General features: G+C 67.6%; 54 protein-coding genes and 2 pseudogenes. 28 read left to right on the top strand and 28 right to left on the bottom strand.

The window, feature by feature from the left end:
* The first annotated feature begins 128 nt into the window (after positions 1-128).
* Complete coding sequence (locus tag EAO78_RS12370; protein ID WP_122106148.1) at positions 129-782, top strand: TetR/AcrR family transcriptional regulator; 654 nt, start codon at positions 129-131, stop codon at positions 780-782.
* Between the two features lie 39 nt (positions 783-821).
* On the opposite strand, the gene EAO78_RS12365 is transcribed toward EAO78_RS12370, so the two are convergent.
* Positions 822-1,523: an HD domain-containing protein gene (locus EAO78_RS12365; RefSeq protein WP_122106147.1), complete on the bottom strand. Its 702-nt coding sequence runs from the start codon at positions 1,521-1,523 to the stop codon at positions 822-824.
* A gap of 684 nt (positions 1,524-2,207) precedes the next feature.
* On the opposite strand from EAO78_RS12365, the gene EAO78_RS12360 reads away from it, so the two are divergent.
* From EAO78_RS12360 to EAO78_RS12350, 3 genes are all read left to right on the top strand, one after another.
* Positions 2,208-3,071 carry an alanyl-tRNA editing protein gene (locus tag EAO78_RS12360; protein ID WP_122106146.1) on the top strand — a complete coding sequence of 288 codons (864 nt, stop codon included), beginning with the start codon at positions 2,208-2,210 and terminating at the stop codon, positions 3,069-3,071.
* A gap of 85 nt (positions 3,072-3,156) precedes the next feature.
* On the top strand, positions 3,157-3,480 hold the full coding sequence (locus EAO78_RS12355; RefSeq protein ID WP_122106145.1) for a transcription factor S: 324 nt from the start codon (positions 3,157-3,159) through the stop codon (positions 3,478-3,480).
* A 52-nt stretch (positions 3,481-3,532) separates the two neighbouring features.
* Entirely contained in the window at positions 3,533-4,045 is a 513-nt protein-coding gene (locus EAO78_RS12350) for a hypothetical protein (protein WP_122106144.1), read from the top strand.
* A gap of 54 nt (positions 4,046-4,099) precedes the next feature.
* On the opposite strand, the gene EAO78_RS12345 is transcribed toward EAO78_RS12350, so the two are convergent.
* From EAO78_RS12345 to EAO78_RS12330, 4 genes are all read right to left on the bottom strand, one after another.
* Complete coding sequence (locus EAO78_RS12345) at positions 4,100-4,399, bottom strand: DUF4242 domain-containing protein (protein WP_122106143.1); 300 nt, start codon at positions 4,397-4,399, stop codon at positions 4,100-4,102.
* A 69-nt stretch (positions 4,400-4,468) separates the two neighbouring features.
* Positions 4,469-5,008, bottom strand: coding sequence for a DUF7332 family protein (locus EAO78_RS12340; protein WP_238987686.1), 540 nt, complete (start codon positions 5,006-5,008; stop codon positions 4,469-4,471).
* Positions 5,009-5,067: 59 nt separating this feature from the next.
* On the bottom strand, positions 5,068-5,493 hold the full coding sequence (locus tag EAO78_RS12335; RefSeq protein WP_122106142.1) for a methylglyoxal synthase: 426 nt from the start codon (positions 5,491-5,493) through the stop codon (positions 5,068-5,070).
* Between the two features lie 99 nt (positions 5,494-5,592).
* Positions 5,593-7,518 (bottom strand): beta-CASP ribonuclease aCPSF1, encoded by a 1,926-nt coding sequence (locus EAO78_RS12330; RefSeq protein ID WP_122106141.1) that lies wholly within the window; start codon positions 7,516-7,518, stop codon positions 5,593-5,595.
* Between the two features lie 222 nt (positions 7,519-7,740).
* On the opposite strand from EAO78_RS12330, the gene EAO78_RS12325 reads away from it, so the two are divergent.
* A complete protein-coding gene (locus EAO78_RS12325) occupies positions 7,741-8,256 on the top strand; it encodes a hypothetical protein (RefSeq protein WP_122106140.1) in 516 nt (171 codons plus the stop codon).
* 57 nt (positions 8,257-8,313) lie between these two features.
* Here the strand turns inward: EAO78_RS12325 and EAO78_RS12320 are convergent, their stop codons facing one another.
* The 8 genes from EAO78_RS12320 to EAO78_RS12285 all read right to left on the bottom strand — a co-directional run bounded on the left by EAO78_RS12320 (position 8,314) and on the right by EAO78_RS12285 (position 12,960).
* Entirely contained in the window at positions 8,314-9,180 is an 867-nt protein-coding gene (locus EAO78_RS12320; RefSeq protein ID WP_122106139.1) for an SDR family oxidoreductase, read from the bottom strand.
* A gap of 80 nt (positions 9,181-9,260) precedes the next feature.
* Positions 9,261-9,722, bottom strand: a complete 462-nt coding sequence (locus tag EAO78_RS12315) for a GNAT family N-acetyltransferase (RefSeq protein ID WP_122106138.1) — start codon at positions 9,720-9,722, stop codon at positions 9,261-9,263.
* An 80-nt stretch (positions 9,723-9,802) separates the two neighbouring features.
* Positions 9,803-10,576, bottom strand: coding sequence for an archaeal proteasome endopeptidase complex subunit alpha (gene psmA, locus EAO78_RS12310; protein ID WP_122106137.1), 774 nt, complete (start codon positions 10,574-10,576; stop codon positions 9,803-9,805).
* Between the two features lie 4 nt (positions 10,577-10,580).
* Positions 10,581-11,060: an Rpp14/Pop5 family protein gene (locus EAO78_RS12305; RefSeq protein WP_122106136.1), complete on the bottom strand. Its 480-nt coding sequence runs from the start codon at positions 11,058-11,060 to the stop codon at positions 10,581-10,583.
* Positions 11,061-11,072: 12 nt separating this feature from the next.
* Positions 11,073-11,717 (bottom strand): class I SAM-dependent methyltransferase, encoded by a 645-nt coding sequence (locus tag EAO78_RS12300; RefSeq protein ID WP_122106135.1) that lies wholly within the window; start codon positions 11,715-11,717, stop codon positions 11,073-11,075.
* Positions 11,701-12,441 carry an RNase P subunit p30 family protein gene (locus EAO78_RS12295; RefSeq protein WP_122106134.1) on the bottom strand — a complete coding sequence of 247 codons (741 nt, stop codon included), beginning with the start codon at positions 12,439-12,441 and terminating at the stop codon, positions 11,701-11,703. Before EAO78_RS12295 ends, EAO78_RS12300 begins: the two co-directional genes overlap by 17 nt.
* A 47-nt stretch (positions 12,442-12,488) precedes the next feature.
* Positions 12,489-12,686 carry a DUF5800 family protein gene (locus EAO78_RS12290; protein WP_122106133.1) on the bottom strand — a complete coding sequence of 66 codons (198 nt, stop codon included), beginning with the start codon at positions 12,684-12,686 and terminating at the stop codon, positions 12,489-12,491.
* A gap of 97 nt (positions 12,687-12,783) precedes the next feature.
* A complete protein-coding gene (locus tag EAO78_RS12285) occupies positions 12,784-12,960 on the bottom strand; it encodes a DUF5786 family protein (protein ID WP_122106132.1) in 177 nt (58 codons plus the stop codon).
* Between the two features lie 176 nt (positions 12,961-13,136).
* Between EAO78_RS12285 and EAO78_RS12280 the strand changes: the two genes are divergently transcribed.
* Complete coding sequence (locus EAO78_RS12280) at positions 13,137-14,366, top strand: polymer-forming cytoskeletal protein (RefSeq protein WP_122106131.1); 1,230 nt, start codon at positions 13,137-13,139, stop codon at positions 14,364-14,366.
* Positions 14,367-14,369: 3 nt separating this feature from the next.
* On the opposite strand, the gene EAO78_RS12275 is transcribed toward EAO78_RS12280, so the two are convergent.
* The 7 genes and pseudogenes from EAO78_RS12275 to EAO78_RS12245 all read right to left on the bottom strand — a co-directional run bounded on the left by EAO78_RS12275 (position 14,370) and on the right by EAO78_RS12245 (position 19,688).
* Positions 14,370-14,867, bottom strand: a complete 498-nt coding sequence (locus EAO78_RS12275; RefSeq protein ID WP_122106130.1) for a universal stress protein — start codon at positions 14,865-14,867, stop codon at positions 14,370-14,372.
* A 57-nt stretch (positions 14,868-14,924) separates the two neighbouring features.
* On the bottom strand, positions 14,925-15,692 hold the full coding sequence (locus EAO78_RS12270) for a ribonuclease H-like domain-containing protein (protein ID WP_122106129.1): 768 nt from the start codon (positions 15,690-15,692) through the stop codon (positions 14,925-14,927).
* A 94-nt stretch (positions 15,693-15,786) separates the two neighbouring features.
* Positions 15,787-16,935 (bottom strand): thiamine pyrophosphate-dependent enzyme, encoded by a 1,149-nt coding sequence (locus tag EAO78_RS12265; RefSeq protein WP_122106128.1) that lies wholly within the window; start codon positions 16,933-16,935, stop codon positions 15,787-15,789.
* A 22-nt stretch (positions 16,936-16,957) separates the two neighbouring features.
* Positions 16,958-17,439 (bottom strand): annotated as a pseudogene (locus EAO78_RS12260) (hypothetical protein).
* 79 nt (positions 17,440-17,518) lie between these two features.
* On the bottom strand, positions 17,519-18,559 hold the full coding sequence (locus tag EAO78_RS12255) for an NAD(P)-dependent alcohol dehydrogenase (protein WP_122106127.1): 1,041 nt from the start codon (positions 18,557-18,559) through the stop codon (positions 17,519-17,521).
* Positions 18,560-18,653: 94 nt separating this feature from the next.
* On the bottom strand, positions 18,654-19,346 hold the full coding sequence (locus EAO78_RS12250; RefSeq protein ID WP_122106126.1) for a J domain-containing protein: 693 nt from the start codon (positions 19,344-19,346) through the stop codon (positions 18,654-18,656).
* Between the two features lie 84 nt (positions 19,347-19,430).
* Positions 19,431-19,688, bottom strand: a complete 258-nt coding sequence (locus EAO78_RS12245) for an MTH865 family protein (RefSeq protein ID WP_122106125.1) — start codon at positions 19,686-19,688, stop codon at positions 19,431-19,433.
* A gap of 114 nt (positions 19,689-19,802) precedes the next feature.
* On the opposite strand from EAO78_RS12245, the gene EAO78_RS12240 reads away from it, so the two are divergent.
* The 8 genes from EAO78_RS12240 (at position 19,803) to EAO78_RS12205 (ending at position 25,110) form a co-directional block, all read left to right on the top strand.
* Positions 19,803-20,906, top strand: coding sequence for a M42 family metallopeptidase (locus EAO78_RS12240; RefSeq protein WP_122106124.1), 1,104 nt, complete (start codon positions 19,803-19,805; stop codon positions 20,904-20,906).
* Positions 20,907-21,017: 111 nt separating this feature from the next.
* Positions 21,018-21,299 (top strand): 50S ribosomal protein L44e, encoded by a 282-nt coding sequence (locus EAO78_RS12235; RefSeq protein ID WP_066414660.1) that lies wholly within the window; start codon positions 21,018-21,020, stop codon positions 21,297-21,299.
* Between the two features lie 2 nt (positions 21,300-21,301).
* Positions 21,302-21,475, top strand: coding sequence for a 30S ribosomal protein S27e (locus EAO78_RS12230; protein WP_122106123.1), 174 nt, complete (start codon positions 21,302-21,304; stop codon positions 21,473-21,475).
* 17 nt (positions 21,476-21,492) lie between these two features.
* On the top strand, positions 21,493-22,293 hold the full coding sequence (locus EAO78_RS12225; RefSeq protein ID WP_122106122.1) for a translation initiation factor IF-2 subunit alpha: 801 nt from the start codon (positions 21,493-21,495) through the stop codon (positions 22,291-22,293).
* 32 nt (positions 22,294-22,325) lie between these two features.
* Entirely contained in the window at positions 22,326-22,505 is a 180-nt protein-coding gene (locus tag EAO78_RS12220; protein ID WP_122106121.1) for an RNA-protein complex protein Nop10, read from the top strand.
* A gap of 114 nt (positions 22,506-22,619) precedes the next feature.
* Complete coding sequence (locus EAO78_RS12215) at positions 22,620-23,375, top strand: proteasome assembly chaperone family protein (RefSeq protein WP_122106120.1); 756 nt, start codon at positions 22,620-22,622, stop codon at positions 23,373-23,375.
* Positions 23,376-23,476: 101 nt separating this feature from the next.
* Entirely contained in the window at positions 23,477-24,643 is a 1,167-nt protein-coding gene (locus tag EAO78_RS12210; RefSeq protein WP_122106119.1) for a thiolase C-terminal domain-containing protein, read from the top strand.
* On the top strand, positions 24,640-25,110 hold the full coding sequence (locus EAO78_RS12205; RefSeq protein ID WP_122106118.1) for a Zn-ribbon domain-containing OB-fold protein: 471 nt from the start codon (positions 24,640-24,642) through the stop codon (positions 25,108-25,110). The genes EAO78_RS12210 and EAO78_RS12205 overlap by 4 nt, the downstream gene beginning before the upstream one ends.
* Before the next feature lie 137 nt (positions 25,111-25,247).
* Here the strand turns inward: EAO78_RS12205 and EAO78_RS12200 are convergent, their stop codons facing one another.
* On the bottom strand, positions 25,248-26,015 hold the full coding sequence (locus EAO78_RS12200; RefSeq protein ID WP_122106117.1) for a VOC family protein: 768 nt from the start codon (positions 26,013-26,015) through the stop codon (positions 25,248-25,250).
* Positions 26,016-26,195: 180 nt separating this feature from the next.
* Here EAO78_RS12200 and EAO78_RS12195 point away from each other — a divergent pair, with 180 nt between their 5' ends.
* The 3 genes from EAO78_RS12195 to EAO78_RS12185 all read left to right on the top strand — a co-directional run bounded on the left by EAO78_RS12195 (position 26,196) and on the right by EAO78_RS12185 (position 28,533).
* Complete coding sequence (locus tag EAO78_RS12195) at positions 26,196-26,483, top strand: hypothetical protein (RefSeq protein ID WP_122106116.1); 288 nt, start codon at positions 26,196-26,198, stop codon at positions 26,481-26,483.
* 86 nt (positions 26,484-26,569) lie between these two features.
* A complete protein-coding gene (locus EAO78_RS12190; protein WP_122106115.1) occupies positions 26,570-27,001 on the top strand; it encodes an EamA family transporter in 432 nt (143 codons plus the stop codon).
* An 86-nt stretch (positions 27,002-27,087) separates the two neighbouring features.
* Positions 27,088-28,533, top strand: coding sequence for an MATE family efflux transporter (locus tag EAO78_RS12185; RefSeq protein WP_122106114.1), 1,446 nt, complete (start codon positions 27,088-27,090; stop codon positions 28,531-28,533).
* Between the two features lie 31 nt (positions 28,534-28,564).
* Here the strand turns inward: EAO78_RS12185 and EAO78_RS12180 are convergent, their stop codons facing one another.
* A complete protein-coding gene (locus EAO78_RS12180) occupies positions 28,565-29,764 on the bottom strand; it encodes an iron-containing alcohol dehydrogenase family protein (protein ID WP_122106113.1) in 1,200 nt (399 codons plus the stop codon).
* Positions 29,765-29,947: 183 nt separating this feature from the next.
* Between EAO78_RS12180 and EAO78_RS12175 the strand changes: the two genes are divergently transcribed.
* Genes EAO78_RS12175 through EAO78_RS12165 form a run of 3 tightly spaced genes read left to right on the top strand, consistent with a single transcriptional unit; the run spans position 29,948 to position 36,510 of the window.
* Positions 29,948-33,118: a tubulin-like doman-containing protein gene (locus tag EAO78_RS12175; RefSeq protein ID WP_122106112.1), complete on the top strand. Its 3,171-nt coding sequence runs from the start codon at positions 29,948-29,950 to the stop codon at positions 33,116-33,118.
* A 5-nt stretch (positions 33,119-33,123) separates the two neighbouring features.
* Complete coding sequence (locus EAO78_RS12170; RefSeq protein ID WP_122106111.1) at positions 33,124-34,566, top strand: hypothetical protein; 1,443 nt, start codon at positions 33,124-33,126, stop codon at positions 34,564-34,566.
* 6 nt (positions 34,567-34,572) lie between these two features.
* A complete protein-coding gene (locus EAO78_RS12165; RefSeq protein ID WP_122106110.1) occupies positions 34,573-36,510 on the top strand; it encodes a carboxypeptidase-like regulatory domain-containing protein in 1,938 nt (645 codons plus the stop codon).
* A gap of 65 nt (positions 36,511-36,575) precedes the next feature.
* Here EAO78_RS12165 and EAO78_RS12160 read toward each other — a convergent pair whose 3' ends face one another.
* Together EAO78_RS12160 and EAO78_RS12155 are read right to left on the bottom strand one after the other, a co-directional pair.
* On the bottom strand, positions 36,576-37,253 hold the full coding sequence (locus EAO78_RS12160) for a DUF6517 family protein (RefSeq protein ID WP_122106109.1): 678 nt from the start codon (positions 37,251-37,253) through the stop codon (positions 36,576-36,578).
* Between the two features lie 160 nt (positions 37,254-37,413).
* Complete coding sequence (locus EAO78_RS12155; protein WP_122106108.1) at positions 37,414-40,104, bottom strand: outer membrane protein assembly factor BamB family protein; 2,691 nt, start codon at positions 40,102-40,104, stop codon at positions 37,414-37,416.
* 205 nt (positions 40,105-40,309) lie between these two features.
* Here EAO78_RS12155 and EAO78_RS12150 point away from each other — a divergent pair, with 205 nt between their 5' ends.
* Positions 40,310-41,173 carry an RNA ligase family protein gene (locus tag EAO78_RS12150; protein WP_122106107.1) on the top strand — a complete coding sequence of 288 codons (864 nt, stop codon included), beginning with the start codon at positions 40,310-40,312 and terminating at the stop codon, positions 41,171-41,173.
* A 72-nt stretch (positions 41,174-41,245) separates the two neighbouring features.
* On the opposite strand, the gene EAO78_RS12145 is transcribed toward EAO78_RS12150, so the two are convergent.
* Complete coding sequence (locus EAO78_RS12145) at positions 41,246-41,761, bottom strand: TIGR04206 family protein (RefSeq protein WP_122106106.1); 516 nt, start codon at positions 41,759-41,761, stop codon at positions 41,246-41,248.
* Positions 41,762-41,879: 118 nt separating this feature from the next.
* Here EAO78_RS12145 and aglM point away from each other — a divergent pair, with 118 nt between their 5' ends.
* Complete coding sequence (gene aglM, locus EAO78_RS12140; protein WP_122106246.1) at positions 41,880-43,211, top strand: UDP-glucose 6-dehydrogenase AglM; 1,332 nt, start codon at positions 41,880-41,882, stop codon at positions 43,209-43,211.
* A 194-nt stretch (positions 43,212-43,405) separates the two neighbouring features.
* Complete coding sequence (gene aglG / locus EAO78_RS12135; protein ID WP_122106105.1) at positions 43,406-44,344, top strand: glucosyl-dolichyl phosphate glucuronosyltransferase; 939 nt, start codon at positions 43,406-43,408, stop codon at positions 44,342-44,344.
* On the opposite strand, the gene EAO78_RS12130 is transcribed toward aglG, so the two are convergent.
* Positions 44,334-45,242: a glycosyltransferase family 2 protein gene (locus EAO78_RS12130; RefSeq protein ID WP_122106245.1), complete on the bottom strand. Its 909-nt coding sequence runs from the start codon at positions 45,240-45,242 to the stop codon at positions 44,334-44,336. The two genes, aglG and EAO78_RS12130, sit on opposite strands and share 11 nt — an antisense overlap.
* Positions 45,243-45,247: 5 nt before the next feature.
* Positions 45,248-46,681, bottom strand: coding sequence for a sulfatase-like hydrolase/transferase (locus EAO78_RS12125; RefSeq protein ID WP_162498074.1), 1,434 nt, complete (start codon positions 46,679-46,681; stop codon positions 45,248-45,250).
* Between the two features lie 365 nt (positions 46,682-47,046).
* Here EAO78_RS12125 and EAO78_RS12120 point away from each other — a divergent pair, with 365 nt between their 5' ends.
* The 5 genes from EAO78_RS12120 to EAO78_RS12100 all read left to right on the top strand — a co-directional run bounded on the left by EAO78_RS12120 (position 47,047) and on the right by EAO78_RS12100 (position 55,610).
* Complete coding sequence (locus EAO78_RS12120) at positions 47,047-48,021, top strand: glycosyltransferase family 61 protein (RefSeq protein ID WP_162498073.1); 975 nt, start codon at positions 47,047-47,049, stop codon at positions 48,019-48,021.
* 499 nt (positions 48,022-48,520) lie between these two features.
* On the top strand, positions 48,521-49,939 hold the full coding sequence (locus tag EAO78_RS12115) for a sulfatase (RefSeq protein ID WP_162498072.1): 1,419 nt from the start codon (positions 48,521-48,523) through the stop codon (positions 49,937-49,939).
* A gap of 66 nt (positions 49,940-50,005) precedes the next feature.
* Positions 50,006-51,466: an oligosaccharide flippase family protein gene (locus tag EAO78_RS12110; RefSeq protein ID WP_122106101.1), complete on the top strand. Its 1,461-nt coding sequence runs from the start codon at positions 50,006-50,008 to the stop codon at positions 51,464-51,466.
* 71 nt (positions 51,467-51,537) lie between these two features.
* The gene (locus EAO78_RS12105; protein WP_122106100.1) at positions 51,538-54,660 is read left to right on the top strand and encodes an oligosaccharyl transferase, archaeosortase A system-associated; all 3,123 of its coding nucleotides are present in this window, start codon (positions 51,538-51,540) and stop codon (positions 54,658-54,660) included.
* Between the two features lie 5 nt (positions 54,661-54,665).
* Entirely contained in the window at positions 54,666-55,610 is a 945-nt protein-coding gene (locus EAO78_RS12100; RefSeq protein ID WP_122106099.1) for a DUF368 domain-containing protein, read from the top strand.
* Between the two features lie 76 nt (positions 55,611-55,686).
* Here the strand turns inward: EAO78_RS12100 and EAO78_RS12095 are convergent.
* A pseudogene (locus EAO78_RS12095) lies at positions 55,687-55,773 on the bottom strand (IS6 family transposase); the annotation flags it as partial.

The following is a 55,773-nucleotide window of genomic DNA, read 5'->3' as shown; positions in this document are numbered from 1 at the left end:
ACTCCGGAGGGGCGACCCTCCGAGCGCCGGTGGTCGAGTCATGGATTCGTCTCTCCCCCCCGCGGCATAAGCGTGTTGAATGAACGTTCAATCAGGATCGATATATACCCCTGTCGGGTACACACCGTATGGACGACCCGTTCACGGAGCCGGCGGACACCCGCGAGGCCATCCTCGGCGCGGCGTTCCGTGCCCTCTGTGAACACGGGTACGCGGACCTCACGATAAAGCGGATCGGCGAGGCGTTCGAGAAGAGCCCCTCGCTCGTGTACCACCACTACGACGGAAAGGACGGGTTGTTGGTCGATCTCCTCGAGTACCTGCTCGAGCGCTTCGAGACGGCCGTCTCGGAGGACGCCTTCGACCTCCCGCCGCGGGCACGGCTCGACGCCTACGTGGCCGCGATGACCGATCCGGGCGGCGTCGACGACGAGTACGCACCGGACGGTCGGTTCCTCGTCGCGATGGTCGAGCTCCGCGCACAGGCGGCGACCGACGAGGCGTACCGCGAGCACTTCGACCGGAGCGACCGGGTGTTCCGGCGGTTTCTGGAGCGATCGGTCCGGGAGGCGGCCGCCGAGCCGGTCGCGAACGCGGAGACCTCGCCGGAGCGGAACGACGACGTCGACCCGGCGGCGGTCGCGGCGACGCTCCAGACGCTCGCGACCGGCGCGATGTTGCGCTGGGCGACGACGACCGACCGCGAGTGGACCGTGGCGGTCCGCGAGGAGGCGAGCCGATACCTCTCGCGGACCCTTCCCGCGGTGGATCCGGACGCGTAGCTGGACGCCGCGGAGGCGTAGCTGGACGCGACCGACGCGCTACCGTTCGACGACGCCGCCGGCGTCCATTCGGCTGACCTCCTCCTCGAGCCACTCGCGGATCCACTGGACCCGTTTGATCCGTTGGTGGGCGATGCTCTCCGCGGTGTCGGAGACGACGCGGTCGGTGTGGTCGCGGCCGCGGTCGAGGACCCGGTCGACCATCTTCGCGGCGTCCATGTGGGTGCGGGACTCGTATCCCATCCGCAACAGCATCAACACCGCGCCGTTCGCGCCGACCTTGTCGAGCACGTCGGCCTCGATCAGACACCGGCTCTCGAGGGGAACGTCCGCGAGATCGCCGGTGTAGGAGTGGTCGACGACCGCCCCGCACACCTCCTCGATGAACGACTCGGGGTAGTTGCCGCGGCTCCGGAGGTACTCGCGGGCGACGCGTGCGCCGGCCTCGGCGTGGACGTCCTGGTCGACCTCGAGTTTGGCCACGTCGTGGAAGACCGCCGCCACGCGGACCACGTCGACGTCCGCACCCTCCGCCTCGGCGATCTCCTCGGCGAGGTCGACCACGTTGAGGATGTGGTTGAAGCGGTACTCCGCCGAATGCCAGGGGTACCACCGCATCCGGCCGCCGTCCTCCTCGCTCTCGACGCTGGCCGCGAGGTAGTCCCGCACGAACCGCTTCATCTCCTCGAAGTCCGCCTCGTCCACCTCCGTCTCCTTAATCTCGACGCCCACGGGGACCACCTCGGGCGAAAAACTCGTGATTCATTGGCGTAACCGAGGGGCGTTCCGTTCTTAGTCGTTACGACGAGGGGCGCAGAACGGGTCCTGCCCCGCCACGCGACGCGTACGACGCCCACGACGGGGACGGAACGACCGACCCGCCGTCCGTGGTCAGCGGCAACGCCGCGCACGGCCGACGGCCGACGGCCGCCGGAGGCGCGCGGTGCCTCGGCTCGCGGTGCCCCGGCGCGCCTCCGAGCGCCCGGTCGGGCGCGAGGAGCTCGCGAGGGAGGTGGCGGGCCGGCGCGAGCGTGGTGCGGTCCCGCGCCGGCCCGCCGCCGAGGCTGGGGAGGCGTGAGGTGCGGTACCGTGCGGTGTGGGGGTGGTACCGTGCGGGGCGGGACTCAAAGGGGCAGCCGGGAGGCGGGCGTAGGCGACGCAAGGACCACGAGGAGCGAGCAACGCGAGCGACTGAGGACCACAGCGAGCGTACGCGCCTCCCGGCTGGGGCTTTGGACCCGTGGTCTACGACCGTGCTCCCCGCTTCGCGGGATCGAGCGACTGGATCTTTAGCGACCTCCTCGACGGCTATCCCCTCGACGGCTACCGAGTCCGATCCGATGGTTTCCGTCATCGTACGCGTCGTCGTCCCGGCGTCCGTCGCGCTCGCGGGACTTTATGTAGCGCCGACCGCTCTCGGATCACGTGACCGAGCAACGCTACCTCGCCGACGACACGGTCCGACGGTTCGAGGCGACCGTCGAGCGAACCCTCGATGACCGTGTCGTCCTCGACGGCACGCACTTCTATCCGACCGGCGGCGGCCAGCCACACGACACCGGCGTCCTCCGCGTCGCCGACGATCCCGACCGCTGCTGGCGCGTCGTCGACGTCGAGAAGACGGACACGGTCTACCACACGCTCGCGCCCGCCGTCGGGGACGACGACGGGAACGGTCCCGCCACTCCCGACGCGGACCGTCCCCTCACCCCACTTCCCGAACCCGGAACCGCCGTGGTCGGCGAGGTCGACTGGGACCGACGCCGGGCACACGCGCGGTACCACACCGCACAGCACCTGCTGTCGGCGCTGCTCCTCGAGGAGTTCGACGCCCGCACGACGGGCAACCAGCTGTACGCCGACCACGCCCACCTCGACGCGGCCTACGACCGGTTCGATGCCGACGACCTTGCGCGGATCGAGACGCGGCTCAACGAGCTCGTCGCGGACGACCGCCCGGTCACGAGTTACATGATGGACCGCGCGGACGCGGAGGCGACCCTCGACACCGATCGGACCCGGATCGACCTCCTTCCCGACTCGATCACCGAGTTGCGGATCGTCGAGGTCGGCGGGCTCGACCGCGACGGCGATCGGTCCGAATCCGACCCCAAACCCGGCTCCGAATCCGACCCCAAACCCGGCTCCGAACCCTACGACCGCACGGCCTGTGCGGGGACCCATGTCGGATCCACGGGTGAAATCGGCGAGGTCGTCGTCACCGGCCGCGAGACGAAGGGGAGCGAGGAGGAGCGGATCCGGTTCGTCCTCGCCGACCACGTCGCGTGAGATCCGACGGCCGCCGTCCCGTCAGATCGAGCGGTCTCCGGCGCGGGATCCCGCCGCTTATGTGTGACCCCTCGTTGGTTCGTGCATGAAGTTCTGCGACGAGTGCGGCTCGATGATGAAGTCGGGCGAGGGAGAGGACCACTGGGTCTGTGACGCCTGCGGCTACGAGGTCGGCCGTGACGAGGACGAGGAGGACGCCTGGACGACCCAGTCCCAGGTGGAGTCGGAGATCGTCGACGTCAGCGACGCCGAGGACAAGGGGCTCCCGGAGACGAACGCCCACTGTCCGGAGTGTGGAAACGGCCGCGCGTACTGGTACATGCAACAGATCCGCTCCGCGGACGAGTCCGAGACGCGCTTCTTCGTCTGTACCGAGTGTGAACACAAGTGGCGCGAGGACGACCACTGACCGGCCCGAGCCACCCCCGTCGTTTACTTGCGTTCCGGTCGAAGGGACCGGCATGGATCCCCCGGTCGTCCCCGCCGAGCGTCTCGACGGCTGGCGGCACGTCGACGACACGGTCGACCGCCCGTTCGCCGCCGGCCCCGTCTCGGTGACCGCGAGCACGGCCCGATACGAGCGGGCCGACCGCCCGGATCCTCGCCCCTTCTTCTTCGCGAGCCGGCTCCGGATACGGCCCGAAACGCCGCCGAACGCGGCGCTCGCCCGCCTCGTCGAGAATCGGGCGCGTTCGGGGTTTCGCGACCGGCTCGCGGAGCGCGACATCGGCGGGATCGAGCCCCGCGGCGAGCGGACGATCGCGGTCGACGACCCCGACGCCACCGAGGCGACGCTCGCCACCTTTCGTGGTCGGTGTACGCTCGACGGCGAGGAGGTCCCGGTCGAGGCGATGCTCGCGGTGTGGGAGGCCGATCAGTACCTGCTCGCGGGCGGCGCGTACCGGCTCGACGGCGGGGCGAACGACGCGCGACGGGAGCTGCTCTCGCTCGTTCGCGCGGTACGTCCCGAGTGACGGCCGAGCGGAACCGCCGGTCGCGGTCGGGAGGCCGAGGCGACCGTCGGGTCCTCACTCGCCCTCGAGCGGGTCCCCGCGTCGGTCGATACGCGTCGCCGGGAGTCCGGCCCGTTCGGCGTGTTCACGGATCGCCTCCTCGTCCTCGGCGCGATAGTGACAGAACGTTCCGGTCACGTCGCCGTCCTCGTCGGTCATGACCTCGGAGTCGACCCACTCGATGCCGACGCCCTCCTCGCGGAGCCGTTCGAGGACCTCCCCCGACTGCTCGCCCGCGGCGTCCAGTTCGTCCTCGGAGATCGGTTCGTCCAACTCGCGCAGGATCGTGAAGTCCTCCAGCTCTCCATCGGACATGCTTCGTCCGCACGTTCCCGGAGCCACGGGGATAAGGTCACCGACGGCTCGGGGTCGAGCCGCCAGTCGTCAGCAGGGAACCGCACCGGCGGCCGACCCGACCGGCGGCCGGTCCTCCTCGTAGGTCGTCTCGCCGATCGTGCCGTCGAACATCGGGAGCCGGAGCTCGTAGGCGTACAACAGGTCGAACGCCGCGAAAGGGTCGATCCCGGTGGCGACGAGCCCGGGCGCGTCCAACCGGACGCCCGCCGCGAGCGTGACGATCGCCTCGCCGTCGAGCGTCCCCGCGAGTTCGACGCCGAACTCGTCGCCGGCGGCGGGATCGGTGAGCACCGAGACGTGGACCAGCGCGTCGATCGTCGCCGGCGGGTCGCCGATCGCCAGCGGGTATCCCTCGCCGGCGAAACACTCGGTCAGCGGTCCGACCTCGCGGTCCGTGGCCCCCGCGCCCTCGTGCGGCTCCGCCGGGGCTCCGACCGCGACGCCGGGAACGATCGCGGCCGTGACGAGAAGACCGAGACAGAGACAGACGGATCCGAGGGATCGACCTATCGTGGTCGCACTCGTCGACCCCTCGTCCGTCCGCCTCAGTCCCGTTTCTCTCCCCATCGGGTCGGCCTACGACGACCCGGACATAAACCCCGTCGAGCCGATTATCGACGCTGAGATCAGTCGTCGTCGCGGAGCGGCGACCGCTCGTCGAGGAGTTCATCGGCGATCGGCCCCTCCGTGCCGAGCAGGCCTCGAACGAGCAGCTCCGCCGACGCGAGGTTGGTGGCCACCGGGACGTCCTTCACGTCACAGACGCGCAACAGCGCGGAGATGTCGGGCTCGTGCGGCTGTGCGGTGAGGGGGTCACGGAGGAAGACCAGTCCGTCTATCCCGCCGTTCGCGACCATCGCACCGATCTGGAGGTCGCCGCCGAGCGGCCCCGAGGCCTGTCGGTTCACCGCCAGTCCGGTCTCCTCGGAGATGCGTTTCCCCGTCGTTCCGGTCGTCACCAGCTCGCACTCGCCGAGGGCGTCCGCATGGGCCTCCGCGAACGCCACCATCTCGTCTTTCAGTTCGTCGTGAGCGATGAGCGCGATGCGCATGGATCGGCATCGCCGCGGCGGGGCTTAAAGGATCAGCCGGGGTGGGGCTCGAAACATCGGCCGCGACGGTCCGGTTCGGATCGTCGAACGTCCGGACGCCTACTTGAACCGGAACGTCTCCAGGTTCTTCGGCGCGAACGTCCGCATGTTGTAGTCGTGATACAGCGCCGACGAGAGGTCCTGGACGGAGCGTTCGTCGCCGTGGACGCAGAGCACCTTCTCGGGGCGGGGGTTCATCGTCTTCACGAAGTTCTCCAACCCCTGCCGGTCGGCGTGTCCCGAGAAGCCGTCGACGGTCTCGACGCCCATCTCGAGGGAGAGGGTGTCGCCGCGGCCGCCGTTGCCCCAGTCGGAGACGGGGATCTCGTCCCAGCCGTTCTGGATCCGACGGCCCAGCGTCCCCTGTGCCTGGTAGCCGACGAACACGAGGTTCGAGTCCGGTTCGGGGCCGATGTGACGGAGCCACGACATGATCGGTCCGCCCTCGATCATCCCCGACGTCGAGAGGATGATACACTCCTCGCCGTCGGCGACGTCCTGGCGCTCGTCCTCGCCGCCGTCGATGTGGTTGAACTCCTCGGCGAGGAACGGGTTCTCGTCCTCGTGGAAGATCCGGTTCCGGAGGTCGTCGCGGAGGTACTCGGGGTAGGTGGTGTGGATGGCGGTCGCCTCCCAGATCATCCCGTCGAGGTGGACCGGCATCGAGGGGATGTCCCCCTCGCGCATCGCCTCCTCCAGGACGAGCATGATCTCCTGGGAACGGCCGACCGCGAACGCCGGGATGACGACCTTGCCGCCCTCCTCGTACGTCTCGTTGATGACGCGTTTGAGCGCCTCCTCGGAGTCCGCCTGGTCGGTCTGGTAGTCGTTTCGGCCGCCGTAGGTCGACTCCAGCACGAGCGTCTCGACCCGGGGGAAGTCGTTGACCGCACCGTTGAACAGGCGGGTGTCCTCGTAGTGGATGTCCCCGGAGAAGGCGACGTTGTAGAGGCCGTCGCCGATGTGGAAGTGCGTCACCGCGCTGCCGAGGATGTGACCCGCGTTGTGGAAGGTGAGCTTGACGTCGGGCGCGATGTCCGTCACGTCGCCGAACTCCAGCGGGATCGTGTGCTTGATCGTCTCGCGGACCTGTGCGGACTCGTACGGCGGGGTCCGCCCCTCCTTGGCCGCCACGTCGAGGTAATCGAGCTGGAGCAGCCCCATCAGGTCCCGGGTCGGTTCGGTGGTGTACACCGGACCGTCGTAGCCGTACTTGAAGAGGAGCGGCAGGAGCGCGGAGTGGTCGAGGTGGGCGTGGGTCAACACGACCGCGTCGATCGTCGCCGCGCCCGCGCCGAGCGCCTCCGGAACCTGGAGGTAGGGGACCTCGCCTTCCGCGCCGGGTTTGTCCCCACAGTCTATCAGGATCCGGGTCTCGGGCGTCGAGAGCACGAACGCGGCGCGGCCGACCTCGCGACAGCAGCCGAGCGTCGTGATCCGGACCCACTCGTCGTCCGCCATCTCCTCGCGGTGGATCTGCCGACCGACGCGTTCGAGGATGTCTCGACGCTCCTCGCGTTCGTTCTTCAGGAAGTTCCGGACGTTCGAGACGGTCGAGGACTCGATCGGCGGCGTCCGGACGACCTCGGGGGTCCAGCCGATCTCCTGGGTGATCTCCCGGAGCGTGGAGCCCCGCCGGCCGATCACCATCCCGGGTTTCTCGGCCTCGATCATCACCTCTCCGGTGTCCTCGTGGAAGTCGAGGGACGTCACTCCCGCGTCCTCGGGAATGACGTCTCTGATCTCCCCTTCGGCCCGTTCCGGGGGGGACAACACCGACGGGTCCGGACGGACCGTGATACGCTTTCGGAGCTTCGAGGCGAGTCGCCGGATCAGGTCTCCGTCGCCCGCGAACCGCTTGGGGTCTCGGGTGTACACGACTAGCTCCGGTCCCTCGTATTTGACGTCCGTGACGCTCACGTCGTTCGGGACCTCCTGTTCTATCGTCGACTTCAGGTTCTCGAGTTGCTTATCGACTTGGCTCATAGCTCACCGCGGGCCGTAGATCGCCGCCGCCGTCGGGACGGACGGGCACCGATACGCGACGTGTCGCCGAGTGCTCGACCGTGACGGGGTAGGCATAGTGGAAGTACTGTCCGTATGTACCGTTGCGGGAACAGCCAGCGAAAACCCGCTTGTCTCGAAGTAGACCCCCTTCGTTATAAAAGACTTCGCAAAACCGATACCGTTTGCCGCCGTGGTCCGCCCATGCGCGTCACCCCCGAGACCGTCCGCGACGAGCACGCCCGCATCCGCGAACGTGCCCCCGTCGTCGTCCCGATCCTCAACGACACCCGCGACCGGCTGGGGGAGCTGTTCGGCACCGAGGTCGACGGCGTCGACGAGGGGACCTACCGACGCGAGGTCGACGCCGTCTTCGCGGACGGGGAGGTCGGCGTCAACGTGGCCGGCTACGCGGCCGTCCTTCGCGACCTCGACGTCGCCGACGACTACCCCGGCTTCGTCGTCGACGAGGTCCTCGGCCGGGAGCTCGCGGCGACGATCGCCGGCGGTCAGCCGCTCTCGCTTCTCGCCCAGGCGACGTTCCACTTCGCGGACGTCCACGTCGACCGCGACGCGACCGCCGACCCGGACGAGGCGGGTGCCGGGACCGCGGGCGCGGACGACCTCGACGCCGCACTCGCCGCGGGCTTCCAGACGCGGCTCCCCGGCTGGGAGTGGCGCGAGGGGGAGAACCGGTTCGCGGTCGATTTCGACGGATGACAGAGACGATGCCGGCTCGTTCGGACCGGAGGGGAACCGTCGGTCCCCGGTCCGCACCTACGACGTGAACTTCCGGAGCAGCTCGAACCCCTTGTCACGAAGCGCGTCGGGGAGGAAGCGGGCGAGCACGCCGACGCGCGCCGGCGTTCCGGGCTGGACCCGGGCAGGGGGTCTCGTCGCGCTCGCGGCGTCGAATATCTCCGCGGCGACGAGTTCCGGCTCGACCGCGCCCGGGCCGTCCCCGCCGACCAGCTTCGCGTCCTCGAACAGCGCGTAGAAGTCGTCGTACGCGCCCGATCGCTCGATCCCGTCGGCCTCCTCGGGGTCGGCCTCGCGCGCGACGCGGTCGGAGAAGCCCGTCCGGACCGGACCGGGCTCGACCAGGACGACGTCGACGCCGAACTCGCGGACCTCGTTGCGGAGGGCGTCGGACATCGCCTCGAGCGCGAACTTCGAGCCGGCGTAGACGCCGCCGCCGGGAAAGGACACCCGTCCCGCGACCGAGGAGACGTTGACTATCGTCCCGTCGCGCTCGCGGCGCATCGCCGGCAACACGGCCCGTGTCAGACGGTGGGGGCCGTACACGTTGACGTCGAACTGCTCGTGGACCGTGTCGGTCGTGACGTCCTCCATCGGCCCGAACTGGCCGTATCCGGCGTTGTTGACCAGGGCGTCGAGCGCGCCCTCCTCGTCGAGGATCCGGTCGACGACGCGCTCGACGTCGTCCTCGTCGGTGACGTCGAGCGTCGCCAGCTCGCAACCCGCCTCGCCGAGCGTCTCGACGTCCGCGGGGTTCCGTGCGGTGGCGTACACGGTCCACCCTTCGTCGTTGAACGCGTGTGCCGTCGCGCGACCGATGCCCGAGGAACACCCGGTGATGAGTACCGTCTTCTGCACGCGTCGTCGGTCGGCCCCCGCCGGCATAACTCTCCCGACCCGAGCGCGGACGGTCTCACGGGGTTCCGGTTCGAACCCTCGTCACCGCTCCTCGGGTCGGACGTCGGTCACAGCTCCTCGGTGCGAACCTCCATCGCCCTGGACGCGGGCGCGGTCGGCTCGAACCCCCAGCGCTCGTAGAAGCCGTCGACGTCCGCGAGGAGGTCGACGTACGTCCCGTCGGGCGCGTTCCCACGGAGCCAGGCGACGAGCGCGTCCATCATCGCCGTCCCGATCCCTCGCCCCTGATGCGGTTCCGCGACGGCCATGTCCGAGACGTGGAAGACCGAGCCGCCGTCGCCGACGATCCGTGCCATCCCGACCGCCGCTCCGCTCCCGGTCTCGACGGCGTGAACGCCGTAGGTCGTGTTCGGAAGGCCCCGCTCGATCGCCTCGCGCGAGCGATCGCTCATGTCTGCCTCCCGACGGAGCCGGAGGAAATCGTCGACCGACGGCGTCGTCTCCCGCAGTTCGTATCCGGTCGGAAGCCCCGATCCACCACGGTCTCGTTCGGCCTCGTCGTCGCTCATGCGTCCCCTTTCACACCCCGAAGAATGGTCGTTTCGGCCGGGTCCGACCCGCACCACTCGCCGTCCGCGTCGGCCCGACGTTACTCCTCGTCCGCGTCCGCCGATTCGTCGTCCTCGTCGTCGCTCGCGAGGAGGTCGCGCTCGGCGAGGGTCGCCTCGAGCTCCTCGGCGGAGACCTCGGCGTACTGCTCGTCGTCGACGGTGATCGTGGCGACGCCGACGCCCTCGGGCGTGAGCCCGTCGTCGTTGGTCCGTGCGAGGGTGTCGAGCGCGAGTCCGACCGCCTCGTCGGTGGAAATACCCTCCTCGTACTCGGCCTCGAGGTAGTCACGGAGGTCGCTCCGGTCGGATCCGATGGAGAGCGCCTGCCACTCGTAGGGCGTCCCCGAGGGGTCGGTCTCGAAGAGGCGGGGCTCGCCGTTCTCGATCCCGCCGACGATGAGCGCGACGCCGAAGGGGCGCGCGCCGCCGATCTGGGTGTACTGCTGGATGTGGTCGGTGATCGTCTTCGTCAGCGTCTCGATCCCCATCGCCTCGCCGTAGCGCAGCCGGTTTACCTGCGCCTGCCGGCGCGCGAAGTCGATGAGCTGGCGGGCGTCGGCGACGTGGCCCGCGCTGGCGACGCCGACGTGGTCGTCGGCCTTGTGGAGCTTCTCGATGCTCGCCGGCTCCATGAGCGGGGAGCGAGCGCGCTTGTCGGCCGCGAGGACGACCCCGTCCTCGGCGCGGATGCCGACGCTCGCCGTGCCGCGTTTGACCGCCTCCCGCGCGTACTCGACCTGGTAGAGTCTGCCGTCGGGGGAGAAGATGGTGATTCCTCGGTCGTACGCCTGTTGTTGGGATTGGCCCTGCATGATATCACTCGATGTCGAACGCCGCCGCGCCGACGTACCCCGACTCGGTCCGCACGTCGTACGCGTCACCGCACACGACGGCAGACCGCTCGGCGTCCCCGAACGCGACGTCTCGCTGTGTCGAACTGGCGGCCGCGCGACGCATATATCTTTCCTCACAGGCACGCACCGTCCCGGAGATCCCCCGGACGCGGATCCCGACGGGATCGCCGCCGACCTCGCTCACGCAGGCGACCGCGGCCCGCGCCTCCTCGACGTGGCCGCGACGAACCCGGACCACCGCCTCGCCCGAACCACCCGAACACGAGAAGGAGAGCAGTTTCAGACCGGCGTCGGCGCTGCCCGCGTCGCCGAGGAGGTTGCCGGCGCCGTACCAGAGCGCGCGCTGGAACGCCCGGCGACCGACCTCGGCGTCCGGCCACGTCTCGATCCCCACGGCGAGGTACCGCCATCGCGGCCGGAGGTGTTTCGGGAGGTGTTTCACGGTCCGTCCCCCTCACTCGGCACCGGACACCTCGTCGCCGGAGCCGATGCGCTCGGCGACGATCACGCCGACCTGGTCGTGGATGCGCTCGACCGCGACGACTGCAAATCCCACGGACGTGAACGCCTCGACGAGGGTGCCGACCGTCGCCGGGTCGTCGACCTCGGGGCTGTAGAACGGCTCGTCGGGGTCCGGCTCCTCGAAGAACATCACGTCGCCGAGGACGATCCGGCGCGCGCCCGTGTCGGCCATGACCCGGATCGCCTCGCGTTTCTCGTCGTCGGCGAGGTGGTGGAGCGCGAAGTTCGAGGTGACGACGTCGACCGATGGCCGGTCCGAGCCGTTCAGGTTGGGATCGCGGAACTCGCCGTAGGCGAACTCGACGTTCGTGATCCGGGCCTCCGAGGCCTTGCGACGGGCCTCCTCCATCATCCCCTCGCTGATGTCGCGGGCGAGGACGTACTTCGCGTCCGGCGCGAGCGCGAGCGCGATGGCCCCCGTCCCCGCGCCGAGGTCCGCCACCACGTCGTCGGGGCCGGGGTCGGCGTAGTCGACGACGAGGTCCGCACAGGCGTGGTACTCGTCGCTCTTCGAGTCGTCGTACTCCGCGGCCTTCTCCGAGAAGCGGGCCGCGTGATCCTCAACGCTGCGTTTCATACCGTCCACGTCGAACCCCCGGCTCTATGAAGTCCCCGGAGAGCCGCTCGCGGTTCCGCGCCGCGATCGATCCCCACGCGCGAAGTCCCTCGCGGATCCATTCGCCGTCGAACCCCGCCTCCGCGGCGACGGCGACCAACTCGCGGGGCGCGCGCAGTTCGAGGTGGGAGCTCGCGTTCGCGCTGACGACGTGTGGGGCGTCGTAGTAGGTCACGATCTCGCGGAGCTTCCGGAGGTCGGCGAGCGCCCGGACGCGGTCTCCCCCCGTCTCCCGGAGGACCGGCCCGAGGTCGAACTCGACGTGGACCTCGTTGTCGCGGGCGGCCCTCGCGAGGACGTGGTTGAACCCGCCGCCGCCGGCGTTCGGTCGCGCGAGCACGTCGACGCGCGGCTCCTCGACCGCGTACCGGTTCAGGCGATCGTCGCCCCCGACGACGCAGACGACGGCGTGGTCGGCGCGACGGTTCCCGACGGCCCCCGACGCGGCGGTCGGTCCGTCGGCGTCGATCTCGACCGCGTCGACGACGTCGACCCCGTGCTCGTCGGCGATCGCGGCGGGATCGGTCGCCGGGGCGTTTTCGCCTCCAGTTTCATCCCCACCGCCCGACTCCAGCGCGGCCCGCGTCCGGACGACGATCCCGTCGTAGCCGTATCGCGCCGCGGTCATGGCCTGTCTCGCGACGGTGGCGTCGCCGTCGGGATACGCGTGGACCGCCTCGTACATGCCCCGCGGTTCGGGGGCCCGCGGTATCGGCGTTGCGCTTTGGACGGCTACAGTACGTCGCCGATCCGGACCGGCTCGCCGTCGATGTCCGGCTCCTCGGCGACGATCTGGAGGACCTCGTGGTCGGTCACGTCGCGGTACCCCTTCCCCGTGGCCTCCTCTATCAGCGTCTTCTCGAGTTCGAACTCGGTCCCCTCGTAGACGACGTCGACGCCGTCCTCGTTGAACCTCAGCTCCGTGCTCATGGTCGGTGTAGCCCGTCGACCGATAAAAGGGGCGTGACCCGCACCGCAACGCCGCCCTCGTCACTGATCGTCCCCGTACTCCGCGTCCCCGTCCTCGTCACTCCTCGTCGTTCTTCATCGCGCCGAGCCGGTCGACCAGTTCGTCGGTGTCGGCGTCGCCCTCCACGGAGACGTCGCCGTCGTGGTCGTGCTCGTGGACGTTCACCGCCCCGTCCTCGTCCGTGTCGACGTCCTGGCTCCCCTGTTCGCTCTCGTCGTACGATCCGAATCCCATAGCGCCGGGTTCGGGGCCGGCGTTGAAAAGGTCGGTGACCGTGGGTCGCATCGGGAGCGATCCACACGCATCGGTTCGAGTTCGAGGGGCTCTCCGTCCGGGAGGGACCGATTTCCGTCCGACGAGCGTCCGACGCCCCCCTATCGTTTATGTCTCCCGGGGGACTTCCCACGGGTGTGTCACTGAGGGGGAACGGTCCGATAGACGAGCTCTCGGTTCCGTCCGGAACCACCGTCGAGGAGCACGACGTGGTGGTCGACGGCGACGTGCTCGTGGGCGGCCAGTCGACCGTCGAGTTCGGGATCCGCGGCCGCAACGTCGCGGTCGGCGAGCGCGTCGACGTCGGCGACGACATCGAGGCCGACGGCGACTGCCGGCTCGACACCTGGTGTTCCGTCGACGGCAACGTCCTCGTGGGCGAGGACGCCTACCTCGGCGAGCGCGTGACCGTCACCGGCCGGCTCATGGTCTCCGGCGACCTCGACATCGGCGACGACGTGGACATCGAGGAGGGGTTCGAGGCCAACGGCTGGATCGTCATCCGGAACCCCGTCCCCGCGCTCGTCTTCTACTTCATCGTGCTCTCACAGCTGTTCCGGGTCGGCGAGACCGACGCCGCGGACGAACTGGCCGAGGCGCTCGCGGACGGCGACGACGTACGCGACCCGCTCCTCGTCCCCCGCGGAGCCGAGGTGTCCGACGACGCTTGGCGCGTCTCCACGCCCGCCGTGGTCGGCGACGACTGCCGGCTCCACGGCAACCTGCGGGCCGAATCGATCGCGGTCGGCGAGCGCAACGAGGTGTTCGGCTCGCTTCGCGCCCGCGGGGACGTCGCGGTCGATGCCGACACGACGATCCACGGCGACGTGACTACTCGGGGCGGAACCGTTACCATCGAGGCGGGCGCGCACGTCCGCGGCGACGTCTCCGCCGGCGACCTCGTGATCCACGACGGGGCGGAGATCGACGGCTCGCTGCGCGCCCGCGGCGAGATGAAGCTGATCCAGTCCGTCCGGACCGACGACGACGGGGCGGGGGCGGAAAACGAGTCGACGGAACCCACGGACGCGGGAACGGACCGCGACGAGGAGGTCGACGGCGACGAGGAGGTCGACACGGACGGGGAGGTCGACGGCGACGAGGAGGTCGACACGGACGGGGAGGTCGACGGCGACGAGGAGGTCGACACGGACGGGGAGGAAGACGCCGACACGGACCCGGACGAGGACGCCGATAGCGACGAAGACGCAGACACGAACGAGAACGAAGACGTCGATCGCGGCTCTCACCTGACCTCGCGACCGCTCCGGGCGACGCTCGCGGAGGCTGAAGCGACCGACCGGGACGGCTCCCCCGAGACGGCCGCGTCAACCGAAACGGACGGCGAGGGGACGGATCGAGAGTGAGCGCTACTCGACCCCGTCGCGGCGGATCGTCAACACGGGGACGTCCGCCATCCGCACGACCTTCTCCGTGACGCTCCCCAGGAGGTACCGTTCGACGCCCGTGCGGCCGTGTGTCCCCATCACGATGGCGTCGACCTCGCGGTCGTCCGCGTACCGCAGGACTGCCGAGTGCGGGGTCCCGACCTCGATGGCGGTCGCCGTCTCGACGTCGCCGAGCGCCGCGGCCGCCTCCTCGACGACCGCCTCCGCCCGCTCCGTGACCGCGTCGTCGACCTCCGCCGTCCCCATTCCCTCGTAGCCGGTTTCGGCGCTCTGATCGCCCATCGCCGACGGTTCGTCGGCGAGGAACGCCCCACTCGCCCCGAGCCCGGCGTGGCGTGCGTCGATCACGTGTAACACGTGAACAGTCGCGTCGAACGCCGACGCGAGCGTTCGGACGTGCTCGGCCGCCGCTTCCGACCCGGCGCTCCCGTCCGTGGGGTACAGGATGTTCCGGTACATGGGCCCGTTCGTCGTTCCCGATGACAACTGAAAAACATGACGGCGTCGACGCCGCGTTCAGTCGCTCCCGCCGACGACGGGGGCGAACACGTCGCGGTGAAGCGACTCACAGACGGTGTCGGCGAGCGTCCGGAGGTTCTCCGTGTCCTCGCGGTTGTACGACACCAGCGTCTCGAGGGCCCCGTCGTCGCCGCGTTCGTACTCGTGCCACAGCCGGACCGCGTCGCGGCCGGAGAGGTCCGGGCGGTCGCGGTCGATGCCGAGCTGCCTTTCGATCGGCTTCAGCCCGCCCGATAGCCCGATCCGCTTACAGGGGTACATCAGGTCCAGGTGCGGCGTGTCGACCTCGATCCCGAAGGAGGTCTCGAGGAACGGCACGTCGAAGCGCGCCCCGTTGAACGTCGCCAGGAGGTCGGCCTCGCGGAACCGCTCGCGGAGCCGGGCGGCGGTGAGGTCGTCGCCGGCCACGAGTGTCGTCGTCTCGCCGTCCTGATGGAAGCTGACGGTCGTGACCCGGTCGCGGTGCTCGTCGAGGCCGGTCGTCTCGATGTCGAAGAAGCAGGTACCCTCCCGGAAGTCCTCGTAGAGCCGCCAGCGCTCGCCGCTCGGGAACCGCCGGTCGAAGTACGCCGCGTCGCCGTCGTCGAGGCGGGTCCGCGCCTCCGCGATGAACGACTCGATCCGGTCGGCGGTGGTCGAGCCGACGCCCGCGACGTCGACGGCGGGGTCGAACTCCTCCCACGTGTGGACGCCCCGCTCCCAGAGCCGGCGCTCCGTCGTCTCGCCGACCCCCTCGACCGGGATGAAGCTGTTCTCGATGCGCATGTCCGCTACCGGGAGACCGGCGGGCAAAAACCCCGCGGGAGGCGGGCGAATCGATACCGGGTGGCGGCCGGGTCGGTGGCGGAGTTCCCGGAAGCTACTCCCCGAGGTCGAACGCCTCCTCGCCGTGTTCCTCGACCGCCGCGAGCAGTTCGTCGCGCTGGCGACGGAGCTCGGGCGGGAGGTCGGCGTACGCGTGATCGAACATCGCGGCCGGGTCGGGCTCGACCGCCTCCGCCGCGTCGATCGCGTCGGCGACGACGTCGTCGGCGCGGTCGCGGGCCGCCGCGACGCCCTCGTCGTCGATCCGTCCGGTCTCCCGGAGGAACGCCTCCATGCGGTCGATCGGGTCGATCGCCCGCCAGGGCTCGACCGCGTCGTCGGCGCGGTAGGCGGTGGGGTCGTCGGCGGTGGTGTGTGCGCCGTACCGGTACTCGACGAACTCGACGAGCGTGGGACGGGTCGGCGGGCCGTCGGAGGGTGTCTCCCCTCCGTCCCCCTCCCCGTCCGCGTTCCGTGCGCGTTCGGCCGCCGCCCGAGTGACGGCGTAGCTCGCGAGGGGATCCATCCCGTCGACGCGGACGCCGTCGAAGCCGTAGGCGCTCGCCTTCGCGGCGAACGTCGCGCTCGCGGTCTGGCGCTCGCGCGGGACCGAGATCGCCCAGCCGTTGTTGTGACAACAGAACAGGGTCGGCGTGTCGAAGACGCCGGCGAAGTTCATCGCCTCGTGGAAGTCCCCCTCGCTCGTCGCGCCGTCGCCGAAGTGGCAGGCGACCACCCGGTCCTCGTCGCGGTAGTCGAACGCCCACGACGCCCCGACCGCGTGCGGGAGGTGCGCCGCGATCCCGATGTTCAGCGGGAAGACGTTCCCTTCGGCGATCGCCGCCGTCCCGGACTCGTGGCCCATCCAGTAGGGGAGGTACTCCGCGAGGAGGTCGCGGACGACGATCGCCCCGTGCTCGCGGTACTGGTAGCTTATCAGGTCGCGGTCGCGGAGCGCGTGCGTCGACCCGACCGCCGACCCCTCCTGGCCCGCACACGGCGCGTACGTCCCCATCCGCCCCTGCCGCTGGAGGCTGACTGCGCGCTCGTCGAACCGACGGGTGGTGACCATGTCGCGGTAGATCGCCAGAAACGTCTCGTCCGACAGGTCCGGAACGGCCGCGTCCGGAAGCGGGACCCCGTCCGGTCCGAGCACGCGGTAGACGTCCTCGTCGGCGAGGGGATCGTCGCCGGTCTCGTCCATGCGCCCTCGGTGTGGTCCGCAGTCACAAGGAGTTAGCGGTCGCGGCGGCGTCGGGGCGTGCCCCGCTCCGGCGGCGGGCGTAGGTTATCGGGAGGCCGACGAGGGCTCCCGCGACGGCGGTCGCCCCGAGCGTGAAGCCGACCAGCAGCGGGACGGGCCCGCCGTGAGCATCTCGACGCCCCAGACGGCCACGAATCGGCCGGTCCACGCGGCTCCGGTGACGAGCGCGGTGAGCAGCCCGAACGCGGCTCCACGATGGTACGCGTAGGTCCCCGATCGTTCGACGACCGCCCACCAGATCGCCGCGCCGGCGACGAGCGCCGGGCTCGCGAGGAGGAGCATCGAGATCGTGGGGGGAAGGCCGATCACTTCGGCGAAGAGCCCGAGCATGTCGGAGAGCAGGACCGCCGTCACCGCCGCACAGCCGAACGCGTAGATCCCCGCGAGGAGCGACCACCGACGGGACGGCGAGAGGTCGGACCAACGAGCGAGGATCGTGTTCATGTTCGACGGTGAACGACGCACCGTATATCTCTTCTCGAGGGTGAAACGCCGACTTGAGTCTCCGTCCGGCTCGCTCCCGTCAGGGCGTGATCACGGCGCGGCCGTCGATCTCGCCGTGCTCGAGCCTCTCGGCGACCGCGTTGACCTCGCCGAGGTCGTAGCGACTGGTGTGGAGGTCGACGTCGCCCTGTTCGACGAGCGCGACGAGTTCCTGGAGCTCGGCGTAGCGTCCGACGATGTTGCCGACGAACGAGAACTCGCCGTTCACGAGCGCCTGGGCCGGCTCGTGGACGTGGCCGCCGTAGCCGATGATATGGTGGTCGCCGCCGGCGGCGGTGATGTCCGGGGCGTACGCCGTCGTCACGTCCTCGCCGACGAAGTCGAGGACCTGCGTCGCGCCCTTCCCGTCGGTGATCCCGTCGAGCTCCTCGCGGACGTCCGCCTCGCTCGGGTTGACGACGTGGTCGGCACCGTACCCCTCCGCGAGGTCGAGCGCGGACTCCTTGAGGTCGACCGCGGTGATCCGGGCCGCGCTCATCGCGTCGAGACACTGGAGGCCGATGTGGCCCAGCCCGCCGACGCCGATGACGACCGCGTGGTCGCCGGGGACCAGGTCGGCCACCGCCTTCTTCGCGGCGTGGTACGCCGTGATCCCCGCGTCGGCGTGCGGGGCGATGTCGACCGGCTCGACGCCCGTCGGAAGCGGGATCACCGAGCGCTCGCTCGTGTGGAGGTAGTCGGCGAAGCCGCCGTCGGTGGTGAGCCCGTTGAACGCGTCGTTCTCGCAGTACATCGTCTCGCCGAGCCGGCAGGGTCGGCAGGTGCCACAGGTCTGGACCGGATGACAGATGACCGGGTCACCCTCGGAGACGATCCCGACGTCCTCGCCCGTCTCGACGACCGTCCCGGCGTTCTCGTGGCCGAGCGTCATCGGGAGATCCTGGGGGACGTACTCCTCCCACATCCCCTCGATGATGTGGTTGTCGGTCTGACACCACCCCGCCCCCTCGACCTCGACGATCACGTCGCTCGCGCCCGTCGCCTCCGGACGGTCGACCTCGTCGATCGTGAGCCCCTCGGTCATGTCGTCCGTGTACTCGTGAAGTCTGGCTGCGCGCATGTGACACGTGATGACGTGTCTATCGATATAAACGTTCGTTCGGAACGGATCGGCGGGTCCGAAAGAACGGGTGGATACGGACGGAGTGGTCGTGTCAGCGCCCGAATCCGTGTCCGCTCCGGCGGCCGTCCCGCCCGGATCGGCCACCCCGACCTGCCCGGTCGGATACGGCCGTGTTCTCGTCGGCGTGGTCGCTGGCGGTCGCGTACGCCTCCTGGACCCGGCGGAACGCCGCCTCGTCGCCGCCGTGGTCAGGATGGGTCTCCTTCACCCGTTCGCGGTAGGCCCGCTTCACCTCGTCGGCGTCGGCGCCGGTCGCGAGCCCGAGCTCCGCGAAGGCGTCCGCGACGCGGTCGTTTCGTCGCGGCCGTTCGGGACCGACTCCCCAGTCGGGTTCGGTCACGTCGAACGGGAGCCGCCGACCCAGCCCGCGTCCGGGCATCTCGTGTTCGCACAACACGGCGTGAACGTTCTCGCCCTCGAGCCGGAAGTAGTCGTGCGCGTCGAAGGTCACGGCGACCCCGCGTGCCGGGAGGTAGAAGGGAACGACGACGCCGCCGACCGCGTGGTCCTCGAGGAAGCGCTCGCCGATCGCCGTGAGATACGCGCGGATCTCCCCGCGACGGCGGGCGTCGCCGTTCGGAGCCCCCTCGACGGAGGACGCTTCTTCCGGGAACAGTCGCTGACCGAGGTAGAAGACGACGGCGACGACGACGGAGGCTGCGACGCCGAGTGCGACCCCCGCAAGCACCCACGGCGGGACGACGCCGGTAGCGGCCACGGTCACGGGCGACCTAACGGTTGCGTGCCTATCAACCTCTCGCCGGCGGACGTCTCGCGGATCCTCGCCGACCCTCGTCGACGGGCGGGTTCAGATCAGGTCCTTCGATTCGAGCGCCTCGAGGACGTCGTCGACGAGCTCCTCGGCGCTGTCGTAGGGGAAGTCCTGGTCGCTGCCGAGCTTGGCGGCGAGCTCCATCGCGGTGAAGCTCACGTCGCCCGCCTCGAACTTCGTCGCCGGGCCGTTCGGCAGCGCCGGGACGAGGTCCATCTGGTTCTTGACGGGGAAGTCCGCGCCGCCGAACGCGTCCATGAACTGTTCGCGGAGTTCCGCTTTGACGTCCGTCATGCACCCACCTCTCCGGAGGGACCGCAAAAGCGTTGTGGAACCACGATGAATCAGTTTACCGTTCTCTGCGTTGGACCCCACGGTACTTTGACCGTGGGGGCATTGGATCCGCGCATGACCGCCACGTCCGACGACGACCCGATCGACGGTGACCACCCGTTCGGCGGCGCCGATCCGCTCGACGAAGACCTGCTGTACGAGCTGACGGAGGCCCGGGGGGTTCCGGGGTACGAGGACCGCGTCCGGGAGATCGTTCGACGGGAGTTCGCCGACGCCGTCGACCGCGTCCGCACCGACGCGATGGGGAACGTGGTCGGGACGATCGAGGGCGGGTCCGACTACGCCGTCGCGGTGGCGGCCCACATGGACGAGATCGGGTTCATGGTCCGTTACGTCGACGACGAGGGGTTCGTCCAGGTCGACGCCCTCGGCGGGTTCGACCCGCGCGTGCTCCGGGCCCAGCGCGTGACCGTCCACGGCGAGGAGGACCTCACCGGCGTCATCGGCTCCGTCCCGCCACACACGCTCACCGACGAGCAGAGGGAGGCCGACGACGAGGTCTCGGACGTCTTCATCGACCTCGGCCGTGACGCCGACGCGGTCGAGGAACTGGTGAGCGTCGGCGACCTCGTCACGCTCGACCAGACGACGACGCGGATGGGCGACTGCGTGACCGGGAAGGCGCTCGACGACCGGGTCTGCCTGTTCGCGATGCTCGAGGCCGCCCGGCGGATCGACGACCCCGACGCCACGATCCACTTCGCCGCGACGGTCCAGGAGGAGGTCGGGCTCCGCGGCGCGCACGCGCTCGGCGTCGACGTCGATCCGGACCTCGCGATCGCGCTCGACGTCACCGTCGCGAACGACGTCCCGCAGATCGGCGAGGCGGCCGACGCGGTGACGAGCCTCGGCGAGGGGGCGGCGATCAAGCTCAAGGACTCCTCGGTGATCACGAGTCCGAAGGTCCACCGGCGGCTGACGGCGGTCGCCGAGTCGAACGACATCGACCACCAACACGAGGTGTTGCCGGCGGGCGGCACCGACACCGCCGGCTTCCAGACTCCGGGCGGCGCGAAGCCGGTCGGCGCGATCTCGATCCCCACGCGGTACCTCCACACGGTGACCGAGACCGCGGACGTGCGGGACGTCGCGGCGACGATCGACCTGCTGACGGCTTTCCTGGAGTCGGAGACGGGCAAGCACGACTACACGCTGTAGGCCGCGGTCCGAGGGCGCGATTCGCCCCCGACGGACGCCGCGTCCGCCGTCCACGCCAGACCAAACCCGTTTTAAGCGTCGGCGTCGAACCGGCTTCCAAGGTAGATATCCATGGAAATGCCACGCCGCTTCAATACGTACTGCCCTCACTGTGACTCCCATCAGGAGCACGAGGTAGAGAAGGTCCGATCGGGCCGTGCGACCGGCATGAAACGCGACGCGCGTCAGCGACGCCGCGCGCTCGCGACGATCGGCAACGCCGGCGGATACTCGAAGGTGCCCGGTGGCGACAAGCCCACCAAGAAGACCCACCTGAAGTACCGCTGCAGCGACTGCGGGAAGGCCCACATGCGCGAGGGATGGCGCGCGGGCCGACTCACGTTCCAGGAGTAACCATGGCGGGAAGCTTCCACCGCGTGGTCTGTGCGGACTGTGAGAACGAACAGGTCGTCTTCGGCAAGGCCTCCTCGGTCGTGTCGTGTGCCGTCTGCGGCACCACGCTCGCGACCCCGACCGGCGGGGAGGCCGAGCTGTACGGCGACGTCGTGGAAACCGTTGAGGCGCGGTAACCGCCTCACCCCCCATCATGAAGTACAGCGGCTGGCCCGAACCCGGTGAGCTCGTCGTCGGCGAGATCGACGAGATCGCCGACTTCGGCGTCTTCGTCGATCTCGACCAGTACGAGGGGAAGCGCGGCCTGTGTCACATCAGCGAGGTCGCCTCCGGCTGGATCAAGAACGTCCGCGACCACGTCCGCGAGGGGCAGACGGTCGTCGCGAAGGTGCTCGAGGTCGATACGTCCTCCAACCAGATCGACCTCTCGATCAAGGACGTCAACGAACACCAGCGAAAGGAGACGATACAGGACTGGAAGAACGAGCGCAAGGCCGACAACTGGATGCTCATCGCGCTCGGCGAGGACGTCGGCGACGACCGCTACACCTCGGTCGCCAACGCGCTCCTCCGCGAGTACGACTCGCTGTACGACGCCTTCGAGGCGTCGGCGATCCGCGGGCTCGAGGCGCTCGAGGACGTGGAGGTCGACGACGAGTCGGCCGAAGCGATCGTCGACGCGGCCCGGGAGAACGTCTCGGTCCCGTACGTCGACGTGACCGGCTACGTCGACCTCGAGTCGACCGCGTCCGACGGCGTCGACGACGTCAAGAGCGCACTGGAGGCCGCCGAGGGGAACGGCGAGGTCCCGGACGGCGTCGAGCTCGACGTGGGCTACGTCGGCTCGCCCGAGTACCGGATCAAGGTGCGCGCGCCCGACTACAAGACCGCGGAGGACCAGCTCGAGGCCGCCGCGGAGCGCGCCCGCGTGGCGATCGAGTCGGCCGGCGGCGTCGGGTCGTTCCACCGCGAACGACGCGAGGACGACGAGTAATCGCGACCCCCTACGTTTCATCTTCACCCCCCGTGCGCTCCGATATTCACGTCTGTTCGGATCCGGAGAACGTTCACGACCGTCCGGTGTACACGCTCGGCGACAGCTGTCCGGTCTGTGACGCGCCGACGGAGAACAGCGCGCCGGCCCCGTTCGACCCGACGGACCGGTACGGCGAGTACCGCCGGCGTGCGCGGCGGGACCGGCCCTGAGCCATCCCGACGGCACGTCCTAACTGAGCGCCCCCGACGGAACCGCCCCGGAGCCTCCGATCGCTGCCCGCGGAATAGCCACCCTCTTGTGACCGCCGCCCGGACGGACACGACATGGACGACATCGAGATCGACGAGGTGGCGACGCCGGAGCTCGACGAGCCGGTGCTGATCGAGGGGCTTCCCGGCGTCGGCCACGTGGGAAAGCTCGCGGCCGAACACCTCCTCGAGGAGTTCGACGGCGAACTCGTCCGGCGGGTGTACGCGACGGAGTTCCCGCCACAGGTGAGCGTCGACGGCGAGGACGGAGTGGCGGAGCTCACCTGTGCGGAGTTCCACGCCGTCGAGACCGACGGTGCCGACCTGCTCGTGTTGACCGGCGACCACCAGGCGGGATCGAACGCGGGCCACTACTCGCTCACCTCGACGTTCCTCGACGTCGCCGAGTCGTTCGGCGCGGAGCGCGCGTTCGCGCTGGGGGGCGTGCCCACGGGCGAGCTCGTCGAGGAGTACACGGTGCTCGGCGCGGTCTCGGAGGCGACGCTCTCGGACGGCCTTCGCGAGGCCGGCGTGGAGTTCCGGCCGGACGAGCCGGCGGGCGGGATCGTCGGGGTGTCCGGGCTCGTGCTCGGTCTCGGCGGTCGCCGCGGGCTGGAGGCGGCCTGTCTGATGGGCGAGACCAGCGGCTACCTCGTCGACCCGAAGAGCGCGCGGGCGGTCCTGGAGGTCCTCGAGGAGCTGCTCGACTTCGAGCTCGCCTACGACTCCCTCGAGGACCGCGCCGAGGAGATGGAGGAGGTCGTCGGCAAGATCCGCGAGATGCAGGAGGGACCGGCCGTCCCCGACGACGACCTTCGCTACATCGGGTAGACCGTCGATTCCCTCCTCCCGGCGTCGTCTCTCTCCTCCCGTTCCGGATCCGATCCCCCGTTCCGGCAGAGCTAAACGCGGTCCGGGACCATCGATCGTGTATGACTGGGGTACGCGTCGCCGGCGTCGGACTCACGCAGTTCGGGAGCCAGCCCGAGCGAACGGGTCGGGACCTGTTCGCGGAGGCTGCTGACCGAGCGTTCACGGACGCCGGCGTCGACCGGGACGCCGTCGAGGAACTGAACTACGGCAACTTCATGGGCGCGCTCGCGGAGCACCAGGGCCACCAGGCGCCGCTGATGGCGGAGGCGGCCGGGGTCCGCTGTCCGGCCACCCGCTACGAGTCCGCGTGTGCGTCGGCGGGCGTCGCGGTCCGCGAGGCGGTCCGCACGGTGGCGGCGGGCGACGCCGACGTCGTCCTCGCCGGCGGGATGGAGCGCATGACGAACCTCGACACCGAGGGGGCGACGGAGGGGTTGGCGATCGCCGCGGACGACCTCTTCGAGGTGGGGGCGGGGGTCACGTTCCCCGGCGCGTACGCGCTGATGGCGAACGCCTACTTCGAGGCTCACGGCGGAGGGCGGGAGGAACTCGCACACGTCGCCTCGAAGAACCACGAGAACGCCCTCCCGAACGAGTACGCACAGTTCCGGAAGGCGGTCTCCGTCGAGGAGGCGCTCGCCGCCCCGCCGGTCGCGGAGCCGCTCCACCTCTACGACGCCTGTCCGATCACCGACGGCGCGAGCGCGCTCGTGTTCGTCTCCGAGGAGTACGCCGCGGACAACGACCTCGACGCGCCCGTCGCCGTGACCGGGACGGGCCAGGGGACGGACCGGATGGCCCTCGCCGACCGGGCGGACCTCGCGTCGACGCCCGCGGCCGACGACGCCGCGGCCGCCGCCTACGACGACGCCGGGATCGGCCCCGACGACGTCGACCTCGCGGAGGTCCACGACTGCTTCACGATCGCGGAGGTGCTCGCGATCGAGTCGCTCGGGTTCGCCGAGCCGGGCGAGGGGATCGCCGCCGCCCGCGACGGACACACGACCGCCGACGGCGACCTCCCGGTGAACCTCTCCGGCGGCCTCAAGGCGAAGGGCCATCCCGTCGGCGCGACCGGCGGCTCGCAGATAGCCGAGGTGACGCGTCTGTTGCGCGGCGATCACCCGAACAGCGACCACGTCGCCGACGCCGAGGTGGGCGTCGCGCACAACGCGGGCGGGACGGTGGCGAGCGCCGTCGTCCACGTCCTGGAGGTGGCGGAATGAGCGACGAGACCGCGGGGAACGGCGCCTCGGCGACCGTGAACGCCGGCTACGACGAGTGGATCGACGCGCTCGCGGAGGGTGCCGGCTACGCGCTCGTCTGTCCGGACGGACACGGCTCGCTGCCGCCGCGGCGGGTGTGTCCGGAGTGCGGGTCGTCGTCGCTCTCGGAGGAGGCGCTCCCGGAGCGGGGGGAGATAGAGACCTACACCGTCGTCCACGTCCCCTCGCCGCGGTTCGCCGACGACGCCCCGTACGTCACCGCGGTCGCCCGGTTCGGACCGGTCCGGCTGACGGGGGTCGTCCGTGGCGTCGATCCCGTGAACGACGGGAACGGAGACACGGGGGACGGTGATAACGCGGACGCCGTCGACGACGCGGTCGAGGTCGGTACCGCGGTCGAGGTCACGGTGGGAGAGCGCGAGACCGACGGCGGGCGGGTCGTCGTCTTCCGGCCGGTCGAGGAGTAGGCAATCGGCGCGTCGAAGGCGGACGTCGGCACGTCGAAGGCGGACGTCGGCACGTCGAAGGCGGACGTCGGCACGTCGAAAACGGGCGTCGTAGCGGTGAGGCGGTCATTCCGGCGGTTCGGACCGCTTTCAGTGCGTCAGTCCTCGGTGACCAGTTCGACCTCGTGGCCGTCCTGGTCCTTCGTGAACGCGTAGCGGTTGTCACACGACTCGGGATCGCGGTAGTCGGCGGACTCGCGAACCATCAACCGTTCCCAGGCGTCGTCGAGGTCGTCGACCTCGATCGCGAGGTGACCCCACGCGTCGCCCATCGTGTAGCTCCGGCCGTCGTAGTTGTAGGTGAGTTCGAGCGTCATCGCCTCCTTCGGGGCGTCCTCGGGCGCGACGAAGTAGTTCGCGAACGTGTCGGCCTCCCAGCGGTCGCGGGCCTCACCGAACTCGAACTTTCGCGTCCAGTAGCCGAGCGCCGCGTCGGCGTCCTCGACGCGGATCATCGTGTGGTCGAGGCTCCACTTCGCGCCGTAGTCGCGCTTGACGATCTCGACCTCGTGGCCGTCCGGGTCCTTCACGAACGCGTAGCGGTTCCCGCAGGACTCGGGGTCGCGGTAGTCCTCGACGCCGGCCTCGATCAGCTCGTCGTACGACTCCTGGAGGGCGTCCTCGGGCACGCGCACCGCGATGTGGCCCCACCCGTCGCCAATCTCGTAGGTGCGGTCGTCGTGGTTGTAGGTGAGCTCCAAGAGCGCGCCCGACTCGTGGACGTCCTCGGGGCCGAGGAACACGTTCGTGAACGTGTCCGCCTCCCAGCGACCCTTCTCCTCGTAGTTCAGGTGCGTTTGATACCAGTCGAGGCTCTCCTCTAAGTCCTCGACGCGGATCATCACGTGGTCGAACGTGGACTCCATACCCGACCGTTCGGCCGCTCGGTGCAAAAACGTACTGAACCGATAACTCGCGGGAAGCGATCAGGGACCGCTCTCGGGATTCGATCGGAGACCGCCCTCTCGGTCCGGGAGAGGTAACGAAAAACGCCGTTTGTGCCTTCGTTTCGTATTTGCCGTCTTCCCCCGTGATCCGAACACGGGATGAGTCGCGATACGGAATCCGCACGCGTTCGGACGCTCGCTCGCTCCGGCTCCGCCGGCGTCTCGGCGGCCGCGGAGCGTCTCGCGTTCTGGACGGCGGTCGCGTTTCCCGTCGTCTACGTCGGTCTCGCGGTCCTCCGCGACCGGATCCCCGCGTTCGGTGCGGCGGTCCTCGCCCTCCTCGTCGCCAACGCCGTCGTTCTGCTCGTCGGACACGCGTACGAGCCCGACCGGAGCGAGCGGCGGACCCGGGACGAGTCGGAGAGTCGGGGCGTCCGGGACGAGTGACTGCCGGGACCGGTGACGGTGGATCACGGGACGGTGCCCCGCCACGAGTCGGCAGGGACTTGCCGGTCGCCTTCGACGAGGAGCGTATGGACGCAACCTACCTCCCCTACGCGCTCCTCGCGATGGGCGCGTACACGTTCGTCTCGCCGCTCATGCGGGTCGCGACCACCGGACCCGACGCGATCCCCAGCGACGTCGCCGTCATCGTCTCGAACGTCCTTTTGGTCTCGATGGCGGCCGGCATCGTCTGGTACACCGGACAGGGGTTCTCGTCGCATCTCGCCTCTCCCAAACTGCTCCACGTGCTCGGCGCCGGCGTCTTCCTCGGTATCGGCATCCTCGCACTGTATCGGGCGCTCTCGCTCGGCCCGGTCAGCGTCGTGACGCCGATATTCGCCATGTTCCTCGTGTTCTCCTCGCTGATCGGCGTGCTCCTCCTCGGCGAGTCGTTCTCGGCGCGCAAGGCGCTCGGGATCGCCTTCGCGGCGGCCGCCGTCTACCTCGTCTCGGGTGCCTGAGAGCCGCACGCGGCCGACGACGATCCGGAAACGCCCGCCGCGTGAGGAAACCCCTTTATTAATCCCCGAGAAAGGAACCGTACTCAGTGTCCTCCATTCCGAACCCGTTCCGGCTCGTCATCCTCTACATCGGCTTCGCGCTCGCGCGTCTGGGGCTCATCGACCGCCACCGCGTGGTCCGGACGACCGACCTGGCGTGGCCGCGGATCGTCACGGGGATCGCCCGCATGTCGAAGAACGCGGTCGACGTGGCGATGGTCGGTGCCGCACTCGGCACCAGCGCGGTCGCCGGCGTCGGCTTCGCCGGCCCCTTCTGGGGGCTCGCGTTCGCCATCGGCGGCGGCGTCGCCGGCGGGACGATCGCGTTGGTCTCACAGCGCTACGGGGCCGAGGCGTTCCGGGAGCTCGGGGACGCGATCCGCGCCAGCACCCTGCTCGTGGTGATGATAAGCATCCCCGTCACGCTCGTCTTCTGGACGTACCCGACCGAACTCATCTCGCTCATCAGTAGCAACCAGACGGCGATCGCGTACGGCTCGGACTACCTGCGGATCGTCGGGATCGGCGTGCCGTTCGCGGGCTTGAACCTGGTCGGAGGGCGGGCGCTCGTCGGCTGTGACGACTCCTACACCGCGATGCAGCTCCGCGCCGGCGGGGCGATCGTGAACGTCGTGTTGAACGCGTGGTTCATCTTCGGACTCGGCTGGGGCGTGGAGGGCGCCGCGCTCGGGACCGTCCTCTCGAACGTCGTCGTCACGTCGGCGTTCGCGGCCGGGATCGCGCGCGGTCGGCTCCCGGTTCTCGGCGCGTTCCCGGTCGCGATCGACCCGTTCGGGTCGTATCTCAACCCGGACATGCTCCACGACCTCGTCGAGATCGGCCTCCCCGTGGGCGCCCGGAACCTCGTTTGGACCTCCGCGGAGTTCCCCATGCTCTTCGTGCTCGACATCTTCGGCGAGAGCACGGTGGCAGCGTTCGTGATCGCCCGCCGGATCTGGGGGATCATGAACACGCCCGGGTGGGGCTTCGGGCTCGCCTCCTCCAGCCTCGTCGGGCAGGAGCTCGGCGGTGACGACCCCGCGGAGGCGGAGGCGTACGCCCGCGACATCATCCGTTTTTCCGTGGGGGCGTACCTCGTGAGCGCGGCGCTCATCGCGACGTTCGCGGGCGACATCGTGGTCCTCTTCGCCGACAGCGCGGACAGTCCGGAGGTACCCATCGCGGTGAACCTGGTGTACGCCGCCTGTGTCGCGGTCGTCTTCCAGGGGATCTCGGGTGGGGCGGCGGGCCCGCTCGACGCCGCCGGCGACACGAAGGTACCGTTCGCCAGCCAGTTCGTCGGGATGTTCCTCGTGTCGATCCCGCTGGCGTACGTCGGGGCGACCACCCAACTCGGCCTGTGGGGGCTTTACCTGGCGTTCCTCGCCGAGACGACGATACCCGCGGCGATCAACTACTGGCGGTTCCGCTCGGGCAAGTGGAAGGCCATCAGCCAGGCGTACCGCCCCGACGCGGCCGTCGCGGACGACTGACCCCGTCCCGACGTGGTCGACGGGGACCGTCCTACCACGCCCCGCGGAGCACGCCCTCGATCCGCTCCGGCGAGGCGTCGATCCCGGCGGGCGCGCGCTCCATCGGCGGGTCCTCGGCGATGAACTCGGCGATCGCGGGGAGGTCGTCCTCGCGGACGACGTCGACGTCGCGGAGACGGTTCGGAACCGGAAGCGCGTCGCGGACGCTCGCGACCGCGTCGACGACCGCCTCGGCGACCGCGTCGTCGTCGCGGCCCTCGGCGTCGATCCCGAGCCCGGCGGCGAGCGCCCGACGGCCGGCGTCGACCTCCTCGAAGAGGTACGCGAGGACGTGTGGAACGACGACCGCGTGGATCGCGCCCTGCTGGACGTCGTACCGGCGGGCGAACCCGTGGCCGAACGCGTGGACGACGCTGATCTTCCGGTCGATCTGGACGAGCAGCGTCCCGGCGACCGCCCGGTCCATCGCGGCCGCCGCGTCGCCGGCGCGGTCGCCCGCGACGACCGGGAGCGACCCGGAGAGGAGCCGGATCCCGTGGACTGCGGTCGCGTCGCTGACGGGCGAGGCGTCGCGGGCGTACACCGTCTCGATCCCCTTATCGAACCCGTTCATCGCCGAGCCGGCGAGGACGGACCGCGGCGTCGTCTCGAAGAGGTCCGGGTCGAGCAGGTCGGCGACCGGCATGGCGGAGCCGCTCACCGTCAGCGGCTGGCCCGTCGGCGACGCGTCGGCGGAGAGCACTTCGAGCGACCCGCCGGCCGAGAGGTCCGCCCCCGCGAACGTGGTCGGGATCGCGACCACCGGAAACGCCGGGTCCGCGATCGGCGAGTCGATCGATCCCCCGCGGGCCTCCGACTCGAGGGCGGCGAGGTCGCGCCCGTCGGCCGCGATGACGGACGCCTGTCTCGCGACGTCGAGGCTGCTCCCGCCGCCGACCGCGACGAGGGCGTCGGCGTCCGCCGTCGCCGCCGCCTCGAGCAGATCGAAGGCGGTCTCGGCCCGCTTCTCGGGAGTCGTTCCGTCGAAGGTCCTCGCGTGTCGGTCGCCGAGGCCCGCCCGGATGGGTTCCATGAGGGCGTCGTTCGTCCCGACGTTCGGACCACAGACGACGAGCGCGCCGTCGACCCCTCGATCGGCGAGGTAGTCTCCGAGGTCGGCGGTACGTCCGCGTCCGTACAACACGTCACAGCCGTCGTACGCCGAGTCGAATCGGTCCGCGATCGGCAACATGCTCACCCGTACCACGCGGGCCGGTTTGTAGCTGTGGGGAACGAACGTTTGTATCGATGGGGAACCATCCGGGCGCGTGATCGAGAACCGCCGATCCGCCCGCGTTCGTTTCCGAGATCTGTCAACAAAACGTCCAGCCATCGAATAATTTATAGATAGTTGTAAGGATCGTTGGATGTCAGCATGAATCTCCCAAGCAGGATATTTGCGATCGGGGGTGCTGGGAAGGCCATTACGTACGAACTTCTGAAAGCCGATTGGGTCCAGGAGGCGGTCCTGCGGCCCCGCCCGAACCCCGAGACGTTGACCGTGACCGTGATCGACACGGCGGAGGAGGAGGAGAACCGTGACCTCGAACGAATCAAGGAGATCGAACAGCAGATCCAGGAGACCAAAGACCGGCTCCGTTCGGAACACACCGGCCGACCGGGAGAGATCACCATCGAGTACCTCCCGCTCACCCGGAACATCCAGCTCCACGACCAGAACGACCTCATCGGCGAGGAGGCGGTGCCGCGGATCGCCTCGGGCGTCGGGATGGAGGAGGAGAACTGGTGGCTCCAGCCGGAGTTCATCAACGAGAACCTCGACTTCGCCACCGGCGTCGTCCGGAAGCGCGGTCTGGGGAAGGGGCTCTACTACAAGGCGTACGCCGAGGACGACGACGTCCGGACGGCCATCGACCTCCCGGGCCGCGGGAAGGTCGCGGTCATCGCCGGACTCGGCGGCGGCTCCGGGTCGGGGATCTTCATCGACCTCGTCAAACACCTCAAGCGCACGCAGCGGACCGCGGAGATCACCCTGTTCGGCGTGTTGCCGAACGACGACGAGGGCGACGCGGAGAACGCGAACGCACACGCCGCGCTCTCCGAGCTCGAGTACCTGAGCCTTCAGGACGAGGACCTGTTCAAGGACCGGATCCTCATCCCTATCGACCCAACCGGGTTCGGCGGGAAGAAGGCGAACATCCTCCAGAGCTCCGACGCGCTCCTGGAGTTCGACCGGGCCGCGATCTACCTCATCGCGACCTACTACAACATGATGGACATGGAGGACCCGTTCGCGGACACGCCCTCCCACGCGCCGTTCATCATCGGGATCCCGCAGGTACTCCGGTACAACGTCGACGCGATCCAGGACGCGAAAACCGTCACGAAGGACATCCTGAACGCCAAACAGGACGCCCTCGAGGCGGAGGCGGACATCTACGCGGGCGTCGACCGGTTCCTCTCGCGCGAGTGGAGCCCCGACGGCATGAACGGCGAGCTCCACGACTCCGACCGGACCGACCTCGAGACGCGGCTCAACAACGTGAAGTCGCTTCTCGACCTCGATCTCTTCACCGAGCTCGACTACGAGTCGGTCTCGATCTACCGCGAGATCGTCTCGGAGGCGGAGATGGAGACGGACGACATCGTCGAGCTCATCGAGGTGATCGGCGGCTCCATCCGTGCCGGGACCGCCGAGGTGAGCACCGACGGCGAGCAGTTCGTCGACAGCATCGACAAACAGCTCGGCGACGTGATCCGCGACGAGCTGAACCGCCTCGCACACCGGAAGGACCTGCTCGTCCGGCTTCGCGCCGTCGACGACAACCGCGTCGAGAGCACGATCAGCTACCTCCTCGCGCTGGAGGACGAGGCGATAAACGCCGGCGTCCGGCTCAACCAGCTCGAGGCCAAACTCGAGGAGGCGGCCGATCGCCGCGACCGGCTCCAGGCGGACCTCGAGGACGCGGACGAGGAGCTCGAGGAGCGACGGCGATCCCAACAGGACGAGGTCGACCGTCGCGTCGACGAGTGGGAGCGGTCGGTTCAGCCCATCTACGAGGAGTACGAGGACTGCCGGTCGATCGACGCCGAGCGGATGGGCGACGAGCTCGAGATGGCGCTCGAGGCGTACGCCCGCGAGGTGAAGAACGCGGAGACCGAGGACCAGCTCGAGGCGGTGAGCGACGGACAGGTGCGGAGCACGCTCAACGAGCTCTCCGAGGAGTTCGACCGCGTCGGGATCAACGTCTCCGACACCGAGCGGCGAATAAACGGCTCGCTCGCCGACCTGGCGGACGCGAAGGAGGCGTTCCTCCTGATGAACCAGGAGGAGGGAACCATCGAGTCCATCCTCCCGTGGGACACCTCCGGCGAGGAGGAGCGCAAGCAGGCACAGAAGAACTACCGGATGAAACGCAACCAGCTCGACGACAACGAGGTCTTCGCGATCTCCCGTGCCGGGGACTCGCTGTCGATCGAGCTGGATTTCTCCGTCGACAGCCTCCAGCGGACGATAGAGGAGGAACTCGAGGACCGCCGCCGGGACATCGTCACCGAGACCCGCGCCGAACTCGAGACCGACAGTCCGCGGGCGCTCGACGAGATCGAACGCCAGCTCGACTCGGGCGCGAGCTTCTCCGAGCTCGCACACGAGTTCGAGGAGCTGATCAAGGACGAGGTCGTCGAGACCGACGACATCGAGCGTCGCCGCGACGAGCTCCAGTCGGAGCTCGAGGACGCGGAACACAAAGCAGAGCTGTACGAGGGGACGGTCAGCCTCTTCGAGGAGCTCAACGGCCCGCGCGACGCGTTCATCAACTCCCAGGGGAAGTACCGCAACCTCCGGGAGAACTACAACGAGAGCCGGGAGACGTCCGTCTCGACCGAGGATGAGGAGTACCACTACGTCAAGACGGTCAAACCCCATGACATCCTCCAGCTCCGCGACGACGCCGACATCGCCGAGAGCAAGCTGTTCGACGACGAGACGGAGAAACAGCGGCTCCGCGGCTCCTTAGAGGAGCTCGCGAAGAACGCACACAACCCCAAGTACACCGGGATCCGGAAACGCCGGATCAGCGGCGACCGCTCCCGATACAACGACATGAACATCGTCGTCGGCGTGATGAGCCGGGCGATAAACCAGATCGGCGACGTGGCCGACCTCAAACCCGTCTTCCAGGGCGCGTACAACCTGGGTGCCGGCAGCGAGAACTTCGCCTCGTTCCCGGTCGAGGCCGGCGGAAGCTGGGACATCGGGCTCGGGATCTTCATCGACGGGATCTTCCTGGACAACCTCCGGGCGGAGGTCGAAGCCGACGGCTACCAGACCGGGTACCAGGCCAAGGAGGCGTCCGACGACACCGACATCCTGGTTCACCACACCCACGGCCTCGACGAGGGGTACTACGTCCGGCGGAACGAGGTGTTGAACCTCGAGAACCCCAACGACACCCAGTTCTTCCTCCGGAACGAGGGGGAGATCAAACGCGACCTCCTGGAGGAACACATCGAGCGCGTCCCGTTCACGGACGGGGCGAAGCAGGCGGACGCGCCCTCCGAAACGCTCGACGGGGGGGAGTGACATAGATGACGACGATCGGTGAGTTCCTCGAGGACAACGGCGAGAAGGTCTTTCTCGTCGTGTACTTCGCCGTGATGGTGATCGTCGCCGGCCCGCTCTTCCTCTCGCTCGGGGAGGCGTGGCAGGCGTCGGACATCGTCCGGCCGGCGATCCTCGCGTTGAACCCGCTTCTGGGCGTCACCCTCGAACAGTTCTCCGCGCTGATGTTCGGGCTCTATCTCGGGTTGTTGGTCCTCGTGACCCTCGATCCGAAGAAACGAGTCCAGGGGATCCTGTTGTGTCTGGGTACCGTCTCCGCGCTCGTCGCCCTGCTGTCGATCGGGCTTTTCATCCCCAACATCGACTTCGGGGCCAACATCGTGTGGGTCCTCGGCGGCTTCGTCGGCGGCGGGCTCGTCGGCGGCGGTCCCAAGCTCCTCGAGGTTCGGACCGCGAGCGCCCTCGAGTTCCGGCGGTCCGCGACGCTGCTGTTCTATCTGATAAGCGCGATCGTCGTCGGCGGGTTGGTCGAGTTCCACCTCAACCTGCCGCAGATACTCCAGGTCTCCGCCGAGACGGTCCGGATCGTGCCGCCGACTCCGGAGGTGAGCGTCGAGTGGTCCGGCATCGGCGTGAACACGCTCATGGCGGCGGTGTTCGTGGTCACGCTGCGCCGCTTCGTGACGTACGACGCCTCCGAGAACTTCTTCGTGTTGGGTCCGCAGGGATCGGGGAAGTCGCTCTTCCTCGTCGGCAAGTACCTGGCCGCGCTCGACGACGCGGTCGGCCGCGAGGCCGACACGCCGCTGAACCCGAGCAGCGACCTCATGGAGCTCGTCGGGTCCCTCGACGCGGCGTCGAAGGACACCGGCTGGAAGCTCGACGCGACCGGCCAGACCGACGTCGAGGACCTGAACTTCAACTTCGTCGACGGCCGGGTGTTCCCGAAGAACATCCAGCTGTCGAGCCTCGACTACGCGGGCGAGTACCTCGAACGCCTGCCGAACGCGTTGATGAGTCCGGACGACGAGATCGACAACTCGACGCTCCGGCTGCTCGCCCAGCGGGTTCGCGACGCCAACACGCTGATCCTGATCATCGACGTCGAACGATACCACAACAACGAGCCGCTGGAGATAGAGCCGTACTTCGACATCCTGGACGTCGCCTCGAACAAGGACGTGCTGCTCGTCGCGACGAAGTGTGACATCCTCGCCGAGGAGTTCCGCGACAAGCAGGCGCTCGAGGCACACCAGTACTTCGACGAGTTCCGGGAGTTCGTCAGCGAGACGCTGATCGAGAACAACCAGACGGTTCGGACGCTCGTACAGGACACCTCCGGGTCGAACATCCACCCGGTGTACTACCAGACGACGACCGACGAGAACGGGGAACGCGTCCCGATGCGCGACCGCAACGGGAACGTGATGACCGTCGGATTCGACGAACTCCTCGAGAAGATGGGGTGAACACGGATGCCATCACTACGCGTATACGACACGAAAGGGAACGAACACTCGCCGACGGGCGAGGCCGGGCGGTCGAACGAGCGGGTGAAGGACCTGTTTTACGACGGGGTCAGACTCGCGATCGAGACGGGGCGTGAGCGAAAGTTCACGATGTTCTTCCGGGCACGGGAGACTCGAAACGCACGCACCGAACAGTTCTACGCGGTGTACGACACGCGGGACGGCTCGATGCGGGAGTTCATCGACGCGCTTCGCGACCGGATCGAAAGCGAGTGGGGGTACACGATAGACGACTCCGCCGACGACATGAGCGTCTTCCGGGCGCTCGACGCCGGCCAAACCTCGCTTCCGGGAAGCACTCAGGACCGCGCGATACTGGAGGAGCTGATCGGCTCGCGGCAGGGCGGGACCGTCGGCGTGCGCGACGCCGAGAGCGCGCTCGGACTCGTCAACGAGTTCATGGGCACGTACAACCGCGCCGCCGTCGCCGACTCGCCGGAGTCGAACGCGCTGTCGGACTTCGACCTGGTCGTCGCCCCGAACGGGTCGAGCGGCATCGTTCCGGTCGGCGACACCGAAGCGCGGTGGGAGTCGACAAAGGAGTCGATCCGGAGCCGGCTCATCGACGAGGAGATCGCCTCGATCAACGAGTCGGTCCAGACGCTTTCACGCGAGCACGGTCTCTCGAGTTCGGAGATACGGAGACGGGTCAGCCAGCGCGTCCCGGCGTTGAGCGCGCCGAGTTCCGGCGGGTCGACGACCGACCGGCTCTCGAGTGCGGGCTCCTCGAGCCGGTTCGACATGGCGGAGATCGGCAAGTACGTCGCCATCGGCGCGATCGTGTTGATCGTGTTGATCGCGGCCTTCTTCGGTGCCTCCGCGTTCGGGCTGATCGGCGGCGGTGGCGGCGACGACGGCGGAGCCGCGAACGGCACGGACGCCGCTCTCGCCTCGATGAGCGGGACCGTCGTCGACGCCGACGGCGAGGCGATCGGGACGGACGTGGAAGTGACCGCGGAACGGATAGCGGACGGGAACGGCACGGAGGTCGATGGCAACACGAGCACGACGACGGCCGAAGGGGGAGCGTTCACCTTCGAGAACGTCTCGGCCGGGACCTACGAGGTCTCCGCCGGCTCGACGGACGTCTTCGAGTACGGTACCCAGGAGGTCGACGTCGGCGAAAACGGAACCGACGGCGTCGAGATCGCTCCGACGAGCGCGACCGTGAGCGGAACCGTCGTCGACGCGAACGGGGACGGACTCAACGCGTCGATCGAACTCGTCGACGGAAACGACGAGACCGTCACCAGCACGACCGGCGAGAGCTACGAGTTCTCCGTCGATGACCTCTCCGGAAGCTACACGCTGAACGTGGTGCCGGAAGAGGACGGCTACGAATCGGTCGAACGACCGGTCGAGTCGTTCGGTGAACAGGATCCGATCGAGCTCGAGGAGAGTACGTTCACCCTCTCCGGATCGGTTACTGACTCGAACGGTGAAGGACTCGATGGTGCGACGGTCACGGTAGTGGGCGAGGACGAGTTCTCCGATACGACTCCCGCCGGAGGAGCCTACGAGATCGAGGACATCCCGGCAGGCGAGTACGAGATCGAAGCGAGCCTCGACGGATACACCACGGATACGGCCAGCGTTACCGGCAACGACGACGTCACTCAGAACTTCGAGCTCGAGGAGAACGGAGCGATCAACGGGACGACCACGGCGAACGGCAACCCGGCCCTCTACGAACTCGAACTCCGTCAGGACGGAGAGACGGTTCGGGAGACCAGTTCTGACTCGGATACCGGGGATTTCCTGATCGAGGACGTCGGATCTGGCGAGTACACGCTGATCGCTTCACGGAGCGGTGAGGAGCAAGAAGCGACCGTTCAGGTCGACTCGGGAGAGACGACGACACAGGACTTCAACATCGACTTCTGATCGGTCTTTTCCACTCGATCGACCCAGTCTCACCACTTTCGTGTTCGTTGTAAAACCCGCCGGGTCTACGACTCCGAATCCTCCGTCTCTAACGATTCGAACAGCCGCTCGATGCGCTCGCGTTCGCCCTCGACGCCCGCGGGGTACGCGCCGGCGACGAGCACGACGTCCTCGCCGTGTTCGACGATCGTGAGGTGGAGGTATCCCTGCTCTTCGGTGCCGTCGGGCAGGATCACGGTCACCTCGTAGACGCTCACCTCCCTCGTCTCGCCGTATATCTCCTGTTCGATCGTCTCGTCGAGCTCCGGGTCCTCGATCTCCCCGTCGAACTCCCCGCTTATCTCGCCGCGCGCCTCCTCGATCAGCTCCTCCTCGTCCATGTTCGCGAGCGGGCTCAGCTGCTGGCCGGCGGCGTCGACGCCGGGCGTGCTCACGACGGCGAACACCGACTCCTCCTGGCCGGTGAGCTCCGACTCGATCTCCCGGATGTACGCACGGACCTCCGTCCGGGCCGTGAACTCCCGGCGCTGGCCGAACTCCTCGAACTCCTCCTCGACGACGACGGTCTCGCTTCGAACCTGCTCGAAACCGGTCTCCTCGACGCTCTCCTCGTCCGGCTCCGCTGGTTCGGCCGATCGCTCGATCTCCTCCTGTGTGGCGATCTCGACGGCGTCAGTACACCCGCTGAGGGCGATCGTTCCCGCCGTGGCCCCCGCAACCAGGAATCGACGACGTGATGGCATACGCTGACACGTTCTTCGTCGCCAGACATATCACTTGTCCATGTATTCTCGATCTCGAGATCGTATCAATGTCGGATCGGGATCGAGCCAGTATCGACGTCGAACCGGCGCCGAGCGGGTCCCGATCCGCCGACGTCCGACGGTCGCACAGTCGACGGGTTCAATCGAAGGCGGCCAACCTGAGCACTCGCGCGAACTCGCCGATCGAGTCGTACCGTTCGTCCGGGTCCGGGTCGATGGCGCGGGTTATCGGTCGGTCGAGTTCGGAGGGGACGCCGGCGTGTTCGCTCGGCTTCGCGGGACGGCCGTCCGCGGGCGGACTCCCCGTCGCGGCGTGATACGCGAGTGCCCCGAGCGCGTACGTGTCGGGTTTTCCCCGCCAGAGGGGCTCGTCGGAGTCGGGGAGCTGTTCCGGCGCGGTGTACGGCGAGGACGCGCGCGTTCCGTGTTCGGGCGTTTCTGTCACCGATCCGATCCCCCAATCGTCGACGATCCCGGTCGGCTCCGTCCTCGAACCGACGACGCGGACCGTCTCCGGCGAGAGGTAGTAGTGTCTGACCGTGTACCGGCTGGCCTGTGACAACGCCTCGGCGGCGTCGACGACGGGCGAGAGCCGGGCCGCGGGGTTCTCGGGCAGGTCGTCGAGATGCGCCGCGAGCGTCGGGACCGCCTGGACCGGGTCGGTGAGCATCCACGGGTACGGCTCGGTACCCGATCCGTACACCGTGGCGATCCCGTCGTAGTGGCTGACGCTGCCCCAGTCGGTCGCGACCGATTCGAACCGGTCGGCGACCGCCGACTCCGCGTCCGGTAGCGCGAGAACTCGTCCGTCGCTCCCGTCGATCCGCTCGTCCGTGACCGCGTACGTGACGATCGGGCCGACGGAACCGACCGTCTCGACCGACGTGAGTTCGTCCACCGCCGCGAGCAACGCGCCCTCGTCCGGGCCGCCGATCGAGTCGGCAGTCTCGACGTCGGATCGAGGCGCGTCCTCGTCGAGTTGAGCCGTTTCCGGATCAGCCGTCGAGTCAGTCGAGTCGGTCGAGTCGGTCGAAGAACTCCCGGATGACGCGCCCGAGGAGTCGATCGTCGATGCAGCCGAGGTGTCGTTCGTCGACGCCGGCGATGCCGACGACGCCGTACCCTCGTCGACGGTGGCCTGCGCGGAGTCAGTCCCGGCGGTGCCCGTATCCGGTTCGTCGATTCCGGTGGCTTCCGCCGCAGTCGCCGAACTCGCCGCGTCCGTCGTCGACGGCCGTCCCGCCGGGGAGCCGGCCTCCGATCCCGCTCCCGAGGACGCGTCGTCCGAGTCCCCGCCGAGGAACCGATACGCCGCGAGCGCGCCGACCGTGAGTCCGCCCGCCGCGCCGAGAAGCCCGATCGCCGGAACTCGACTCGCCCATCCCGACGAGCCCGAACCGACCGTGGAGCCGTCGATCGAGCCGGCTCCCGACTCGTCAGCACCGCCGTCCGACGATCCGGGCCCGTCGCCGTCCGCGTCGCCCTCCGTGGACCCGTCGACGGATGAGTCGTCCGAACCGGTCGAATCGGTCGAGTCGTCCGAACCGGTCGAGCCGCTTCCGCCCTCGAACTCGACGCCCGCAGCCGAGTGATGGTGCCCGAGCGTCCCGAGCGTCGTCCGCGAGCCGACGCCGTGTCCCTCTCCCGCGAGGTCGACGACGGTCGGCGAGGAGAAGATCGCGTCCCCGGGATCGTCGAATCGCCACCGTTCCTCGCCGTTCTCGACGTCGAACCCGTACAGCGTGCCGGCGGCGTCCCCCACGAAGGCCGTCCCGTCGGAGACGGTCGGCGAGGAGTTCATCTGGTCTCCCGACTCCGCGGTCCACTCCACGTCGCCGGTCTCGGCGTCGACCGCGTACAGCGTCCCGTCGACGCTGCCGGCGTAGACGGTTCCGTCGACGACCGTCGGCGAGGAGACCACGCCGGGGGTCCCGTCGGTGACCCACTGCCGGTCGCCCGTCCCCGCGTCGAGCGCGTGGAGCCCGACGGTGGCCCCGACGCTGCCGACGTGGACGGTCCCGTCGACGACCGTCGGCGAGGAGAAGACGATGTCCCCGAGGTCCGCGTTCCACGCCGGCTCCCCGTCCACGGCGTCGAACGCGTACACCCGGTTGTCGAACGAGCCGACGTAGAGCGTCCCGTCGACGACCGCCGGCGACGAGGAGATCCCGTCCTCGGGGGCCGACGCGCGCCACCGCTCGGTCCCGTCGTCCGTCGAGAGCGCGAGGACGTCGCCGCCCTCGGTCCCGACGTAGAGCGTCTCGCCGTCCACGGCGGGCGAGGAGACGACGGCGCTCACGGACTCCTCGACGCGCCACGCCTCGGTTCCCTCCGTGCGATCGAGCGCGACGATCGAACCGGAGCTGGCTCCGACGAACGCCCTGTCGTTGACCACGGTCGGCGAGGAGACGATCCCCCCGTCCTCGCCGTCACCGATCTCGAACGACCACACGGACGACCCGTCGGTCGCGTCCACCGCGTACAGCGTCCCGTCGATCGACCCGACGTAGACGGTTCCGTCGACGACCGTCGGCGAGGAGGAGACCGCGTCGCTCGGATCGTCGAAGCGCCAGACCGCCTCGCCGGTCTCGGCGTCGACCGCGTACAGCGACCCGTCGTCGGAGCCGACGTAGACCGCCCGGTCCGGGACGTGGTTCGTCGCCGCCGCGGTCGTCGGTCCCTCGGTGAGCCCCCACGTCGAGACGCCGGCCGCCGACAACACGCCGGCCGTCCCGCGGAGCACGGACCGCCTGGCGGGCCGACACCGGTTCGTCTCCGTCCCGGCATCGTTCCGATCGCGACTCGCCCCCGATCCGCCGGCTCCCGTCATGTCGAACACTAGTCAGACCGATGCCATGAGTGTTTCCTCATCGGCCGGGGTCGCCGTGATGCCGTGATGCCGTGGAGCCTTTCAGGTCGCCGATCCGTCACCGGAGTGCGACCCGTCGTGCCGCCACAAGAACCATCGGGGTCCGCCCCGGAGACGATACCGACGATCGATCGGCTCCGGCCGACGTCGCTCACGTCCACACGACATGAAACGCTACCCACCGATCCCGACCGTAGCCGGCGCGCCGGACGACCTCCTCACCGGCCACCTCTGGCTCCTCGAACTGATCGACGGCCCGCACCTCCGGTTCCGGATGGACGAGTCCGGACTCATCCGGTTCGGCGACCGCGACGCGGTCTACGACGACCCCGACGAGTTGCCGGCCGCGTACCGCCACGCGGCCAGACACGTCCGGCAGCGGTTCGATCGGGAGGCACTCCGGAACGCGGTCGAGGACGTGGCGGACGTCGTCTTCTTCGGCGTGGCCACCAGTCGGCGCGGAACCGAGTACGACTGGGATCGGACTCCGTCGTTTCTCGGACACGACGTGTGGTCGGCTGACGCGGGCGCGTTTCGTCCGCCGGACGCCGCCGAGGCGATCTTCGAGCGGCTCGGCCTCGACGCGGTGAACGCCGTCGAGCGAGAGCGCCGCGCCCGGGACTTCGATCCCGAGGCGTACACGGTCCCGTCGTCGGCGTGGTACGACGGCCCCGCCGCGGGCGTCGTCGTCCGGAACAAGACTGACGGCCGGGGAGTGATCCGAACCGAGTCCGACGTGCGAGGCGGTAGCGACACCGGCGTTCACCGTGACAACGTCACGAACGACGTTTCGCCCGCGGACGCCGCCGTGACCTACGGAAGTGACGAACGCCTTCGACGGATCGCGACCCGGATCGAAGACCACGGCCACCCGGTCACGGTCGGCGCGCTCGCGGAGCGGGCGTTCGAGGCGTTCCTTCGGGAGCGCCACCAGGCCGTCTCCCGAGACGGGGAGGGGTCGACCGGAGAAGCGGTCCGCTCGGAACTCATCGACCGAGCCCGGGTGTTTCTCGACGACGACGGCCGGTGAGCCGGCCGTCCCGAAAGGCGCTCTCCCCGTCGTGGTCGAGTACGACGCTCCGCGGTCGCGCGGATCTCGTGGTCAGCCGCGAATCACGACGGCACGGAGGTCGTGCCGGTACGCGCTCGCCGCGACCGAGAGGGTCGCCACCGCGCCGACCGGGAGGACGGCGGGCCACCCCGAAGCGGTCCCGGCGCCGAACCGTCCCGCCACGCCGACCGCCACCCACAGGCTCGCGAGCGCAGCGAGTACCAGGAGGCCGCCCGTCACGCGTCGGTCCTCGCGGCCGACCGCGACGCCGCTCCCCGCGCTGATCGTCGCGACGAGGTGGAAGGCGGTCGCGAGCGGCCAGACGCGGATAGACGCCGGGAGCGACCCGAACGACCTCGGTTGGGTCGCGAAGTAGGTCCAGACCGGATAGATATCGATCCCGAGCGACGAGCCGGGCGCGCCCACGTTGACGAGCCCCCAGAGGCTCACGAGTGTCGGATTCACGCCCGTACCCGGAGCGACGGCGACGGGGAGCGCGAGCAACGCGGCGACGACGAACAGTTCCCACCGCGTGCTGACGGCGGAGCCCGTCCCGTCGGTCGACATACGAGCGGCTTCGGCGGCGGGCGGGTTAAGCCGGTCGACGGCGGAGGAAGAGGCCGACCCGATGTCCGACCGGTCGAGACGCGGAACGTTCTTGCGTCCGGGACGCGGTCTCACAGCCATGAGAGTGAGCGTCGTCGGCAGCGGCTACGTCGGAACGACCCTCGCGGCCTGCCTCGCGGACGCGGGCCACGACGTGACCGCCATCGACATCGACCCCGACGTGGTGGCGGCGATAAACGACGGGCACGCGGCGATCCACGAGCCGGGACTCGACGACCTGCTGGCCGAACACGCCGGCAACGGGGGATCCGGTCGACTGCGGGCGACGACCTCCTACGACGCCGTCCCCGACTCGGACGTGACGTTCCTCGCGGTCGGCACCCCGTCGAACCCCGACGGAAGCATCGACCTCGCCGGGCTCTCCGCGGCCGCGGAGACGACCGGCGAGGCGCTGGCGGGGACGACCGGCGAGACGCCCGCGGGGACCGGGGACGACCGGCACCTCGTCGTGGTCAAGAGCACGGTCACGCCGGACGGCGTGGCGACGATCCGCGACGCGGTCCGTCGCGGTGCGGGAACGGTCGCCGACCGCGTCGAGGTCGCGACGAACCCGGAGTTCCTCCGCGAGGGGACCGCAGTCGCGGACTTCCGGGATCCGGACAAGGTCGTCTTCGGCACGGAGTCGACGTGGGCCGCGGACCGGCTCGAATCCCTCTACGAGCCGCTCCTGGAGAGCACCGCCGCCGACGCCCCGGTCGTCCGGACCGACCCCGAGACGGCCGTGACGATCAAGTACGCCAACAACGCCTTCCTCGCGTCGAAGGTCTCGCTCGCGAACGACCTCGGAAACATCTGTAAGAGGTTCGGGATCGACGCCTACGAGGTGATGGACGCGGTCGGTCTCGACGACCGGATCGGCGCGCAGTTCCTGCGATCGGGGGTAGGGTGGGGTGGATCATGTTTCCCCAAGGACGTCGACGCGCTCCGCGCGGTCGCCCGCGAGCGAGAGTACGAGCCCGCGATGCTCGACGCCGCGGTCGCGGTGAACGACGGCCAGCCCGAACGCATGCTCGAGTTGCTGGACGGCCACGTCGACGTCGCGGGCGAGCGCGTTGCGGTTCTGGGATTAGCGTTCAAACCGGGCACCGACGACACGCGTAACTCCCGGGCGATCCCCGTCATCGAGGGACTCGAGGAGCGTGGGGCCGAGGTCGTCGGCTACGACCCCGTCGCGACCGAGACGATGCGCGAGCGCTTCCCCGACATAGAGTACGCGGACTCGGCGGCGGCCGCACTCGAGGGGGCAAGCGGCGCGCTCGTGGTCACCGACTGGGACGAGTTCGCGGCGCTGGACGACGAGTTCGACGCCATGGCTGAGCGGGTCGTGATCGACGGCCGACGGATAATCGAGCGGCGCGATGAGATTACGTATGAAGGGTTGACGTGGTGAGGAGAGGAGTTGGACCGTCGGCATGGAGTGGGACGTCGACCGCGATGGCGTCGTCGTCGTCCGTGGCGGGGCAGTTCGCGAGTTCGAGATGATCCGACCCACCGAACGATGAATGTCCGACGACGGAGGATCGTACGTGGACCTCCGTTTCGGAAGCACAATCCTTATTCGAGGATTCGTCGAATCTTCGGTGAATGAAGGTCTCCGTCGTCGTCTGTACGTACTCGATGGATCGATACGGACCGTTCTCCGAGTGCGTCGAGAGCGTGCTCGCACAGACGTACGAACCGCTGGAGGTCGTGCTCGTCGTCGACGGGAACGAGGAGGTCCACGATCGTGTTCAAGACGACTTCGGATGCGAGGAGGACCTCGTCGTTCACAACAACGCGGAGAACCGCGGGATCTCCTACAGCCGGACGCGAGGAGCCGAACTGGCCTCCGGAGAAATCGTGGCGTTCATCGACGACGACGCGACCGCGGAACCGGACTGGGTCCGTGGGCTGGTGGACGTGTACGAGGAAACCGACGCGATCGCGGTCGGCGGCGATGTCCGTCCGGACTGGCAGACGAAGAAGCCGGATTTCTTCCCGGAGGAGTTCTACTGGCTGGTGGGATGTGTGGAACCGGGATTCGCCGAGGACGGCGAGGAGGTTCGGAACACGTACGGATCGAACATCTCCTACCGGCGCGAGGCCTTCCTCGCGGTCGGTGGATACGACCCGAACACCGGCCGGAAGGGGGACAAGCATCTCCAGGCGCACGAGGCCCCGGTCGGGATTCGATTGTTAAATGAGTACGGGAAGGGGATGGTGTTCACCGAGGACGCCGTGGTCCACCACACGCTGTTCGACTATCGAGGCGAGTTCCGGTGGTTACTGTTCCGCTCGTTCTGGCAGGGGTACTCCAAGCGAGTGATGGATCTCCTCTATCCCGACGCCCCCGACGACAAGGGCGAGTACCTGAACCAGCTGTTGACGCACTTCGTTCCCGGGCGTGTGAGGGGGTTGGTTCGGTCCCCGTCGGTACCGGAGGTGAAACAGCTGATCGCGATCTTCGCGTTCACTGGGGCCGTAGGTCTGGGGTATCTGTACGCGATCGTGACGCCGAACGTCGTGGAGAAGGCTAACGCGTAGGCGCTTCGAGGTCGTGCTCCTCACCGAAGAGGAACTCGTAGTAATAGCCGAGGCCGCGACAGGCGAGCATCGTTATCGAGAGGATCGTGAACGCGAGTCGTATGTACAGCGAGTTTGGTTCGCCCTCATCGTTACCATCACTTGGGTCGCTTGGTGTCGGCGGGATTCCAGGTTTCCCGTAGCGCTCAGGATAGTATCGTTGCTTCTGACAGAATCCGCGCCCCACTCGGAAGTTCTTCTTCGCGAGGGATCCGAAAGACGTTCTAGCCGGATGGAAGACGACCGCATCCTCGGCGTAGCCCTGGTCGTACCCTGCCTCATAGACGCGTTCACCGAACTCACGATCGCCACCGGAGATCAATCTGGCGTCGAAGAGCCCGATGTCCTCGAACACCTCCCGTCGAACGAGCAGTGCGCAGGTGGGCGCATAGTGCTCTTCTTCGAGGTATCGTTCGACTGGAAAGCCAGTTCTGGCGTTGTATCGGCCGACGAGACTGTCTTCGGGGAGCGTGAGTTCGACGTTACAGCCGAGGTAGTCGATTTTCCGTTCGTTCATCGCGTTGAGAGCGGTTTCCAGCCAGTCGTCATCGACAGTTTCGTCGGCATCGAGAAAAGCGAGCACGTGGCCATCAGCGTGCTGGATTCCCTTGTTTCGGGCGGCGTAGGACCCTTCGATCTCGTTTTCCAGTAACAACGTCACCGAGTCGTGAGCCTGTGTATACGATCGTATGACCGTACGAGTTTCATCCGTCGAACCGTTATCAACGACGTAGTGATGTTTCTGTTCACAAGACTGTATGGTAAGCGATTCTAACGTTGTTCGGATCCCATCTGGGTCCTCATAGACGGGAACAATAACAGACGTTTCGCATGGATCCGACGTCCATAGACTATCCATCTCGCTCATCGTATATATCCCAAATCCGATAGACGTTCCTCCGTCTTCTCCGATATATCTCCCGGTTCTTGTCGTATATCTACCGGCTCAAACGTATCGAATACGCGATCTATCATCTCCGAACCGGTTCTATCAACCAGTATCGCGTCCTGTGCGTTCCTTACGCGGAGCGTCAGTGCGTTATTTCCATGGCCCGCGTACTTGACGACATCACCGTTATCCGAGGATTCGTATACCGCCCGCCACGGACCGTAGTATGCAGTCACTGGTTCATCGCTGTCATCGAAAACATCGGCGTGATCGGCGAGGAGTCGCTCTGTGTAGGCGATCACTGGTCCATCCGGAACAAACGAGTCACGTGGGCAAGACCCTTCCAGTGTTGCCCTGACACTGTCTGGGAATCCAGTAATTGTAGCTGGTTCCTTGATGGTGGTCGGGTCGGTCTGTCTGGGATACTTGACTACAAGCGGAACATGAGTCACGACCTCGTGAATCCCCCAACTATGATCGACCAGGCGTGTCCGTCCTGTGAGACGGCTGATCTCGCCGAACCCCTCGCCGTGGTCGCTCGTGATCACGACGAGCGTCTCGTCGTGGACATCCGCCCGCTTAAGTCCCGTCACGATCCGTTCGAGATGGGCGTCGAGTTCCCGTATCGTCCCATCATACAAGCTCTTGAACGCCTCCAGTTGCCACCAAGGACGCCCCTGAACAAACTCGTTAGCGGGTGGCTTCTCGAACCCATCATGGAGCGATCCGAGTGTGTCGTCACTCCACTTATCGTGTTCCTCGGCGGGTTCATACGGGAAATGCGAATCCATCAGATTGAGACACGCTGCCCATGGGCCGTCCACGTCAGCCTCCCACTCAAGAAACCGCTCGATCAGTGTCTCGGAATCGAGGTTTGTTTCGAGTCGTCCACGTTGTTTCCGGTACAGATGGTCCACAGCGTTGAGAAATGACCTGACCGGGGCATCGTCCTGGAGTGACCTGGCCAGATTTCCCGCGACCCCTTCGTGAGCGGCGACATCCGTCGGACCATGGGCGTCGGGAAACGGCTTCCCGGCGCTGTCGGAGAAGTCGTCTGTTTCTACCAGGTGGAAGGGTTCAACCAAGTTCGAAGCATGTGCGACGACCGAGTTTACGGTGAAGATCCCCGTCCGATAACCGTTCTCGGCCAGTTCTCCCCAGATCGTCTTTTCGGGCTGTATCCCGTCCGTGTGGCGGGTAGCCTGGTGTTCAACGACTTCCGCACCGGTCCAGAGGCTGGCATGACTGGCAACACTGTGTATCCCGGGTGATCTGGCTTGTCGATAGACGGTCGCACGATCGCTGTATGTCGACAGAAACGGTGTCGTCTCCCGATGGTATCCGTACAATCCGACGTTTCTCGCACGAACGCTGTCAAGTACGACGAGTAGAACGTTGGGGAGGGCCATCCACATACATTCACAGTCCGCTCCCTGCTTATCGGTTCGGATCCGTCGATCCGCCCCAGAGTTACCAGTAATCGGTATCCGGTTGTGGTCTACAATAAGACCATTGTCTCGATACCATTATATCTTCCACATGAAACTCTTCGATACGGATGAAACTCGGACACGTCCCGGGCCGCGCAATCCGGAAATATCGTCAGGACGGTCCTTGGGAACTCGTTCGCGCAGGGACAGATCTCGTCGTTGAGGACGTTTTGCTCTACCGGCTCGTGTACCGTCGATACCTCCACGACCATGTCGACATACTGTCGCGTTCGTCGCTTCCGTCCCTGTTCGAACCAGTCGTCACCGACTCCCACGAGGGATCGATGCGGATCAAGGGAGCAGCCGGATTCCGGAACCGCGAGACTCCCAAGCAATATGATCCGGGAGATCGATTCGTCTGTGAGATTCCTAATGCGACGATTTTAGGGCCCACAGGTCCGGGGGTTACCGCCGACGGTACGGTCGTCGCGGACACGGTCGCCACCCCGCCACTCGAGACGAGACGAACCGGCGTTTCCATCGCGCAGTCGATGCGAGAGAACGGGATCCGACGAACGCTCGAAGCACTCTCGGGCGACGTGGATCCGGACGACCGCCTCGATCTCGTCACACTGGCGATCCCTCCGTGGATCAACTACTACCACTGGACGGCGGAGGGTCTCGTTCGAATCCGCCTGATCGAGGCTTACGCCGAAGAAACCGGTCGATATCCAACGGTATTGATTCCCCCTGATCCTCCCGGATGGGTCGATGAATCGCTCTCGATAGTCGATTACGATGGTGAGATCCGCCGGTGGGAAGGGGGTATCGCGGCCGTGGCGACGCTCGTCGTCCCGACCTTCCCCGACCCGACGTCTGTGGAGTGTACGTGGCTCCGGGATCGGATGCGACGATCCGTCTCGTCACTGGACGGTGACGGTTCCGAGCGGATCTACGTTGGTCGCGGCGACGCGACCGTCCGGCGCGTCGCGAACCGTGACGAACTCCAACGAGTCCTTAACCGATATGACATCGATACGTATCTGCTCAGTAACCTAAGCGTCCGAGAACAGATCGAGCTATTCTCGCGGGCCGAGCTCATCGTTGGTCCACACGGTGCGGGACTGACGAACGTTGTCTTCGGCGACGATCTGACGCTCGTCGAACTGTTCGGAGACAAGCGAATCGCGACGTTCGATCGTCTCGCGACGGCGCTCGAACACGGATACATTCCCATCAACGGTGAACAGGTTGGTGTCGATATCCGGGTCGATGCCGACGAACTTGACGAAGTGGTCGCGGAAGTACTGGACGAGTAACGTGGGTGATAGCGGACCCACTGCAGGTAACCGGGCGGTTCTAGCTGCTCCGTTTCGGGCAACTCGAAGGACGTGCTGCCGACCGAATTCATCGCATCGATCTCTCCGAGGAAGTCGTACTCGTTGACGACTGCGCGCAACGCGACGACCCGACAGGCGTCAAGAACCATAAGTACGTCCCAATCACGATCGAAGACGTTCGTCCCCCAGCGGTGGTGCTTGGTCACCCTTAGCAGCGTACCGACCTAGACGTAGTAGAGGGGACGTGCGCTTCGGCTCGGTAACGATTTTTCTCCGCCTGGAGGCGTGAGAGACTCTCAGAGGCCCATTCATTGAAGCTCACCGTCACTACAGTATCTGATCGAGTCGGTTCGTCCCAGATGAGTTTTCGCTTACGGATAGACGGCGAAATACCTATCCTTCTACTGGAAGGAAAACATGGCCTAGATCCGACGCTGCTGACCGAAGTCTACATATGTGGACACCCGGACATCCCGCTATGGCCGATCCCAACGTTCTCCTCGTGGTCCTCGACAGCGTTCGGGCACGGAACGTCAGTCATCTCGGCTACCCTCGAGAGACGACACCCCGCCTGGATGAGTTCGCGGACGGAGCGACGACGTACACGAACGCGCGGGCCCCCGGAATCCACAGTGTGTCGAGTCATGCGAGCCTCTTTACGGGGTACCACGTCGCAGAGCATCGGGTTACGTCTCATGGATCCGAGCTACGGCCGGGACATACGGTCTGGGAGACACTCTCGGCGGAAGGATATCGGACCGGACTGTTCACTCCGAACGCAATCGTTGCCGAATCGTCCAATCTCGCGTCTTTTTTCGATCACGTGGCAGGACCGAAACGTGACGAACTCGTCTTCCCGGACGCGTTGGGGCCGGAGGCGGTTCCCGGCGATCCGGGATACGTCGCGTATCTCCGTGCGTGCCTCGGTAGCGACGCGCCGCTCCGTTCAGTTATTAACGGCGTTTCGAGGGAGATCGGAACGACGAGCGGGGTGTATGATCCACGGATCGAACACGGCGGTGAATACGTCTCCGAGTTCTCGGAGTGGCGACAGAGAGGAGAGGGGCCGTGGGCGGCCTGTCTCAATCTCATGGACGCCCACTATCCGTATCTGCCGCTTGACGAGTTCGACCGGTGGGGGGGTGCTACACTCCGGGATCTCCACCGTGAGGCGATGGGAGGTCCGCTCACGACACGCTACCTCGGGGATCGACCGTTCTGGGAACTGGCCGCGAGTGAAAGCCTCTACGACGACTGCGTCCGCCAGGCAGACGCCTATCTGGGGCGGTTGCTCGATGAACTCGCGGATGCGGGCGTTCTCGACGACACGCTCGTCGTCGTGACAAGCGATCACGGAGAGGGATTCGGCGAGTACAGCGTGCTGAACGATTCGGTCCAATTGATCGATCACAGCTGGGGGATCGGCGACGAATTGGCGCACGTACCGCTGGTGGTCAAACCTCCTGGTCGAAGTCGAGACGAGGTCGTTCACACGCCCGCGACTCTCACTCGGTTCCCAACCGCGGTTGCCGCCGCCCGTGCCGGGGAGAATCCCGATTTCGTTCCGCCGAGTGGTGACGCGATAACTACCTCTTACCGTGTCGAAGAGCCGGGAGACGAACTTCCACTCCCCGCTGTAGAGCGGGAGCCGTACTTCGGTCCGTGGCACGCGGTCTGTCATGAACAGGACGATCACGTCGTCGTCGATGCCATTCGACGTAACGATGGGATTCGGTACGAGCCGTCACCACGCCGTACTCCTCCTGATACGGGCATAAACAGAACCTATGTCGATGATGTCGTTGACGAGCTCTCTCCTGTTGGCGTCGCCACGGACGGAAACGAGCCTCAGGGGACGGTCGAACGCCGTCTCCACGAGCTTGGCTACATGACGTGACGTATTTACTCGTGTCGTGTGCTCGCAAACAGCGGTCTTAATGGTCTGACCAACACTCGTGAATGTATGCGACTGGGACAAACGTCCGCCGTTCACTTCGGGTCCCGGTTTCTCGCATCTGCGCTCGGGTTTGCGGCGACCGTATTTATCGCTCGATTCCTCGGATCCGGAACTCTCGGAACCTACTACCTCGTACTCTCGACCGTCTCTTGGCTCGGGATCGTCGTCACCATGGGGATCCCGGAATCCATCACCAAACGTGTAAGCGAGAGCGACGGCGGCGATCAGTCCGCCTATGCCATCGCCGGCGTCACGCTCGGCTTCGTGCTTCTCCTCGCGATCGGGGTCCTCATCCTCTCGTTCGACCGACGGGTGAACGAGTACATCGGTTACCCTGCGGCCGGTGTCGTCATCATGTTCTTGTTCGTCAACCTCGCACAGTCGACCGTGAGCTCGGTCCTGAACGGTCAGCGGCTCGTCCACGTCTCGGGAGCGTTCAAGCCGATTCGTACCGGTACCCGAAGCCTCGTCCAGATCGGCGCGATCCTTGTTGGATACGGAATCGGAGCGTTGTTCGTTGGGTACGCTGTCGGCTACTTGTTCGTCGCGGTCGCCGGCGCCGTGATCGCCGTCCGGAACTTCAGCCGGATCCGGTTTCCAACTCGGGATCACTATCGACGGATCGTCGAGTATGCGAAATTCTCATGGCTGGGATCACTCCGGACTCAGGCGTTCAACTGGGTCGATGTGGCGGTTCTCGGATTCTTCGTATCTTCCTCGCTCGTCGGAATTTACACGGCAGCATGGAACATTGCGGTGTTTCTGATCCTTTTCGGCGGATCGCTAAGCGAAACCCTGTTCCCAGAAATGAGTGCACTGTCATCCGAGGAGGGGACGGAGTCGGTTCGCGACTTGTTCGAGACGGCGCTGACGTACGCTGGTCTGATACTGATTCCAGGCTTAGTCGGCGGAACATTGCTCGGGGAGCGTCTACTCCGGGTTTACGGTGAGGAATTCACGCAGGGGGCAACAGTTCTCTCGATTCTGATCCTTGCCACCCTGATACAGGGATATCAGCGACAATTCACGGCAACGCTCAACGCCGTCGACCGTCCCGAGATGGCGTTCCGTATTAACATGGTGTTCATCATCATCAACGTTTTACTGAACATCTCCTTGATTCCGTTCTACGGCGTCGTCGGCGCGGCCGTTGCGACAGCCGCATCGGTTGCCGTCAGCCTCGCCGTCGCTTACCTGACCCTCTCATCACTGCTAGAATTTTCGATTCCTCTCGGGGAGATCGCTCGACAGTGGATCTCTGCGGGCGTGATGGGTGTCGTCATTTCCGTGAGCCTTCGCGTCGAGAGCACGTATCGAATCGCCGAATCGAATTTCGTCATGGTCATAATACTAGTTGCGGTAGGTGCAGGGACATACTTCTTCGTACTCTTCACGATTTCCACGCGATTTCGAGGGACGATCCTCGACAACTTACCGAAGCGACCGCTATTCGAACGGATCGGCTGAATCATAATCGGGCGACACGCCTGATTAGTATATAACAAGTCTTAAGCACGTTTTCCGAATCCCTACCTACAATGAGCCAGCAACAGGACTCGTCCGAGGAGTCGGGTTCGTCCCCGCTCGATCTCCTCGAACGCTGGTACCACGTCCCGGCACTCGTCGGTATTCTCGCCCTCATGCTCTGGACGCGGACCCGCTCGTACGGCAACTTCATACAGAACGGCGAAGTCTACTTCCGCGGCAACGACCCGTGGTACCACCTCCGAGAGACGAACTACCTCCTCGAGAACTGGCCGAACACGATGCCATTCGACGTATGGACTGGCTTCCCCTTCGGCAACCAAGCCGGCCAGTTCGGCACCCTCTGGGACCACATCATGGCGGTCAGCGTCTGGATCGCCCGGCCGATCATGGGGAGCACCGAGGAAGTCATGCTCGTCATGGCCCCGATCGCCGGCTCGCTCGTCGCGATCCCCACGTACCTCATCGCCCGCCGGTTCGTCGACCGATACGCCGCGGTCACGGGCGCGGTCGTCTTAGCCCTCCTCCCCGGAACGTTCTTCAGCTACTCTCTCGTCGGCTTCCCCGACCACAGCGCGGCCGAGGTGCTCTTCCAGAGCCTCGCCGTCCTCGCCTTCCTCGTCGCCTTCGGCGTCGCCGAACGCGAGAAACCGGTGTGGGAACTCGTCGTCGACCGCGATCGGGACGCCCTCCGCCGCCCCGTCGCCTTCGCGACCGCCGCCGGCGTCGCGCTCGGCCTCTACATCTGGACGTGGCAGCCGGGCATCCTCCTCGTCGGGATCACTGGCGTCTACCTCGCGGTGAAGATCACGAGCGACGTCTACCACGACCGGAGCCCCGAACCGGTCGCGTTCGCGGGCGCGGTCGCGATGACCGTCACGGCGGTGATGCAGCTGATCCCGCTCAACGACTTCTCGTTCGCCACGACCGCCTACTCGCTCCTCCAGGTCGCCCTCCCGCTCGGCGTCGCGGTCGGCGCGGTCTTCCTCGCGTGGCTCGCCCGCCAGTGGGAAGCGCGCGACGGGTTGGACCCCGACACCTACCCGCCGGCCGTCGGCGGGCTGATCGCCGTCTCCGCCGGATTCCTGTGGCTCGCGCTCCCCTCCCTGTGGTCGACGCTGACGAGCAACCTCCTGAACTTCGTCGGCTTCAGCGCGAGTGCCAGCTTCCGCACCATCGGCGAGGGACAGCCGCCCCTCCAGGAGGCCTCCTTCGCCGACTTCGTCCTCGGCCAGTACGGGCTCGCGTTCTTCCTCGCGCTCGCCGCCGTCCTCTACGTCGTCGCGCGACCCCTCTATCGCTCCGACGACCCGAACCACACCCTCTACATCCCCGCCGCGCTCGCGGTCGTCGGGTCCGTCTACGCGCTGCCCGGCGTGTACGACACGATCGGCGGCCTCGCCGGCGTGAGCTGGCAGGTGGTCGGGCTCGTGGTCGCCGCGGGATTCCTCGTCGGCGCGACGTTCCTCGTCGAGTACGACGCCGAGGAGCTCTACTTCGTCGTGTGGGCGGCGTTCATCGGGAGCGCCGCGTTCACCCAGGGCCGGTTCAACTACTACCTCGCGGTGGTGGTCGCGGTCGGCGCGGCGTACTTCCTCCAGCTCGCGTTCGACGCGATCGACCTCCGGTCGCTCGACTCCGTCCGGGAGATCGAGGGCTGGCAGGTGCTGACGGCCGCGGCCGTGATCGTGGTCCTGATCGTCCCGCTCGTGGCGGTCGCGACGCCGGTCTGGACCGCCGGCGCGAACACCGGTCCCGGGAGCGTCGTCGAGTGGGACGAGAGCCTCCAGTGGATGAACGACGAGACGCCCCAGCCGGGCGAGCTCGAGGGCGCGGACAACGCGATGGACCCGTACGCGACGTACGAGCGTCCCGCCGACGGCGACTTCGACTACCCGGAGGGGGCCTACGGCGTCCAGTCGTGGTGGGACTACGGCCACTGGATCACCACCCGCGCGGAGCGGATCCCGAACGCGAACCCGTTCCAACAGAACGCGGCCGAGGCCGCGAACTACCTGCTCGCACCGAGCGAGGAGGCCGCGCGGGGCGTGCTCGCGGGCCAGAGCGACGAGGGAGAGAACACCCGGTACGTGATGGTCGACCGGCAGATGGCCTCGCCGAACTCCAAGTTCGGCGCGCCCGTCACGTTCTACGACGAGGGGAACGTGAGTCGGGACGACTTCAACCGCGTGGTCTACCAGCAGACCCAGCAGGGCGGGTTCCAGACGGTGATGCAGGTGAACACCCAGCGCTACCACGAGAGCCAGATGATCCGGCTGTACGAACACCACGGGAGCGCGGTCGAGCCCGCGCCGGTCGTCGTGGACTGGGACGTCCAGACGGCACGGACGGCGGACGGCGAGCAGGTCGAACTCGCCGTACTGCCGGAGGACCCACAGACCATGGTCCGGCAGTTCGACAACGTCTCCGCGGCGCGCGAGTACGTCGAGGAGGACGGGAGCGCCCAGGTCGGCGGCGTCGGCGGGCTCCCCTCCGAGCGCGTCGAGGCGCTCGAACACCACCGGCTCGTCCACGCGACGGAGTCGCAGGGGAGGTCAGCCTCCGCGGGTCAGATCGGCGTCCTCCAGCAGCTCGGCGTGGACTTCGAGGCGGTCCTCGGCGAGTCCGCCCTCGCCGCGTTCCAGGACGACTGGGTGAAGACGTTCGAGCGCGTTCCGGGCGCGACGATCGAGGGCAGCGGCGCGGAGCCGGGCGAGGAGGTCGAAGCGACCGTCGAGATGGAGAAGCCGTCCGGCCAGACGTTCGAGTACACCCAGTACGCGACCGCCGACGACGACGGGAGCTTCGAGTTCACGGTACCGTACTCGACGACCGGGTACGACGAGTTCGGCCCCGAGGAGGGGTACACGAACACGAGCGTTCGGGCCACCGGCCCGTACGAGGTCACCACGGGGACGACGACCGACGACGACCTGTACACGACCCGGAGCGTCGGACAGGTCGAGGTCACCGAGGGCCAGGTCATCGGCGAGGACGACGCCGCCGCGACCGTCGAACTCGAGGAGGAGATCGTCGACTGTCCCTCCGGCGACCCCGAGTGCCCGGTCGGTGACGGCGGCTCCGGCGACGGAAGCGGCAACGACGCCGCCGGCGACGGCGGCAACGACACCAGCGCCTCGCTCGTCGCTCCCGAGTACGCGTCCACGGCGGCCTGACCGAGATGGCGGACGCCCGCGACTGGCTCGCGGTGTACCTGAAGGGGCTCGCGATGGGGACCGCCGACGCGGTCCCGGGCGTCTCGGGCGGGACCATCGCGCTCGTCGTCGGGATCTACGAGCGCCTGATCGCGGCGGTGACCGCGATCGAGCCCGGCCGGATAGCGCGCGTGGTGGCAGGGATCCGAGCGGCCGACGGATCGGACGCGCGAGCGGCGTTCCGGGAGGTCGACGGCGGCTTTCTCGCCGTGCTCGGCGCGGGCATCGGCACGGCCGTCGTCCTCGTGTTGAGCCTCGTCGATACGCTCCTCGCGACGGCTCCCGTCGCGACGTACGGGTTCTTTTTCGGGCTGATCGCCGCCTCCGCGGTCGTGCTCCTCGGCGCGGTCGACCTCGGAACGTCCGGCCGGAAGGTCGCGGCGGTCTGTGGCTTCCTCGCGGCCTTCCTCGCGTCGGGGTACGGCGCGACCGCCCTCGGTCACGCGCTCCCGGTCGTGTTCCTCTCGGGAGCGATCGCGGTCAGCGCGATGGTGCTTCCCGGGCTCTCGGGGTCGCTCCTGTTGATCGTCCTCGGCCAGTACGAGTTCATGGCCGGAACGTTGAGCGCGTTCCTCGACGGGCTCGCCGCGGCAGTCTCGGGCGACGGGCTCGCCGCAGCCGTCGGGACCGCCCCGCCGATCGTCGCGTTCCTCGCCGGCGGAGTCGTCGGACTGTTCACGATCGCACACGCGGTGCGGCGTGCGCTCGAGACCGCCCGCGCCGCGACGCTCGCGTTCCTCGTGAGCCTGATCGTCGGCGCGCTCCGGGCCCCGGTGCTCGAGGTCTCCGTCCGGCTCGCCGACTCCGGCGAGGCGTGGACCAGCGCGTTCCCGCGGTTCGCGGTCGCCGCGATCGTCGGCGCGGGAACGGTGATCGCGCTCGATCGGTACGCCGGCGTCCTCGAGTACTAGGTGATCGGCGGAGAGTAGGGACACGCGGCGGAAGGAAGGTACACACGGCGGAGCGATCGCCACGGCTGGGTAGTGTTCAGATAAGCTGATTCCATGCGAATGCGAACGATCTCAGCCACTCGTTTGCTGTTTCTGCTTCGGCGTTGCTGAAACAGTTTGAGAA

Source organism: Halobellus captivus (assembly GCF_003697845.1).
GTDB lineage: Archaea > Halobacteriota > Halobacteria > Halobacteriales > Haloferacaceae > Halorubrum > Halorubrum glutamatedens.
The sequence above is the reverse complement of the archived record's forward strand: the minus strand, read 5'-3'. Positions and strand labels throughout refer to the sequence as shown.

Bases quoted from the DNA above. Each gene is read 5' to 3' on its own strand.
- EAO78_RS12155 (WP_122106108.1), bottom strand. From the start codon at position 40,104: ATGACGGGAGCCGGCGGATCGGGGGCGAGTCGCGATCGGAACGATGCC.
- EAO78_RS12150 (WP_122106107.1), top strand. From the start codon at position 40,310: ATGAAACGCTACCCACCGATCCCGACCGTAGCCGGCGCGCCGGACGAC.
- EAO78_RS12190 (WP_122106115.1), top strand. From the start codon at position 26,570: ATGGACGCAACCTACCTCCCCTACGCGCTCCTCGCGATGGGCGCGTAC.
- EAO78_RS12285 (WP_122106132.1), bottom strand. From the start codon at position 12,960: ATGGGATTCGGATCGTACGACGAGAGCGAACAGGGGAGCCAGGACGTC.
- EAO78_RS12165 (WP_122106110.1), top strand. From the start codon at position 34,573: ATGCCATCACTACGCGTATACGACACGAAAGGGAACGAACACTCGCCG.
- EAO78_RS12225 (WP_122106122.1), top strand. From the start codon at position 21,493: ATGAAGTACAGCGGCTGGCCCGAACCCGGTGAGCTCGTCGTCGGCGAG.
- EAO78_RS12105 (WP_122106100.1), top strand. From the start codon at position 51,538: ATGAGCCAGCAACAGGACTCGTCCGAGGAGTCGGGTTCGTCCCCGCTC.
- EAO78_RS12255 (WP_122106127.1), bottom strand. From the start codon at position 18,559: ATGCGCGCAGCCAGACTTCACGAGTACACGGACGACATGACCGAGGGG.
- EAO78_RS12245 (WP_122106125.1), bottom strand. From the start codon at position 19,688: ATGACGGACGTCAAAGCGGAACTCCGCGAACAGTTCATGGACGCGTTC.
- EAO78_RS12115 (WP_162498072.1), top strand. From the start codon at position 48,521: ATGGCCGATCCCAACGTTCTCCTCGTGGTCCTCGACAGCGTTCGGGCA.
- EAO78_RS12265 (WP_122106128.1), bottom strand. From the start codon at position 16,935: ATGGACGAGACCGGCGACGATCCCCTCGCCGACGAGGACGTCTACCGC.
- EAO78_RS12270 (WP_122106129.1), bottom strand. From the start codon at position 15,692: ATGCGCATCGAGAACAGCTTCATCCCGGTCGAGGGGGTCGGCGAGACG.
- EAO78_RS12210 (WP_122106119.1), top strand. From the start codon at position 23,477: ATGACTGGGGTACGCGTCGCCGGCGTCGGACTCACGCAGTTCGGGAGC.
- EAO78_RS12300 (WP_122106135.1), bottom strand. From the start codon at position 11,717: ATGAAACGCAGCGTTGAGGATCACGCGGCCCGCTTCTCGGAGAAGGCC.
- EAO78_RS12235 (WP_066414660.1), top strand. From the start codon at position 21,018: ATGGAAATGCCACGCCGCTTCAATACGTACTGCCCTCACTGTGACTCC.
- EAO78_RS12315 (WP_122106138.1), bottom strand. From the start codon at position 9,722: ATGAGCGACGACGAGGCCGAACGAGACCGTGGTGGATCGGGGCTTCCG.
- EAO78_RS12340 (WP_238987686.1), bottom strand. From the start codon at position 5,008: ATGGGGAGAGAAACGGGACTGAGGCGGACGGACGAGGGGTCGACGAGT.
- EAO78_RS12295 (WP_122106134.1), bottom strand. From the start codon at position 12,441: ATGTACGAGGCGGTCCACGCGTATCCCGACGGCGACGCCACCGTCGCG.
- EAO78_RS12195 (WP_122106116.1), top strand. From the start codon at position 26,196: ATGAGTCGCGATACGGAATCCGCACGCGTTCGGACGCTCGCTCGCTCC.
- EAO78_RS12320 (WP_122106139.1), bottom strand. From the start codon at position 9,180: ATGCCGGCGGGGGCCGACCGACGACGCGTGCAGAAGACGGTACTCATC.
- EAO78_RS12145 (WP_122106106.1), bottom strand. From the start codon at position 41,761: ATGTCGACCGACGGGACGGGCTCCGCCGTCAGCACGCGGTGGGAACTG.
- aglM (WP_122106246.1), top strand. From the start codon at position 41,880: ATGAGAGTGAGCGTCGTCGGCAGCGGCTACGTCGGAACGACCCTCGCG.
- EAO78_RS12100 (WP_122106099.1), top strand. From the start codon at position 54,666: ATGGCGGACGCCCGCGACTGGCTCGCGGTGTACCTGAAGGGGCTCGCG.
- EAO78_RS12345 (WP_122106143.1), bottom strand. From the start codon at position 4,399: ATGTCCGATGGAGAGCTGGAGGACTTCACGATCCTGCGCGAGTTGGAC.
- aglG (WP_122106105.1), top strand. From the start codon at position 43,406: ATGAAGGTCTCCGTCGTCGTCTGTACGTACTCGATGGATCGATACGGA.
- EAO78_RS12350 (WP_122106144.1), top strand. From the start codon at position 3,533: ATGGATCCCCCGGTCGTCCCCGCCGAGCGTCTCGACGGCTGGCGGCAC.
- EAO78_RS12160 (WP_122106109.1), bottom strand. From the start codon at position 37,253: ATGCCATCACGTCGTCGATTCCTGGTTGCGGGGGCCACGGCGGGAACG.
- EAO78_RS12175 (WP_122106112.1), top strand. From the start codon at position 29,948: ATGAATCTCCCAAGCAGGATATTTGCGATCGGGGGTGCTGGGAAGGCC.
- EAO78_RS12335 (WP_122106142.1), bottom strand. From the start codon at position 5,493: ATGCGCATCGCGCTCATCGCTCACGACGAACTGAAAGACGAGATGGTG.
- EAO78_RS12180 (WP_122106113.1), bottom strand. From the start codon at position 29,764: ATGTTGCCGATCGCGGACCGATTCGACTCGGCGTACGACGGCTGTGAC.
- EAO78_RS12275 (WP_122106130.1), bottom strand. From the start codon at position 14,867: ATGTACCGGAACATCCTGTACCCCACGGACGGGAGCGCCGGGTCGGAA.
- EAO78_RS12325 (WP_122106140.1), top strand. From the start codon at position 7,741: ATGCGCGTCACCCCCGAGACCGTCCGCGACGAGCACGCCCGCATCCGC.
- EAO78_RS12230 (WP_122106123.1), top strand. From the start codon at position 21,302: ATGGCGGGAAGCTTCCACCGCGTGGTCTGTGCGGACTGTGAGAACGAA.
- psmA (WP_122106137.1), bottom strand. From the start codon at position 10,576: ATGCAGGGCCAATCCCAACAACAGGCGTACGACCGAGGAATCACCATC.
- EAO78_RS12170 (WP_122106111.1), top strand. From the start codon at position 33,124: ATGACGACGATCGGTGAGTTCCTCGAGGACAACGGCGAGAAGGTCTTT.
- EAO78_RS12215 (WP_122106120.1), top strand. From the start codon at position 22,620: ATGGACGACATCGAGATCGACGAGGTGGCGACGCCGGAGCTCGACGAG.
- EAO78_RS12200 (WP_122106117.1), bottom strand. From the start codon at position 26,015: ATGGAGTCCACGTTCGACCACGTGATGATCCGCGTCGAGGACTTAGAG.
- EAO78_RS12330 (WP_122106141.1), bottom strand. From the start codon at position 7,518: ATGAGCCAAGTCGATAAGCAACTCGAGAACCTGAAGTCGACGATAGAA.
- EAO78_RS12290 (WP_122106133.1), bottom strand. From the start codon at position 12,686: ATGAGCACGGAGCTGAGGTTCAACGAGGACGGCGTCGACGTCGTCTAC.
- EAO78_RS12355 (WP_122106145.1), top strand. From the start codon at position 3,157: ATGAAGTTCTGCGACGAGTGCGGCTCGATGATGAAGTCGGGCGAGGGA.
- EAO78_RS12120 (WP_162498073.1), top strand. From the start codon at position 47,047: ATGCGGATCAAGGGAGCAGCCGGATTCCGGAACCGCGAGACTCCCAAG.
- EAO78_RS12370 (WP_122106148.1), top strand. From the start codon at position 129: ATGGACGACCCGTTCACGGAGCCGGCGGACACCCGCGAGGCCATCCTC.
- EAO78_RS12125 (WP_162498074.1), bottom strand. From the start codon at position 46,681: ATGGCCCTCCCCAACGTTCTACTCGTCGTACTTGACAGCGTTCGTGCG.
- EAO78_RS12205 (WP_122106118.1), top strand. From the start codon at position 24,640: ATGAGCGACGAGACCGCGGGGAACGGCGCCTCGGCGACCGTGAACGCC.
- EAO78_RS12130 (WP_122106245.1), bottom strand. From the start codon at position 45,242: ATGGATAGTCTATGGACGTCGGATCCATGCGAAACGTCTGTTATTGTT.
- EAO78_RS12240 (WP_122106124.1), top strand. From the start codon at position 19,803: ATGACCGCCACGTCCGACGACGACCCGATCGACGGTGACCACCCGTTC.
- EAO78_RS12110 (WP_122106101.1), top strand. From the start codon at position 50,006: ATGCGACTGGGACAAACGTCCGCCGTTCACTTCGGGTCCCGGTTTCTC.